The following is a 57,671-nucleotide window of genomic DNA, read 5'->3' as shown; positions in this document are numbered from 1 at the left end:
TTTTACAGGGTCCTTGTATATCAGGCCGAAAAAATCCTCGCTCCTTTTTGTTTCATTTTGCGGATGCCCGGTAAGCAGCCCCTCGCCCAGGTTCCCCCAAAATGCATATAAACGATTGTTCATCATTTCAAGGATCCCTCCAATATACGATGGCTTGTTTTTATCTAAGAATGTATCTGTATCCACGGTATTTGAATAAACAGCTGTTTCCAAAATACCTTCACGTTTTAAAAAACCAAATACGGCTAAAGCATCTAAAAAGTCATAAACATTCCTGTCTGTGCATTTGAGCCCTAAAATGTCTTTGACCTCTTTGGTATTCATCGTTTTCTTTTCGGCAAGTTTGGTGAACAATTGAAAACTCACTGCAGTTAAAAGAATTTTTGAGGCCCAAAAGCCTGTGCCAATTTTCATAATGTTTTCAGGCGATGGCTGGTTAGTTTGCTGTTCCATTTTTGCTATTAATTATCGGTTTAATAAATGGTGCCCCTTTCATAAAATCCTACCGGAGGCTGGCCAAATTAGGTTATCTAAAATACTGATATTTAATTTGATATAAAAATAAAGGAGTTTTGATAAATGGCTGAATATGTGCAACAGGCCTGAGAATTGAGTAGTAGCTACGATTTGAAGAAAAAACTGCGGTATTTGATTCAGATACTATTCTTAAAAACAAAAGCAAAGCACATTTTATGCTTCTTACTCTTCACCTTAATGCGGCCTTTAGACTATGAAGCTCGAATTCTTTTTTATGGCTGATTTGCATTGTGTGGAGGCTTTAAGATATCTTTAATTGCACTAATTGATGCTTGATCAAATAATGCATTGATTCTTTTACAACTATGTCTGTATTCGTGGGATTAAATCCTAATTCTTTTCTCGACTTTGTTAAATCAAAGTCCTGCTGCAATCCTGAAAACATAGCAATGTCTTTAGTGCTCAATAATGGCGCTTTATTATTTATTTTACTCCCTAATTCCATTAACCAGGCTATAACAAATAAAATAAATTTTGGTACTGCTACTGGTAATTTGATTTTTAATTCCGGAAAAAGCTGTTGTGCAATTTTAGTAGTCTCTTTAATAGACGTACATTTTTCATTTGCCAGGATATATCTTTCTCCGTTGATCCCTTTAGTTGCCGCTAAATAACAACCTTCAGCAACATCTTTTACATCTACCCAGTTAAGTGCTATATTAGTTTCTACCGGAATTTCTTTTTGCAGAATTAACTTGAGAATATTGTACGATACATTTAGTGGTGCAAAAGCTTCACCTCCTATCATAGCCGCCGGCAATACAGCTATCAACTCTATATCAAGTTCTTTTGCAAGTTTAAAGGCCAGTTGTTCGCCGTCATTTTTTGAGTTATAATATACATCCCTGCGATCTTGGTTATAACCGTAAAATTCCTTAGACGGGATGGTGGAATAATTTAACGCGGCTATTGAACTCACGTATACAATTCTTTTAACTCCGGCCTCGGCGGCGGCTTCTATCATGTTCCTGGTGCCCAGGATATTTACATCATAAATTTCTTTTTGGGGATCCCTGGCCCAAAGTTTAAACGCAGCGCCTACTGCATAAAAGGTCTCTACACCTTGCAGTGCCCTTACTAATGATTGCTTATCAGTAATATCTGATTGAACCACTTCACAATCCAAACCTTCAAAAGGTTTTTTATTACTAATGTTCCTTACTGATGCACGTACCCGGATGCCTTTACTAATAAGTAGCCGTACTAAATTGTTGCCAAGGTGCCCATTTGCACCGTTAACCAATGATAATTGTTGATTTTCCATTTATTGTTAATAATTAATGGTTCAAATCTGCCAACTATAAAAGTTAATCCACTTGACAAATGTTAGGAAAGCATCCGTTTGCGTATACGGCTCAAACTTTCAGGTTTCATGCCCAAAAAGGATGCGATGTATTGCACAGGTACATGATGGATAATAGCCGGGTAATTTTCAATAAGCTTTTTATATCGCTGCTCTGCTGTTAATGTAGCAAGCTCTTTTGAACGGTTCTCGTTGTAAGCTATAGAAAGTTGAAACACTTCAATGCTGAAATCTTTAAATGCTGCGCTTTTGCTGGTTAGTTGGTCTAAATTAGATTTTGTGATTCTAAGTAGTTCACATTCCGTAATGCACTCTACATTTTCATCAGCTTTTGTTTCATTGATAAAATGAACATAAGAAGTTAAAAAGCCCGGGGGGCAATTAATATGAGTGGTTACTTCGTCACCACTTTCATTGTAATGAAAAATGCGCATAAAGCCTTTTACAACAAAATACAAGTATTGGGGTATGTATCCGGCTTGTTCAACAATTCTGTTTTTAGGTAACAATACCGGCTCAAAATATGCTTTGCACAAATCACTATCGGCTTCTGTTAGCAATCCCTTCTGAGATATTATATTTAGCAAGTGCTTGTGCATGCCACGAAATTATCAATAAACAATAGGAATAAAAAAGCCCTTAGATTTCCGTCTAAGAGCTTTAAAGTAATCTCTCCCATCCTAACTGCCTGCCTGAGTTCTCTTTTAACGAGCATTGCCGTTACTAATTAATTGATTTTGTGATTATGAGTGTCAACAGGGCCGAGTACTTTAATAGCGCTCTCAGAAATCTTAGCGCATGGGTTAGTTGATTTTCAACGGTGCGTTTTGATATTCCCAACTGTTGCGCTATTTCATCATTGGTTAAATTATTCATCCTGCTTAATATGAATATTTCCCGGCAACGTTTAGGTAAATGATGTAACGATGTTTCAACAGACTGTTCCAACTCCAGGTATGCCATATTCGCATCGGCGTGGTTAATAGAGGGTGATTGTATTTTAATGCTATCATAATTTTCAACGTAGAGAATCGCTGATGTCTTTTTTGATCTCAGGTGCTTATAAACATGGAACCTGGCTGCTGAGGTTAAATAATTTTTAAAACAGTTTATTTTAAACTCGTACCTTTTTTGCCAGATATTTATAAAGATATCCTGCACGATCTCTGAACAGGCATCTTTGTCCTTTAAATAAGAGAAAGCAGTGCTGTATACATCACTCCAGTAACGCTCAAAGAGCGTTTCAAAAGCTTTAGTATTATCATGCAATATTGCCTCCCACAAGTCAGAGTCGGGGTATTGGTTCAGCATATAATTGGTTAAGTAAATATAACGGAATTATAATTTAAATAAAATGTGTTTTTAACAATTAATATTGAAAAATGGATACCCATAAATTTTTTTTTAAATTTTATGTGTGTCCGGCGCCTAAAAAGTCTCTTCTATAATAACCAGTTATAACATTCATGACGCAACAAGATTTCATCGATTTGTATGAAAAATTCATGTCGGGCGATTGCACGCCGGAAGAGGTGGCTTTTTTGGAAGAATACCGTGACAATTTTCAATTGAAAAATTTGCCTTGGGATGCAGAAATGGGTGATAAGCAAGAGGTTAAACGAGCAATATTGCACAATTTGAATGAAAAAATACAGAATAGAGCTGCAAAAAAGTTTAGAGAATACTGGATCGCAGCCGCTGCTTCAGTTGTTTTTGCCATAGGCTTTTTGTGGATGTTTGAGCAAAAAAGTCATCCAAAATTTGATAAACTGGCAAAAACTACACAAAGCAGTGGAAGGCCGGTTTTGCCGGGCTTTAATAAGGCTACATTAACTCTGGCCGATGGTTCAAACATTGATCTGAATGCTGCCAGGAGCGGGCTTCTTTCGAAACAAGGTGGAGTGTTGGTGGATAAGGCGGGTAATGGGAAGCTGGTTTACGATGCGAATTCTGCTAACGGAGACAAGGGTGTGGCGCTAAATAATATCTTAACCACGCCGCGGGGCGGACAATACCAGTTGGTTTTATCAGACGGAACAAAGGTATGGCTAAATGCGGCGTCTTCATTGAAATTTCCGGCAATTTTTACAGGGAAGGAAAGAAACGTTGAGTTGGTTGGCGAGGCTTATTTTGAAGTGGCAAAAAATAAGAATATGCCTTTTAGGGTATCTACAGGCAAGTTAAACATTGAGGTTTTAGGGACACATTTTAATGTAAGTGCCTATCAGGATGATGACGCTATAAAAACCACGCTGCTTGAAGGTTCGGTGAAATTAACCACGGCCAACAACAAAGCACTACTAAAACCCGGGGAGCAGGCAACATTAGGCCAGCAACAGCACATCAATATTCAAAGCATTAATACTGACGACGCTGTGGCCTGGAAAAACGGCTATTTTGTGTTCAATAACGAAAATATTCAGTGCATCATGAAAAAGATTTCGCGATGGTATGATGTGGAGGTGGTGTATTACGGAAAGGTTGATGAAAACGACTTCGGCGGCACAGTGTCGCGCTTTGATAGCGTAAATGAAGTTCTAAAATCATTGGAATTAACCGGAACTGTGCATTTTAAACTGGATGGAAGGAGGATCACCGTTATGCCATAAACTTACATTACCTATTAAAGTAAGTTACCAAAATAAACCAGGAGCGATTGCAGCGCTCCCGGTTGTCAAATCTGCTTTTTAAAGCAGCTAAAAGGGTAACTATCAATTGTTTCTACAACCAATTTAATTAAACCTTTTTTCAAATGTATAAAGATAATATTGCATTTCCATGCGGGAAGACTTCCTGCGTGACATTTAAAATCCTTAGGGTGATGAAACTCGTGCTAATTTTATTAATTACCACTGTTATACAGGTGAGTGCCTCATCTTATGCTCAAACTGTGAGCTTAAACTTAAAAGATGCTTCACTCAAAGAAGCTATGGATAGGATAAGGAAACAAACAGGTTATCATTTCCTGTACAAAACAGAAATGCTTAGCGAAAGTAAGCATGTAAATCTTTCGGTTAGTAATGAGCCTTTATTACAGGTGCTTGAAAAATGTTTTGCAGATCAGCCCATTACATACACTATTAATAAAAACAACGTTATCCTGCGCAAAAAAAACACCGACGAAGGTGAACAGAAACAGGCGATAAAGGTAAGCGGAACGGTAACTGATGAAAAGGGAGCGCCACTGCCGGGAGTAAGCGTAAAGGTAAAGGGAACTAACGTAGGGATGGTAACTGATGTAAACGGCAAATACGCGTTAACTGTTGATGATGCCACGGCAACCTTGGAATTTACTTTTTTGGGGTTCACCAAACTGGAGGTCCCTATTAATGCCCGTACAGAAATTAATGTGGTGCTAAAGGAAGCTCAAACGGCTTTAAATGAGGTTGTGGTTATTGGCTATGGAACGGTGCGAAGATCAGACCTTACAGGTGCTACCGCTTCGGTTAAAGGTTCTGATATAAAGGCCCAGGGTGTAAGTGATATTACAAGATCATTGCAGGGTAAAATGCCTGGGGTTACCATAGAGTCTGCCGGTGGTGATCCGGGAGCCGGAACCCGGATTATGATCAGGGGCGTTGGTACATTAGGAAAAGGAGATCCATTATATATTGTTGATGGTGTGCCAACGGCCAGTATCAACTATCTGAACCAGGTTGATATTGAATCTATTGATGTATTAAAGGATGCATCTGCCGCGGCTATATACGGTTCAAGGGCGGCAAACGGTGTGGTATTGGTTACCACTAAAGCTGGCAAGAATGGGGCACCTGTAGTACAGTTTACCGCAAATTATGGTAAGCAAAAAATAGCTAAGGAGATTGAAGTTTTAAATGCACAGGAATGGGCGAATGTTAGTAACGCGGCTCATGATAATGCAGGCTTACCACGGCTTGATATTGCCAAAAATCCGCAAACTTTAGGTGTGGGTACCAATTGGCAGGATGCCATATACAGAACAGCTCCTGTTCAACAGTATAATATGCTCATAAGCGGAGGTGGCGATTTTACTAAATACAGTGTTTCTGGAGGGTATAATGATCAGCAGGGAATTGTGGATGTAACCGGTTATAAGCGTTATAACTTACGTGTAAAAACAGAAACGACAAAAGGGCGATTGAAGTTTGGCGAAACCGTATTGTTGTCAAGAGAAAAATTTATCACCATGCCGGGTGGCTGGGGTGGTCAGGGGGGCAACCCGGTAGGCTCAGCAGCAAAAATGATCCCGGCATTTCAAATTTATGATCCTACTGCTTTAGGTGGTTTTGCAGGGGCTTATGGCCCTGTGGTTAATGTTGCCAACCCGGTAGCCCAGTTAAATCTGGAAAATATTAACCGAGAGTTTACCAGTATACTGGCCAATGCTTATGCCCAAGTAAACCTTTTGCCCGGTTTAAATTATAAGCTTAACCTGGGTTACACCAATAGTTTTGGCAGTGATTATGATTATTCTAAAAGATATACTGTAGGTACTCTGTTCTCCCATCCAACTAATGATATTAGTTTAAGGAAAGATCAAACGGTACTGCTTCTCTTAGAAAATACATTAAACTATGATAAGCACTTTGGTAAACATAGTTTACAGGCATTAGCTGGTTATGCGTATCAAAGCACTAAATTTAACTACACCGCTGCAGGTCGAACAGACCTGCCCGATGGAATTGACCAGATAGATGCAGGTGCCGGTATATCTACCACTGGTGGCAACAGACTTGAGAGTAATTTAGTATCGGTATTTGGAAGGGCTATTTATTCATACGATAACCGATATCTGGTAACTGCCAGTTTCAGGCATGATGGCTCGTCAAGGTTTGCCGGGACTAATCGTTATGGGGATTATCCCTCTATCGCGTTGGGTTGGAATATTTCAAATGAACGATTTTATGAGTCTTTAAAAAATACAGTTTCAACTTTAAAATTAAGGGTAAGTTATGGTGTTTTAGGCAACCAGGAAATTCCTGATTATCTGTATAGCGCCGCCATCGCCTCAAATATAAATTATGTTATTGGTACCGATCAGCAAAAATGGTTCGGAGCCATCCAAACAGCGTTTGCTTCTCCCAACATTAAATGGGAAAGTACTAAAACTTCAAATATTGGTGTGGATGTAGGTTTTTTTAACGACAAACTGAATTTAACCGCCGATTATTTTATTAAAAACACCTCTGATCTGTTGTTGAGGGTTCCTATACCAGGTTCGGCCGGAGCCATATCAAATCCGGTAGTGAATGCAGGCGATCTGCGTAATAAAGGTATTGAGGTTGGTGTTAATTTTAATGATCATATAGGTAAATTAAAGTACGGCGTTTTTGGTACAATAAGTGTTGTGAAAAATAAAGTAATAGCGCTTGGTACGGGCTCACAGCAAATTTTTGGAGGTCAGCCTACCCACCACGGAGCTTCAAGTACCCTAACCGAAGCCGGTGGTTCTATCGGCTCTTTTTACCTGATAAAGGATATTGGCATATTTAATTCACAGGCCGAAGTTGATGCCTATGCTAAAGATGGCAAGCTTATACAGCCAAATGCCGCTCCCGGCGATGTTAAATTCCAGGATACCAATAACGATGGACAGATAAACGATAATGATAAAGTAAACGCGGGCAGTCCATTCCCCAATTTTGAGTATGGCTTTGGCATAAATGCATCCATATATAACTTTGATATCAATATGTTTTTTCAGGGTTCTCAGGGTAATAAGATCTACAATGGTTTAAGGCAGGATCTGGAAAGCACAAACCTTGATTTTAATTACTCCAAAACAATGCTTAACGCCTGGACACCTGATAATCACTCTAATGTGCCAAGAGCGGTTACCAGCGATCCAAATTTTAATAACCGTACATCTACCCGTTTTCTGGAAAGTGGCTCTTATTTAAGGATGAAGACCTTGCAAATTGGGTACACTTTAACTAATGCACTGGCAAAAAAAATGAGGATAACATCTTTACGTGTTTATGCAAGTGCCGATAACCTTTTTACAATAACAAACTATACTGGTTTTAACCCGGATTTAGGCAGAACAACGACTAGCGAACTGAGTATTCTTAACCGTGGTGTTGATTTTGGACACGTGGCTTATCCACTGGCCAGAACTATTTCACTTGGTATTCAATTATCATTGTAATTAACAAAGCGCTATTAAAATTTAAATTATGAAAAATTTAATAATCATATTTTGTATAGCTGCTATAGTTTGCAGCTGTAAAAAAAGCACATTAGAACTACAAAATCCCAATCAAATAACTACGCAAACTTTCTGGAAAACCGAAACCGATGTGCAAAGCGCCTTTGCTGCTACCTACGGGCTGTTAAGAGATGTAAACGGTGGTTTTTATGGTGTAAGAGGTATTGAGCTGGGGAATGGCCGTGGTGATGACTTTTTTATCAGGAACGATGTGGCCGACCTGTACAAACTATCAACCTTTACCAATACACCCGATAACGGGCCTGCCAATGACCTGTGGAATACATCATACAGGGCTATTTTCAGAGCTAACCAGATATTAGCCAATATTGACAAAGTACCTATGGATGCCGCGGCTAAAAAAGCTTATATAGCCGAAGCAATGTTCTTAAGAGGCTTAAACTATTTTATTTTGGCCATAAACTTTGGAGATGTTCCTTTGATCGTTACTGTTCCGGCAACTACTCAGGAATATTTTACAGCCAAATCTCCAGAGGCTGATGTTTGGAAACAGGTAATTTCAGATTTGACCGCGGCTAGCGCCGATCTGCCGGCTTCCTACCCATCCCAATGGATAGGCAGGGCAACTAAAGGTGCGGCTTTGGCCTATCTGGGTAAGGCATATGTTTACACCAAAGCCTGGGCTAATGCCGAAACCACGTTAAAACAGGTAACAACTATGTCATACCAACTGATGCCTGATTATGGTGATAATTTTATCGCTGCCAAAAAGAACAACCAGGAATCGGTTTTTGAAATTCAGCTGGCAGATGTTGGCGGAACTAATCCCTGGGCTGGTGAAAATGCAAATCAGGCTTTAGGAGTTACTACAGCACAGGAGTTTGCACCATCTGAAGTAAGCGGATGGTTTGAAGTTAGCCCTACCGATAAACTATTTAATGAGTTTCAAAAGGAAAAAACCACCACCAATGACTTTGATCCCAGAATGTATGCAACTTTGATTTGGGATTACCCCAGCGCTACTTTTTACAAGAAACCATTTAGCAGTTTTGCGCTGGTGTTCGGGTATCATTCCATGTTCAAAAAATACCAGAACTATGATCAGGTCAATGAACTTACCGGATCAAGCGGGGCATCTAACTATGCATCAAGCAATAATGAAAGAGCACTGCGTTATGCAGATGTACTATTGATGCTTGCTGAGGCCTTAACTATGCAAGGAAAAGTAACTGAGGCCTACCCTTACGTAACACAAATAAGGGATCGCGCAAAACTTGCTAAGTTGCCCAACGGTTATACGTCTGATCAAATGATGACCGAGATCATGCATCAGCGAATGATTGAATTTGCCAGAGAAAATCAACGATTTTATGATCTGAAAAGATGGGGCAAGCTTAAACAGGAGATCGCTAATAGTGATAAGATTGGAAAGCAATTTTATGTTGAGGGCAAGTATGATTATTTCCCTATTCCTCAAAACGAAATCAACTCAAATCATTTAATAACGCAAAACCCTAACTGGTAATACCGTTTGCTTTTTACTCATTACAGTATAAACACCTGGATACTTTTAAACAAGGTATCCGGGTGTTATAATGCAAAATATTCACACACCTTAAACTTTGTCTTGGCTCTAAATGTATAAAAGGGGCGATAGGCTAACGTGTGCATAACCCATTTAATATGAAAAAACTAATTTCATTGCTGTGCATTGTTGTCATGGTATTTGCATTTATCTTTCATGCATCGGCCCAGTCCTTAACTACGGGTTCAAAAGGCGATTATCATATTGATCTTTCGGGAAGCTGGTTTTTCCAGGTCGACTCACTTGACCAGGGAATTAAACAACAATGGTATAACCGCCAATTAAAAGAGAAGGTAACACTACCCGGCTCTATGACTACCAACGGCAAGGGAAACAATATTACAGTAAGTACGCCCTGGACCGGAAGTATTGAAGATTCGACCTGGTTTCATAATCCCGCGTATGCAAAATACAGGGTACCCGGTAATGTTAAGGTGCCCTTTTGGCTTCAGCCCGATAAATATTACAAGGGTGCGGCATGGTATCAAAAGTCCATTGATGTGCCTAAGGCCTGGCAGGGTAAATACATAGAACTTTATATTGAAAGAAGCCATTGGGAAACAACCGTTTGGGTTGATGGCAAACCGGTTGGTATGCAAAATAGCCTGGCTACGGCTCATGTTTTTGAGCTTTCGGGGTTAAAGCCCGGCCGCCATCAAATTACAGTACTTATTGATAACCGGGTAAAGAGTTTTAATGTTGGGCAAAACTCGCATAGTATCTCAGACCATACGCAAAGTAACTGGAATGGTATGGTTGGGCGTTTATCGTTAAATGCAAAACCCGCCATATATATCAATGATATACAGCTATATCCTAATATAAAAGCCAAACAGGTAACCGCACGTGTATCAATTCGCAATATAACAGGTAAGGCAGGTGATGTAAGTTTAAACTTATTGGCTTTATCAAATAAACCCGGTACTGCAAAATTAAAACCCAAGTATGTTACCCGGCGTGTTACAAAAAACACCGTGGTAGAAGTAGTTTATCCCATGGGTGATCATCCATTGTTATGGAGCGAATTTACACCGGATACTTACCAAATGCTGGTGAAGCTTTCGTCAAAACAAGCCGGGGTTGACCAAAGTATAGTAACTTTTGGTATGAGGGAGTTTTTGACCAATGGCACACAATTTACTATTAATGGCCAGCCCACATTTTTGAGGGGGTCGTTAGAATGTGCCGAGTTTCCTAAAACAGGTTACCCTCCCACTGATCTGGAATCATGGACCCGGATTTTTAAAATATGCAGGTCATACGGACTGAATCACCTTCGTTTTCATTCCTGGTGCCCGCCTGATGCTGCATTTGAAGCAGCCGATAATCTTGGTTTTTACCTTCAAATTGAGTGTTCATCATGGGCAAACCAGGGAGCCACTATAGGCGATGGTAAGGCCCTGGACGAGTACATTTATAACGAAAGCAGGAGTATTGTAAAGGCCTATGGCAATCACCCGTCTTTTTGCATGATGGCATATGGCAATGAGCCGGCCGGTAAAAATATGGTTAAATACCTGTCAGATTTTGTTACCTATTGGAAAGCCCGTGATCAGCGAAGGCTATATACAACCGGAGCAGGCTGGCCCATACGTAACGAAAGTAATTTTAACAGCACCCCTTTACCCAGAATACAGCAATGGGGCCAGGGGCTAAAAAGTATTATCAATAATGAGGCACCCCGTTCAGATTATGATTGGGCGGATATAATCAAAAAATATAAGCACCCTACGGTAAGTCACGAGATAGGTCAATGGTGTGTTTATCCCGATTTTAAGGAGATAAGCCAGTATGATGGGGTTCTGAAAGCTAAAAACTTCGAGATATTTAAAGATCAGCTTGAAAAAAATGGCATGGGCGCATTGTCCGAAGACTTTTTGCAAGCCTCAGGTAAATTGCAGGTATTATGTTATAAAGCCGATATTGAAGCAGCTTTACGTACCCCAGGCTTTGGTGGTTTTCAGTTATTAGGTTTGTATGATTTCCCCGGGCAAGGCACTGCGCTGGTTGGGGTTCTTAACCCGTTCTGGAAGGATAAAGGATATGTTACAAGTAAAGAATACAGCGAATTTTGTAATGCTGTGGTGCCACTTATCAGGCTGCCAAAAATGATTTATCTGAATAACGAAACCTTATCTGCACCTATAGAGATAGCCCAGTTTGGCGCCGCAACATTAAAAGATGTTGCGCCCTCATGGGATATTAAAAATGAAAAAGGGGATATTCTATTTCAGGGTAAGCTTAACAAAACCAGCATTCAACCCAGCAATGGCATAAAGCTGGGGGATATTAATGTGGCACTGGCCGGTGTTAAAGAACCATCAAAGCTTAAGATCACCGTTTATGTGGCCAATTATCAAAACTCCTGGGATGTGTTTGTGTATCCTGAGATATTGCCGGCTATTGAACAACAAACCGTTATATCTCAAACACTTGATCAAAAAGCTATTGAAACGCTTGCCAATGGCGGTAAGGTTTTATTAACGCTTAAAAAAGGGACACTTAAACCCAACAAGGGCGGCGATATTGCCATAGGGTTTTCAAGTATATTCTGGAACACCGCATGGACTAAATCCCAGCCTCCGGTTACCCTTGGCATATTGTGTGATCCTAAAAACCCGGCTCTAAAAGAATTTCCTACCCAGGCATATAGTAACTGGCAATGGTGGGATGGTATAACACATTCCAATGCCATTATACTTACCGAGGTTTCAGCCACTATAAAACCAATTGTACGGGTTATTGATGATTGGGTTACGGCAAGGCCGCTCGGATTGATATTTGAATGCAAAGTAGGGAAAGGCAGGCTGATTGTTTCGGGAATAGATTTGCTTACTGATCAGGAAAAACGCCCCGAAGCCCGACAACTACTTTACAGCTTAAAAAGTTATATGAACACAGATAGCTTTTCCCCGGCGGTTGAGGTAAATCTTGAAAAAATAACTTCTTTGTATAAATAAGCGCGCTGCTAGCATAATTAATTTTTATTTCGCTTAAACGGGCTCCTGACGCTTATTAGGGTTTACATTAAACACTTCACTGGAAAGATGCTGGTTTATCGCATCTTTCCAGTGAAGTGTTCCTTAGACTATAAGACTCGAACTCTTTTGTAGCTGATTTGTATTGTGCGGAGAGGATAATATAATGCGGTAATAACACCGACAATGGCTGAATACCAATGTTAGTGGTTCGTTGCTAATTTTTTATGTGTTCCTGGCTTAATAGAAGCAAAATCTTCCTGTTTGGTATAATATTCAAGCCCTAAAATTAATAACGTTGAACTGACAAAATTTACTTTTTGCATTACTGGTAATAAACTCCAATCGCTTATGCCCCATAAGTAAACACTGTAATAAAAAACCAAAAGACTAATTATGCAAAGGAACTTAAATAAATGAAGCCTTGTCTTCAGTATAAAAATCGTGATAACAACTAAACATGTCCAAAACAAAGTGGTTGATATAATTAACATTATGTCATGCAAAGATGTTACGGTTAAAAACGTAAAAAAAATATTAGCTATACCTCCATACTTTATAATATTACCAGCCTTTTTTTCAGGTATTTTCTTTGACATGTTAATGAAAAATACTGCATAAGTAAATGGAAGCAAAATCATTCCTGTGTATGCCCAAATTTTGGAAGGGTTTTCGGCACCATTCAATGCTTTTGTTCCAAACAGATTGCTCATAAAATTTCTTTTCCAGTCAAAGCCAATAGAATATTCATCGAACATTGTGCCGCCCGGGTAAATTGAAATGGCTATCATTATTAAGATCACCGAAATTACAACTCCTATTAACACTGAATATTTCTTAATCATTTGCCTAAAGTATTCGTTTGTAAACTGCCCCATTAGATTAAATCGCTTGCCCATTGTTACTAATTACTTTTCGTCTATAAATAAAAATTCAGTGTATGGTCAGTGTTATCATAATGCCGTTAAATTAAAAAAGAATCCAACAAAAAAGCCTTCAGAATTAATCTAAAGGCTTTCAATAATCTTTCCCATGCATGGGTTTAAATGTGGTCCCGACGAGAATCGAACTCATATCTAGAGTTTAGGAAACTCCTATTCTATCCGTTGAACTACGGGACCATTTATTTTAAGAATTGCAAAGGTGCAAATTTTGAATGAGTTAGTCAAACACATTTGCACATCTGCGTATTAACTTATCTTATCACCGAACCGTTTGGCATTTCGTCTGCAGGGGCTACAAAACTTAACTTGCCTTCGGCGTTCTCGGCCATCAATATCATCCCTTGCGACATGATGCCTTTTATCTCCCTTGGCTCCAGGTTTACTAAAATGCTTACCTGTTTCCCAATGATAGCTTCCGGCTCGTAATGTTCTGCAATGCCAGATACTACGGTGCGTTGGTCAATACCTGTATCAATGGTAAGCTTCAATAATTTCTTGGTTTTGGCTACCTTCTCGGCAGTTAAGATAGTGCCTGTACGAATATCCAACCCAACAAATTCATCAAAAGTAATATTGGCTTTTGCCGGCGCCACTACGGGTTGCTGTACCACGGCCGATGCTGCCTTCTTATCTGCTAATTTCTTAATCTGTATGTCTATTACCTCATCCTCTACCTTCTCGAACAGTAAGGCAGCCGGGTTTAACTGATGGCCATCGGCAAACTCCATTTCCTGGTCAAATGTTACGGCATCCACATTCAACATACCAAATATTTTGGTTGCTGTGGCCGGTAAAAATGGCTGCAGGCAGGTGGCCAGGTGGCCAATCAATATCAAACTATTATGTAAGGCTGTTTTAGCGGCTGCAGGGTCAGTTTTAATTGTTTTCCAGGGCTCTTGCTCGGTAAGGTAGCGATTGCCTAAGCGGGCCATATCCATTACGCTCTGCAAGGCTGCACGAAAACGGTATGCTTCCAGGTTTTTGCCCAGCTCATCGTAATATCCACCTAATTCGGCATTTACTTTGGCATCGGTTAATTTGATAGGGGTGCTATCGCTTTCCACTTTACCCTCGTAGTACTTGTGCATTAGTATCATTACGCGGTTAACGTAATTCCCTAAAATGGCAACCAGTTCGTTATTTACACGTGCCTGGTAATCTTTCCAGGTAAACTCGCTATCGCTTGTTTCGGGCAATATCGATGTTAACACATAGCGCAGTTCGTCCTGCTTGCCAGGAAACTCTTCCAGGTATTCGTGTAGCCAAACCGCGTGGTTGCGTGATGTAGACAGTTTATCGCCTTCTAAATTTAAAAATTCGTTAGCCGGTACATTCTGTGGTAATATATAGTCGCCGTGTGCTTTCAATATCGCCGGGAATATGATGCAATGGAACACAATGTTATCCTTACCAATAAAGTGCATCAGGCAGGCATCATCCTCTGTATTGGCTTGTTTTTTCCAATACTGCTGCCAGTCCTTACCCTTATCTATAGCCCATTGTTTAGTGGCAGATATATAGCCTATTGGCGCATCCATCCACACATAAAGCTTTTTGCCCTTGGCTTCTTCTAACGGTACGTCAATACCCCAATCTAAATCGCGGGTCATAGAGCGTGGCTGCAAGCCCGACTTTAACCACGAACGGCATTGCCCAAAAACATTAACTTTCCATTCACCCTCTTTCTCGTCAATCCATTTCTCTAACCATGGTTGATATTTATCTAATGGTAAATACCAGTGTTTAGTTGGTTTTAAAATCGGTTTCTTATTGCTTAAAGTAGATATGGGGTCGATCAGATCCGTTGGGTTTAACGATGTACCACAGTTTTCGCACTGGTCGCCATAAGCTTTATCGTAGCTGCAAACCGGGCAGGTACCGGTAATATAACGATCGGCTAAAAACTGGTCGAAATCTTCATCGTAGTATTGCTCCGAGTATTTCTCAATAAACTCACCCTTTTCGTACAGGTTCAGGAAAAACTCCTGTGAAAGGTCGTGATGTATGGCAGATGAGGTGCGGTGATAAATATCAAATGCTATCCCAAACTCCTCAAAACTATTTTTTATTTGATTATGGTATTTATCAATAATAGCCTGCGGGGTAGTGCCTTCTTTTTTGGCTTTTATAGTAATAGCAGCACCATGTTCATCCGAGCCGCAAATGTATACCACATCCTTTTTCATCAGCCGCAGGTAACGTACAAAAATATCTGCCGGCAGGTATGCGCCCGCTAAATGGCCAATATGCAGCGGCCCGTTTGCATAGGGCAGTGCCGATGTTATAGTGTATCTTTTAAATTTATTAAGTTGCGACATTAAACAGGGATGTTTATTAATTTGCAAAGATAACTTTTTAGTCGGTAAGACGGAAAGCCCGGATAACCGGATGACGGAAAGTTAATCAGTTTTAAATCTTAATTAAATCTTTCGGACTTATGCCGACTTTCGGACTTTCGGGCACTACAATTCCTTACCTAAAAAAAGGCGATAAGGTAGCTATAACCTGCCCAGCTAAAAAATTACCCATACCCATGACGGATGCAGTAAACCTGTTAACCAGTTGGGGCCTTGACGTTGTTTTGGGCGATACCGTAAATGCATCGTATCATCAGTTTGCCGGCGATGATGCTTTTAGGGCTGCAGATATGCAACACTTTATTGATGACGATGACGTAAAAGCCATTATAGCGGCTCGGGGTGGTTATGGCACTATCCGGATGATTGATATGGTTGATTTTAGCCGGCTGCAAACAAACCCTAAATGGATAGTAGGCTTTAGTGATATAACTTTATTGCACTCGCATATTATTAGTAATTATAATTTACCCTGCATACATGGGCAAATGCCCTTGAATATTCCGGATGCCTCGGCTTATTCATTAGAAACCTTGCGAAAAACCTTGTTCGGCGAAGAGTTAAGCTACAAAATTGATGCTAACCGGCAAAACCGCATTGGCGATAGTAGCGGCATACTAATAGGTGGCAATCTTTCTTTACTTTTAGCAATATCGGGCTCGGTAAGTGATATGGACTACAGCGATAAAATATTATTTATTGAAGATGTTGGGGAGTATTTATATGCAGCAGACCGTATGCTGCGCGCATTGAAACGCGCAGGCAAGCTTAAAAACCTGGCCGGCTTAGTTGTTGGTGGTTTTACTGATATGAAAGATAATGACATCCCTTTTGGGCAAACATTGCCCGAGCTTATTATGGATGTAGTTGCAGATTATAGCTACCCGGTTTGTTTTGATTTCCCGGCAGGGCATATACCAAATAACTGCAGCCTTGTGCTGGGCAAAACAATTAATCTATCGGTGCAAACCAATGGGGTTGGCATCAGTTATTAATAATTAAACACAATCAATATGGCCTACTTAAGCAGTTTTAATAATTACAGAAATACCGGCCTTCTAATTATGCGGGTTGGATTAGGGGCAATGATGATATATCATGGCTATCCAAAACTTATGGGTGGAACCGAGATGTGGACCGGGCTTGGCGGTTCGACAAAATATGTGGGGATCCATTTTTTACCGGTAGTGTGGGGGCTTTTAGCAGCACTTACCGAAACGCTTGGCGGTTTTTTGATAATAATTGGTTTGGCGTTTCGCCCGGTATCCTGTTTGTTAGTAATCCATCTTATTGTTGCATCGCTTAGTCATTTTGGTAAAGGTGAAGGCCTGGAAGGTGCTGCGCATGCAATTGAACTGGCTTTTGTTTTTGCGGGATTAATATTTATTGGCCCGGGAAGGTATAGTGTTGATAAAAAATAATGGTGACCCTGTTATTAAAATTTTATCCATATGACCCATCCCTGCAATATGTATTTGATTGTAAATACATATTAACTGGTTGATAGAATTATTTAATAAAAAGAAAATTTAGAGGTTAAAGCTTTTTCTACTGTATTTAAATTGCATATTAGTTAACATTTGTTGAGAAACAAAGAGTGTAAAATTTTACAGGGGGCTTGATTTGTTGTAACTTGAGTCAATTAATAATCATTAACCTAAATCACATTATCATGAAAAAGCTAATTTTATCTTGCTTAGCAAGCACGCTGTTAATTCTGCCTTTATCCTCTTTTACAAGCGTGCAAAATCAAAAAACTGTTTTACCCGTTCACAAAAAACAAGTACAAACCTGGGACGCCGGTTATTTTACAAAATCTGGCCAAATGTACCATTGCTACACAGATCAACCGTTAGGAACAATTATAGCCATGTACAGATCGCCCGGAGAAGGCCTTCCAGATGGAACAGCGCTTACAACTTTCTCGGGATACTCATACGACGCGGCACCCGGCCTCTCTGTTCATGTAACATTTACTGATGGAACAGTAAAATTTTATGATGGCTGGGTTACTTATTAATTGCTTTAAAGCATCTAAATTTAACAACAAAGGAGGCAAATGCTTCCTTTGTTGTTAGGAAAAAATCCAACAAACCCAGGCAAAAATGCCCTTTAAAAAAGGCAAGCCTTACGGAACTACTATATTTTTAGTTGATTTTGTGTAATATTAACGTTACACAAAATGCAATCAATTATATAAAAACTAAGTTTTAAGTTCATTTCACTATTTTCAAATTCAATATTTAACAAAACAATGCTTTTAGTAAAAAACAGCATTACACAGTTCAATTATAAAATAATTATATTTATATATTAAATATAAACCACATGAAAAAGATAACTGCATTAGCACTTTTGCTGACACCGCTGATTGCGATGTCTCAAGATAAGATCGTAACCAAAAAAATATCACTTAATTTAACCGAAAAATACCATGTTTTAAATACCGATAACAATGTAAGGCAAGGTCTGTACATGGTAACTGATGCCGAGGGCGGTTCCGTTGTCAGGGGCAAATATGATAATGGTAAAAAAGTAGGCACCTGGATGTTTTACGGGCCTAACAACCAGTTAGTGCAACAATACGATTATACTAACTCAAAAATGTTATATACCAATTTGGATTCGGGCTCGTACATACAAACAGACTATTCGGTTTCTGCACCTGCTAATGCAACTGTATTACCTCCGGTAAAAATAGGCGGTTCAACACTGGCTTTTCTTACTTTCTATAATACAAAGGACATACCGCCATTAATCACCAAAGAAAAATCGGATATAAATATTAAATATACGGTAAGTGTAAACACCGATGGGCAAATAGAAAACGTATATGCTGATTATGAAAGCAACGGTGTTAACGAACACAAAAAGGTATATGTAAAACCCAATTCATCCGGCTTGCTAGATTTCATCCCGGCTAAGGTTGACGGGAATCCCATAAAAAGCACAGTAATACTATCAACCACAGTTGGAACCGATTTAATTAAGGTTAATTATAATAACCAGATTATGAATGTTCAAAAACAATAGTTTTATAATTTACTATAAAAAGGTCCCGATAGTTTTATAGCTATCGGGACCTTTTTATTTATGCCCTTTGTATCTATTCTGCTTTAAATAAGTGCGGCTTTCGGGTTTCCCGGAAGCGATACTTCTGATAACGAACTATTGATATATAGCTCAAGCCCCCTCGTTATTTATTTTATTATGCTGTCGCAGCATAGTAACGGCTACCACTTATTAACGCTTTCTACAGGTGGCGCGCTCCTTTAATTTGACGTTTTTCTTAGCTTAACACATAACTTACGATTATCTCGCGGTCAACGAAAGGGGTTAGTATCAATCACCACATTATTTAATTAATAATATATAGTCAATCCTTGTTCAACCACTTATTTCAGAACGAGCCAGATTAAACAAAAAAGGCTACCATTGCTGGTAGCCTTTTCATTATATAATCTAGAGAGATTATTGTTTTAAGGTTAAAGTCTCGTGTATCACACGGAAACCACCACCACCAATATATTGGTAATTTAAGTGATAGGTTTTGGTAGCAGGATCATAATAGTTATCCTGGCCCGGTACCGGAACGATAGGCTGACTAGCGCTTAATGCACCGTTGAAAGTAACCTGGTTGGTTGTAGGGTTAACAGTTATTATTAACGATCCGCCAACATCACCAATTGATGATAAGTTAGATGTAGGACCAGTTGTTAATAAATTTTTATCTGCATTCAGATCCCTTGGACCAGCTGTTGGGTGAACAAATTGACCGCTTGAATGGTAAGTACCATCATATGGGTTTTTGTATTTCACACCATACAATACAGTACCAAAATTACCGCTTACAGTACCAAAAGATGCTGAAGTGATTGCAAGAGGGATCACATAGTTATGCTCAAAGTCGAACAGGCTTGGGTTTACAGATATTGAAAACACTGCCCTACGTTCTCCTTTTTTGATAACTACAGTTGCTGGTAACTGGTAAGATGCCGTCGGGGCATTAGTAAGCAAGTCGCCTTGTACGTCTGCTTCTGCATCATCCGGATCTTCGCCTAAAGCAATTGCAGCTGCCCTTGCATCCGCAATTATTTTAGCGTTTGTACGCGGAACCGCGTCAGGGTTAACACCTAAATTAACGGTGATGTCCTGCGGTGCTACATCTGTACCTGAGTAACTAACTGTTACATCAAATTTATCTGATGTTGAATAAGCAAAACCTTTGGTATATGCAGGGTACAGATCTGTAGTGCTTGACGTATATGGATCAGTTGTGTAAAACTCAACAATGTTTTGAGGTTTACCCCCAATTATCGGTGTATCCTTTAAACAAGAACTTAATCCTGCTACCAAGGCTAAAACCGAAGCTATTTTTAAATATTTTTTCATTTCTTTAAAATTTAAACAATTTAACTTTTATTTAGCCCAGAAAATTTTATCCGTATAAGGGTTTATGCCAGCCGGTGTATTAGCGCTGTTATAAGTATACTCTGAAACAGGATATAAAACGCGTGTAGGTAATTTATCCGGTGCTGTAGATTGTGACACAGATGATGCGAACGAAGTTTCAGGATCAGAACCTGTTGAACGTGGGTAACCGGTTCTTCTGTACTCATTCCAGCTTTCGCCACCAAATTGGTAAATTAACGCAAGATATTTTTGAGTGATAATAGCCTCAAGTCTTTGCGCATCAGTTGTCGCATCTTCATAATGAACTAAATAGTTGCCCTCATTAGCTTCCTTATCCAGATAATCCTGATAGTATGGCTCCCAAGGCTCTACATAAACAGCAGGGTCTGCTTTGTTTGGACCACTCGCTCTAAATAAGAAGGCAAATGCACTTTTAACGCCGTTATCAAAATTAGTTTTAGCAACACCTGTTAATATTCCCCTAAGGTTAGCTTCGGCCTGTAAAAAATAGCTTTCAGAGGCAAGCATAATTGGCTGAGGACCAGTTTCACCTTTGAAAAGACCTTCACCATTGCTTCCTAATGCAGCAAAAGTGAACCAAAATGCCGGGCTTGGTGCTTTAGGTGCATCTGCAAGGGTATAACCTAACTGGTTAACCGGAGTAGTGGTACCGTTTGACCCAGCCCATTGCTGGAAGATCAATTGGCCACGGGTATCGTCAAGTATTTTAGTTCCGTTAAAGTAAGTTAATATATACGGAGTTGGCATATATACGTTTGCAGCAGTTCTTGGAGCAGTAGTACCGATCTCCGAATAAGCCCATTTGTCCCAGTAAGGGTTTTGTTTACCGGCGGTTTTGCTGTAACCAGGTTGAACCAAAACGTCGGCTGTTACAAAGCCCACAGTAGCATCAGGAGTGGGTTTTGTGAAAGACACCTTACCACCTGCGCGAATTATCAAACGCAATTTAATAGTATTTGCAAATTGAGCCCATTTTTTGGTATCGCCACCAAACATTGGGTCAGAAGTAGCATTAAATAGTTTTGGCACACTTGCTGCAGGTATAGTATTCATAAATGTAATAGCGGCATCAAGCTTGTCGCCAAGGTCTTTATAAACGTCTGCGCCTTTATCATATTTAGGCTGCAAATTAGTAAGGCCTTTTAACGCGTCAGAATATGGTACATCGTTATAAGTATCTACTAACATTTGATAGTCATAAGCTTTCATAATGTTGGCAGCTGCATTAAATACGCTGTTTGCATCTGTTTTATCGATAATGTACTGATAATCCCCAAGGTTATCGAAAGTGTTTTGGAATAATCCATTATAATCACCGGTAGTGAAAGCATAAGAGATTAAAACACCAAGGCTACCAAAACCACCTGCGTTACCAAAGTAACCGTTTAAGGCTGATCCGTAAGCGTTATAATCACCTGTATTTACTACAAGTGCAGCGGTAGCAACAATTGCCTGGGGTAACACTAACTCTGGTGTTGATTCCAACGGTTGGTTAGGGTTCTTATTGACATCTAAATATTTCTTACAAGAAGTTGCAGAAAATAAGCAGATGCCTGTTAAAGCTATACTAAATATTTTTTTCATGATATTTTACTTAAAAAGTTACTGAGATAGTACCACCGAAGTAACGAGACGGAGGTGTTTGTCCCAAGTTTGTTAAACCAATTGCGTTACCGCTTGCGCTTCCGTCAGCATCGCTATACTCAGGATCGGTATAAACATTTGATTTTGGAGCGAATAAGAACAAGTTACGGCCTTGTACGCTGATAGTTACGGCTTTAATTGCTTTTGTTTTGCCTAACAATGATTTTGGAAGGTCATAAGCTAATGAAGCTTCACGGATCTTCCAGAAAGCACCAGAGTATACGTAGTTGATATCCATGCTTGAGCGAGGATCATCAGTCCAGTAACCAGTACCACCATCACGTACAGTGATGTTTGTGTTCGGAACATAGGTATTAGTAGCCGCGTCTAGATATACAGAGTTCGGAATCACGAAACGATCGCGGTTGTAGTAACCGCTGAAGTATGATGAACCAGAGAAGTCAAGCGTACCTGCAGCAGCGTTAAAGATGTTGTAACCACCACGGTATTCTGCTAAGGCAGAGAAACGTAAGCCTTTGTATTTTACTGATAAGTTAACAGCTAATACATCTTTTGGCTGAGCGTTACCTAACACAGTTACCTGGTCAGATGCAGTTGGATAACCGGTGATAGGATCTACAATAATACGGCCCTGCGGATCGCGATTGTAATCATGTCCCATAATAACCGGGAAAGGCTGGCCTGCAACAGCGTAAGAACCTGCACCACCGCCATATACACCTAAGCTTAGGCGATCGATAGCAGCACTGATAGATTCAACATTGTTAGTAATGTGCGTATAGTTAGCACCAACAGTTAAATCCCAGTCGCGGTTTCTAAAAGCAGTAAAGCTAAGAGAGCTCTCTATACCTTTTGAGCTGGTTTGACCAATGTTGGTTCTGTAAGTGCTGAAACCTGTTGCAGTTGATACGCCGGTTTCAACGGTTTGTGCATTGGTTTTTGTACTGAAGTAAGTGAACTTAGAAGCAATCCTGTTATCCCAGAAGTTTGCATCAAAACCAAGTTCAAAGCCTTTAGTAATCTCTGGTTTAAGGTTGGTAGATACGATGGTGTTACTTAAAGTGTGACCGCCGGCACCGTTATACGGATAACCTGCACCCTGACCGAATGTAGGATCTAATGCGTAAGCACCAAAAGTGCCTGGCAAGTTTACCTGACCAACTTTAGATACACCACCACGTAGTTTAATAAAGTCTATACCTTTAATGTCCTTCAATTCTTTAAATGCATCAGTTAACACGAAAGATACGTCAGCAGCAGGATAGAAGAATGAACGGTTTTGAGGTAACAATGTCGAAACCCAGTCATTACGGCCTGTAGCATGTAAGAATAAATAATCTTTGTAACCAACGGTTAACTCACCATACACACCTTGCTGATGGCTATTGTATGAGTTTGACGTAGCAGTTGGCGTAGTAGTACTGTTCGCTAAGTTAAATATACCTGGAACAACCAAACCGTTAACTGTAGCTGTCAAATCTTTTTGGTTATCATTACGGATACTTGCAGCTACGGTCAATTTAAAGGTAAAGTCATCAAGTGATTTCCTCATAGTTACCAGGAAGTCAGAGTTGATACGCGTGTTATAGAATGCGTAATCCTGATTTGAGCCTTGAATGTTATTAATTTTGTAAGTACCGGCTAACTCAGGGCGAGCTTTGGTATAGTCAGTAAATGCAAATTTATCAACATAAATTTTCTGGCTTGTATTACGGGTTGTGATACCAACACGGTAAGTGAAATCTAACCATTTTGTTGGGCTATATTTCATTTCAACGTTACCTACTAAATAGTCATTCCTTGTTTTTTGACGATAGTTACCGGCAACAAAGTAGGGGTTGTTATAGTAAGCATTGAAGTAACCATTAGGGTTTGCATACTCATTGTTTCTCCAGTCTGCATAGTCCGTAATGTCTATCTGGCCCGGGCTGTTCAATAAGTTGTTATAAATAGAGGCTGTTTGATTGGTAATATCATACCTGTTTTGAGTGTAACCGGCGGTATAAGTTAAGTTAAAGTTGTCAAGAATTTTTTGAGTTCCGTTAACCCTTAAGTTAGCCCGGTTAAATTTATCACCAGGAGTAGTACCTGTTACGTTAGCGTACTGGCCTGAGGTGTAGATAGTAGACTTATCGTTACCAGATGACAAGTTAAAGTCTGTTTGATTGGTTAAACCATTTTTCCAGAATTTATTCTTAGCATCTCTGTAAGAGTAAGGGATCATTTGCTGATCGCCATTCTCCAATGGTAAACCAACCGGTCTTACAACGCCATCATACGCAGGGCCAAATTGCTGGTTTTCGTAAGGGATGTAAGCTTGAATATCACCAGATGAACCAGAACCGAAACCTGTTTGAAATTTAGGATAGAAAGAAACCTGCTCAATTGTTGTAGTGTTAGACACACGAATTGAAGTTTGTCCTCTGGTACCTTTTTTGGTTGTGATAATGATCGCACCGTTTGAAGCCTCAGAACCGTATAACGCGGCAGCACCGGCACCATTCAATACCTGGATATCTTCAATATCCTCGGGGTTGATGTTGCTTAGGATGGCGTTAGGAACGATAACGTTATCAACTACGATTAACGCATCGTTGTTACCGGTTAATGAACGCATACCACGTAAAACAACACGGTAGTTAGGGTTAACACCGCTGGTTGTAGCATTGATACGTAAACCGGCAACCTTACCAGTTAAACCGGCAATAGCGTTAACAGGCTTTGTAGCTGTTAAAGATGCAGGCTTAATTGTGGTTGAGTTGTAACCCTGTTCTTTTTTACGAGCTTCCAAACCGCCCGCAGTTACAACCACCTCGCTCAACTGGCTGGCGCTTGAACTTAAGCCTGCGTTTACTACACCGCTTGATCCGATTGGAAGCTCAATAGTTGAGAAACCGATAAATGAAAAGCGAAGTGATTTTGCCGATGTCGGCACATTTAGGGAGAATTTTCCCGAAGCATTGGTTTGAATACCAATTGAGGTTCCGGATACTGTAACACTTACTCCTGGCAACGGCAAGCCGTCATCCTTTGAAGTAACTGTACCAGTAACTGTACGATTTTGTGCATATACCTGTGTTATGCATAACATCAGGAAACACAAACTTACTAGTAGAAGTTTTTTCATGTTTGTTAATAATAAGATCAGTTAATAGTTAATTAGTCATAAAAGTAGTGTTACGGTATCAATAAATCAAATTAAAAAGTAAAAAAAGACGAATTCTCATAAAAATAAATTAAAAAAGTAAAAAAAGATTAAAAATATAGTACTATGTATTGCATAATACATTCTTAAACATATATCTTTGCATTATGATTGTTGAAAACACACAAACCCAAATGAGGAAAGGCATACTGGAGTATTGCATACTTTCCATAATTGCAAAGGGCGAGATCTATGCTTCAGATATAATATCTGAGCTTAAGAAAGCCCGGCTGCTTGTAGTTGAGGGTACACTATACCCTTTATTAACCCGCTTAAAAAACAACGGCCTGCTCGCTTACAACTGGGTGGAGTCAACTTCCGGGCCGCCACGAAAGTACTATGTGCTTAGCGACGAGGGCCGTAAAGTGCTTGAGCAGCTTGACGGAACCTGGCATGAACTATCATTTGCCGTACAAACCGCTATTGGCGACAGAAACAATTAAACAAACCACTAATTATCACCCATCATGAATAAAACTATCATTATAAATATAAACGGCATTGTCTTCCATATAGAAGAGGATGCTTATGAGATATTAAAAAACTACATGACCGATGTGCAGCGTCATTTTTTGAACTCGGCCGATAGCCTGGAGATCACCACGGATATTGAGAACCGTATTGCCGAAATGTTTAACGAGATACTATTGAAAGAAGGCAAGCAGGTTGTTGTTGTGCAGGATGTTAATACAGTTGTTGAACAAATGGGCTCGGTGGAAGACTTTGAAACTGTTGAAGATGGTGAAAAGCCACACGCGCAACCCGCATTTGCATACAGTACCGAAAGCCGCCGCCTTTTTCGTGACCCCGATGATCACCTGGTTGCCGGTGTATGTGCAGGCATAGCCAACTATTTTGATTTTAACCCTGTTTGGATCCGCTTATTATTTGCGGTAGCCGTTGCTTTTGCAGGTACGGGCTTTATATTATATGTAATACTGTGGATAGTTGTGCCCAAAGCCGTTACCCGTGCCGACCGCATGGCTATGAAAGGCCAGAAGCTGGATCTGCAAGGCTTTAAAACCAATTTCGAAGAGGAGTTGAACACCGTAAAAGGACATCTTCATAACTTGCATACCGAAGCCCGCCCGCTGATATACAAGACCCGCGATTTTGCAGGCGATGTTTTTAGCCATTTTGGTAACTTTTTAGGCGGCGCCGGAAAAGTTATTGGTAAGCTGATAGCCATTGCACTTATTGCAGGTTGCTTTGCAGGAATAATATTTATTATAGTAGCGGCAATATCTGCTTTTGTTTACGGTAATCACCGTATGGACATCTATCATATATTTCCTTTTAACATTGCAGACCAGCACGTTAATAACATATTTATAGTATGTGCTGTATTAATGTCAACTATACCGCTGCTCTCCATTATTTTAACACTTATCAATTTCGTATTTAAAGGCAACGTGATTAATCGCACCGCGGGTTCTACATTATTAATGGTGTGGGTGGTTGCTTTAAGTGTAGTAATATATTACACCGCTAAAACATCTGCCGACTTTAAAGAATACGCCAGCTTTAGCCAAACTATTAATATTAAACCATCTGCCGACAGTACTTATTACCTTAAGCTGAATGATATTAAGTTTCTTACAAAAGAAGATAGCATACGCCTGAGGGTTAAAGAAGACTTTAACGGCCGTGTTATTTTGGATGACGATGATGACAACAATATGGATATGCCCGACAAAAACATTGACATATATGTTGAAAAAAGCGATGTGGCACAGCCGATACTGGTAGAATCATTTAGTGCCCGTGGCAGCGATTACCAGGACGCTTTATACAATGCCCGTGGTACAAACTATCAATTTAAGCAGGAAGGTAACGTGTTGAAATTTAACCGCCGCTTAGAGAAACAAACTGACAGGCTATGGCGCGCGCAAAGGTTACATCTTACCCTTAAAATACCTTTGAACTCAAAAGTAGTAATTGATGATCAGGTGGATAGATTTGTGAGGGATATAAGCGTGCGCGACTGTAACGACGTGAATAAGAGAGATGGTGCATCAGCTGCAACATTTATTATGACCGATAATGGCTTGCAATGTAAAGTTGATACACTGGTATTACCACAAACACCAAAACAAAAAGCTGCTGCAGATAGTGCAGCAATTGCAAACCCCGAATAATGAAAAATATCATAAAATATATAAGCCTGCTATTATTTAGCGGGCTTATATTACCTTTTTATAATATTAACAGCATCAAAAATATTACCGCAGCAAACAATACCAAACATGTTTCTGCGGTTAAACACCCACGCCCGGCAAATCCGGTGCGAATACAGTACTTTCTATATCAGGATATTGCAGAAATGCTTTTCCCCGCAGAGTAAAAATTAAACTTTTTCTGTAACCTTTTACCCCAACCTTACATCTTACTATAAATTAACAATTACATGTCACCGTATGGCGACATACAACATAAACCCTGTACCTATGCAAACATCTACACTATATATAATATAAGCCCGGCGGATTAACCGCAAGATCTAAACAAAATTTAATGCCTGTTAAAAAAACGAGGGAACAGCCTTCGCAGGAATTTTATTGCCTAATTTTTTACACCATGAACGCACACATCACTAAATTACTATATATAATACTCCTACTTATAGCTCCCGTTGCTGCTAACGCACAGGGAGCTAAGCCAACAGCAGGTAGTATATCCGGCCAGTTACAAAACGAACAGGCCAAACCAATGGATTACGCGACAGTAACTTTGTTAAGAGGTAAAGACTCATCTGTTGTTAAAAGCACGCTTACCAACGATGCCGGTAAATACCAGTTTGATAATATTATATCGGGCCGTTACATTATTAAAGCTACAACCGTAGGATACCAGCCTACGTTTAGCCCTGTGCTTGAAGTAGAGGCCGATGAGATACACGCGCCGGTTATAAAAATGCAGCAAAGCAGCCGCAATTTGCAGGGTGTAACCATCACTTCATCAAAACCACTTATCGAACGTAAGCTGGACCGCACGGTAATGAACGTGGAGAATAGTGTACTTGCTGCCGGCAATAACGCATTAGAGATATTAGAGCGCGCGCCAGGTGTTACTATTGATAAAGATGATAACATAAGCCTTAAAGGTAAGCAGGGTGTTACCGTTATGATAAACGATAAACTAACCTATCTGTCTTCAGCGCAGCTTTCCGCTTTGCTTCGTTCAACAGATGGTTCAACCATACAATCTATCGAGATCATTACCAACCCATCTTCTAAATATGATGCCTCAGGTAACTCGGGTATCATCAATATCAAACTAAAAAAGAATAAACAAAGCGGCACCAATGGTAGCTTAACTGCCGGCGCAGCATATGGCTTAAATTTTAGGGATAATACCAGCCTTACTCTAAACCACAAACAAGGCAATTTTAACTTCTTTGGCACATTTAGTCGTGGTGATATTACCCGGCAGAATAATATCAATATAGACAGGGTGGTGGATAGCGCGTCAACCAGTACTTATTTTAAACAACTCACCAGTATGAAAAACTCGGTACATTACAATAATTACCGTTTTGGGGCCGATTACAACACTTCGGCAAAAAACACACTGGGTTTTGTAATAAGCGGCGATTATACCAATGAATACAATGATAACAACAGCAAAACATCATTAGGCTTAACGCCCGATGCTAACGACTCTTATCAGAATACCCTATCAAAAATTAAACAAACTTACCGCAACATAGCCGTTAACCTTAATGATAAAATACAGATAGATACCAGCGGGCAGGAGTTAAGCGTTGATTTAGATTACTCAAAATTCAACAACAACTCGTTTGCTAATTACGATACCTATTTTTTTAAGCCTGATGGCAGTTCTTTAGCCCCTACGCTATTTTTACGCAACACAACACCATCGCGCATAACTATATACACAGGTAAAGCCGATTATACTTATCCCTTAACTAAAACGCTAAAGCTGGAAACAGGTATTAAAGTAAGTTCAGTTAAAACTGATAACGACCTAAAGGCAGAAATAAATAATGGTGATGGGTTTATAAACGATACCTCGCGTACTAATCGTTTTGTGTACGATGAGAAAGTAAGTGCTGCCTATGTAAACCTGGGTAAGACCTACAAAAACACCTCTATACAGGCGGGGTTACGCGCGGAACGAACAAGCTCTAACGGCAATTTGGTAACCAATAACCAGGTGGTTAAACGTACGTATACCGATTTTTTCCCAAGTATATTTATCAATCAAACCCTTTCGCCAAAGCATGAATTGGGCATTAGCTATAGCCGCCGTATAGACAGGCCGAACTATGATAACTTAAACCCCTTTAGGTTTTATTTGGACCAATACACTTACGAGCAGGGTAACCCCTTCCTTAAACCACAGTACACCAATGCTTACGAATTAAATTACACCTATAATAAAACTATAAATGTATCATTAGGTTACAGCCGCACTACTGATGTTAGTGCAGAAGTATTACTTACCGATACGATAAAGAAAGCTACTTACCAAACACGCGCGAACTTGCAGAAGCAAGATTCGTACACTATTAATATTAATACACCTTATACCATTACAAAATGGTGGACAGGTAATATTAACGTAACCGGTTTTTACCAAAGCTTTAAATCTGATTCACTTTCGGGTGGTATGTTAAATAACGGGCAGGCAGCGTTTAATGCCAGAACAACACAAACGTTTTTATTTGCCGGTAGTTACAAGGCGGAGGTTACTGCATTTTATCAATCGGCACTAACCTACAGCATATTTAAAATAAGGCCTCAGTATACCGTTGATGCCGGCGTAAGCCATTCGTTTTACAATAAAAAGCTAAACCTTAAGCTTGCGGTAAGCGATATATTCAATACCCGCCGAAACAACGTGAGCACAAATTACCAAAGCACCAACCTGGTTGTAAGGCAAAAAAACGAAACACGCTTAGGCCGTATAACCTTAACCTACAATTTTGGCAACAGTAAAATTAAATCCCGGGAACACAAAACCGGTTCAGAAGATGAAAAAGGACGCGTGAAAAGCGGTAATTAAGTTTGCAGTTTGTAGTGGGCAGTTAGCACATAAGAAAGGCGATGGGTTTTAGTCCATCGCCTTTCTTTTTTAAAACTTTAGCGCTCCTGCAAACTGCTAACCGCCTACTGCAAACTGACTATTGCCCCACCATAAACACGGCATTGCTAAACAACAGTTTGCCATTCTCCCAAAAACTACGGAATAATGGGTCGTCTACAATGTACACTACCGAGCCACGGCCAAGCGATTGCACACCAAGCAGCAGCCCGTCATTTATTTTTTGTTTGGATTGCGCACCGGCAAAGCCCGCCACATAACTGTTCTTTTGTACAGTACCAACATTCCAGTCATCATCGCCAAGCAGATCGTAAATATCATCGCTTAGTTTTAACGAGTAGTAATAATTAGGCAACCCGAAAGCCAGCGGGTGGGTATTATCCATATTCAGTTTAAAAATAGCGCCCGGGATGCTGGAACGGATAGCATCACGGTTGCGGTCGCCATAAAGTTTAATTATAGCTTTTGTTTTCGCATCGGCCTTGTCATCCTTCTTGATTTCTTTCTTTTTAATACCGAACCCTTTTTTATCTACCAGCGCTGCTACCGCGTTTTCTAAAGCTATTAGCTTTCCGCCATCGCGTACCCAGCTTTGCAGGTTATCAGATAACAGGTCATTATACCTTCCGTCGGGCATTATCAGCACATCAAAATCAGCAAGCTTTATCCGGTTCATATCCTGATACCTGATCACGTTGATAGGATAGCCTATCTGTTGTTCAAAAAAGTGCCACACCTCACCCATCGCTTCCGAGTTAATGCCATCGCCACTAACTAAGGCTACGCGCGGCTGGCGGATAAACCGCACATCGTCCGAACCTATATCCGATCCCTTATCTACAAAACCTGACGAAAGCGGGGTAAGTTCATGCTCCATTTCGGCAGCCGTTTGGGTTACTATCCGGTCGAAATCTGCCCGGTCGTTCCCCGCACGGGTTATTAACAACGAGCCCGCGGTGAATTTTTTACCGCCTGTTTCAAACGGCGTTTCCGAATAACGCACTTTTATCTTCTTCTTTAGCAAAGCCGATAAAAACCTTACATCGGCCACCGATTGCCACGAAGACACATAGGCGTAAGCTTTGGTGTTAGCAAGCGGCTGTGGTTTAACAACGCTCCAGCTATTGTTAGCCGGTTTATACGATTCTTTTACACCATAAGCTTTTAACCCGTAGGCATACGGAAGCGCCCATGCAGTAATATCGTAAGTTGACGAATCAGGAATAATTGTTTTGGGCTCCAGCAATACATGCAGCAGCACTGATTTTGGCTGATAGGCATTTACCACTAAGTCATTAGCGCCTACATTATACTGCTCGGTAGCGCCGGTAAAATAATTATACCCGGTTACCGATTTGTTTGCCAAGCCATACCCAAACTGAATGCCGTTACGGGTTAGCATTTTAGCCAGCTCGTTCACCTTTTCGTTATTATCGTTTTTAATAACATAGGTTTTGTATTGCCCCGGTGGGTTTTGGCGGCTGTTATCAAAGAACTTCTTAAACTCATCTACCACCTTTTGGGCGTTTGCCGATACTATTTCAATGGTACTTAGGCCCGTGGTGTGATGGTGCGAGATGCGCTGTGCCAGGGTAAGTGTATCGCCGCTACGGGTAACAACGGCCAGGCCCGCGCTTATACCGCCCTGCTCATAAGTCATCCCGATAGATCCATTATATAAAGGATAAGTATCACCGTATGATGGATATAACAGATCGAACTCCTGCTTGGTAAAATACATCCAGCCATTTTGGTCAAAGTATTTAGCATTGTTCTTACCAATAACCACCTGAAAATCGCGCTGCCATTGGGTAATATCTTTATGATAAGGCTCTGCAGCGGGGGCAAAATAATAAGGGTTATTATATCCCTGTTCATGATAATCAACATGAACCTCAGGCAACCACTGGTTAAACAGGGCTACGCGCGCCTGTGTTTCTTTTTGAGCCTGCCATGCCCAGTCGCGGTTCAAATCAAAGTAATAATGATTTACACGACCGCCCGGCCATGGCTCCATATGCTCGCGCGATGTTGGGTTGGCATCGGGCGTTAACCCCCGTACCGAGTTATAAAAATTAGCGTAACGATCACGGCCATCAGGATTTAAACAAGGGTCAATAACCACCACGCTGTTTTTCAACCATTCTTGTGTTTTGGTATTTGTTGGGTCAACCATATCAAATAGGGTCCACATGGCGGCCTCGCTTGAGGCAGGCTCGTTACCGTGTACGTTATAGCTTAGCCAGGTAATAACCGGCGCATTAGGCGTTACCGCGCCACTTTCTATCCCTGCAAGGCGCAGATTATTATGCCGTATCTCTTCCAGGCGTTTAATGTTATTTTCGGATGCAATAAACATGGCTATCAACGGCCTGCCTTCGTTGGTGGTACCAAATTGCTGCAGCTCAACATTCTTTGCTGTTTTGGCTACGTATTTAAAGTACTCTACTATAAGGTAGTGCGGGGTAAATTTATCTCCCAGCTTATACCCTAAAAACTCGGCCGGTGATTGTATTTTTTGAGCGAAAACAGATGTTCCGCAAAGCACCGTTATGAATATAAGGAGTAGTTTTTTTAACATATGTTAATGTTTAGATCAATAAAGCTAATCTAAAGATATTTTTTTGAGGTTTCATCATCAGGCTATTAATTCAAATCTGCACATTTGCATATAACGCATGACACCTATACAGGCCCTTCAAAAATATTTCGGATACAACCAGTTCAGGCTTTCGCAGGAAGCCATTATAGCAAATGTTTTAAACAAACAGGACACCTTGGTGCTAATGCCTACCGGTGGTGGCAAATCGCTTTGTTATCAACTGCCTGCCGTGCTATTAGATGGCTTAACTATTGTTATATCGCCCCTTATCGCGTTAATGAAGGACCAGGTAGACAGCCTGAATCTAACCGGTATACCCGCGGCGTTCCTAAACTCCAGCCAAAGCCCCGATGAGCAAAAAGATATTGCCATACAGCTAAAAAATGGCGAAATAAGGCTTTTATATGTCGCTCCTGAGCGTTTATTTGGTGCTGATAACCGCATGATGGGCTTCCTAAAAACGCTGAATGTAGTACAAATAGCCATTGATGAAGCGCACTGTATTTCGCAATGGGGACATGATTTCCGCCCGGAGTACCTGATGCTGGCCGGCTTAAAAAACGAATTCCCCAACGTGCCGGTGATAGCCCTTACCGCTACCGCCGATAAGCTTACCCAAAAAGATATACTGGATAAACTGAACCTGCACCAACCGGCAGTGTTTATTTCATCCTTTAACCGCGAAAATATTACCTATCGGGTTAACCCAAAAAAGAACAGCTTTAACCAGCTTTTAACTTTCCTGGATGCCCGTAAAGATGATTCGGGGATCATTTATTGCCTGTCGCGTAAATCAACCGAGGCACTGGCTGCCGATTTGAAAGAAGAAGGTTATGCCGCCGAAGCTTACCATGCAGGCTTAAACAATGAGGTTAAAGCCCGCAACCAGGAGGCTTTTTTAAAGGATGAGATAAAAATAATTGTAGCCACCATTGCCTTTGGGATGGGGATAAATAAAAGCAACGTGCGCTATGTAGTGCACATGGATTTGCCCAAAAACATAGAGGGCTACTACCAGGAAACCGGCCGCGCAGGCAGAGATGGTTTGGCATCAGATGCCCTGCTTTTATACTCGCCCGGGGATGCCATAAAGCTGCGCAGCTTTGCCACGGTAGAAAACAACAGGGAACAGAGTGCCATTATGCTGAAAAAGCTGGACGACATGGTAAACTTTTGCCAGCTGCATGCCTGCCGCCGTCAATTTTTGATGCATTATTTTGACGAGCCCTTCCCGGACAATTGCGGCTCATGCGATTTTTGCCTGAGCGAATTTGTAAAATTCGACGGAACACTCATCGCGCAAAAAGCATTATCCGCAGTGGCGCGTTTAAAAGAACGGTTTGGAACAACTTATTTAATCGATTTCCTCCGCGGATCTAAAAGTGAAAAGATCTGGGCAGATCATAAACTGCTTAAAACATACGGTGCCGGTGCCGACATTAGCAAAGCCGACTGGCAACGCTACCTGCGCGAATTGATAGCACAAGGCTTTTTGCAAGTTAGCGAGGATGGTTACTCGTCATTAAGGCTTACCCAAAAAAGCGAAGCCGTTTTAAGAGGCGACCTGCAAGTAGAACTGATAGCATCACAAGTTACCGATGAACAGGAACACGAGACGCAGAATTATGAAGCCGAGTTATTGGCCGATCTGCGCAAAAAACGCCAGGAAATTGCCATTGGCGAAAACCTGCCGGCCTATATTATATTATCTGATGCAACGCTATTAGAGATAGCCACTTTCCTGCCGCAAAAAATGGATGAGTTACGCTTGATCTCGGGTTTCGGTGATGTGAAACTTGCTAAATATGGCCGCGAATTTTTAGCGGTTATTAACAGTTATAGTAAAGAGAAGGGATTAACATCCCGCATAACCCAAAAATCGGTAAAGCGCGAGCGCAAAGCGGCTAAACCCAAAAAGGGCAAATTATCAGATACCTTCCAGGCTACGTATTTACTTTACAAAGAGGGTAAAAGCGTTACGGAGATTGCGCATGAACGCGGCTTATCGCCAACAACAATTGAAGGGCATTTAAGTCGCTTTATACAAACCGGCGAACTGGATGTGTATGATTTTGTTAATGAAAGCAAGATCCCTGCTATTAAAGACGCGGTTGAAAGCTACGGCAGCGCCATGTTAGCGCCATTAAAAGAAGTTTTGGGCGATGCCTACAGCTACGGCGAAATTAAAGCAGTTATTGCCTGGATGAATAGAGAAGCGTAATTTAGATTACAGATTAACCATGAAAACTACTACCGAACAACTATATCAATTATTCCTGCATCATACTGTTATTAGTACAGATACACGTAAAATAGCGCCGGACAGTTTGTTCTTTGCACTAAAGGGCGATAGGTTTGATGCTAATACCTTTGCCCAAAAAGCGGTGGAAGCAGGGGCCGCATACGCGGTTATTGATAACCCCGAATATGCGCTTGGCGAAAAGTTTTTATTAGTTGACGATGTATTGACAGCATTGCAGGATCTGGCAAGGCACCACCGCCAACAGTTAAACATCCCGGTTATTGGGCTTACCGGCACCAACGGCAAAACCACTACTAAAGAATTGATCAACGCCGTTTTATCGCATCGTTTTAAAACGTTGGCTACACAGGGCAATTTAAATAACCATATAGGCGTACCACTAACTATCCTTACTATCGATAGCTCGCACCAAATGGCGGTGATAGAAATGGGCGCCAACCATCAAAAGGAAATTGCGCTGCTTTGCAGCATAGCCCAACCCACTCACGGCCTCATTACAAATGTTGGCAAAGCCCATTTAGAGGGTTTTGGCGGGATTGAGGGCGTGAAGAAAGGGAAGGGAGAGTTATATGATTATTTACGTCAATCGGAAAGTAAGGTAGCGTTTGTTAATAGTGATGATGCTACGCTGTTGGAAATGCAAAAGGCAAGAGATTTAAAAAATGTAGTTTACTACGGCAAAAACGCCAACCCTGATAATTTGGTTAGCGGTAGGCTGCTGGATAACTCGACGTTCCTTACGTTGAAGTGGAACGATAGAAAAAGTTCGTCATACAATGTAAAATCGCAGTTAACCGGTTCTTATAATTTAGATAATATATTAGCGGCGATATGTATCGGTTGCTTTTTCGGGTTGAATTGTGACGAGATAAACCAGGGCATTGAGGGATATCAACCAAAAAACAACCGCTCGCAGATCATGCAAACGGCTACCAATACGCTTATTTGCGATTTTTATAATGCCAACCCAAGCAGCATGTTCGTAGCCATTGAAAATATGGATAAAGTACAAGCCACGCATAAAGTAATGATACTGGGCGATATGTTTGAGATGGGTGCAGAATCGGCTGTAGAACACACCTCGGTTATTCAAAAAGCCATGAGTGCCCAGGTAGATGAGCGGATCTTTATTGGTAAAGATTTTTCAAGCCAACAATCGGAAGTACAGAACACCAATCTTATCAATACCACGTTTTACCTTACCGCCGAAGATGCCATCATCGGCTTAAAAACAAATCCTATCACCAATGCTACTATCCTCATAAAAGGGTCCAGAGGCATGGCGCTGGAACGGCTGGTGGAGTTGTTTTAAAAAAAACTTGTCATTTCGAACGATAGAGAGAAATCTTGTTCGAATAGTTGTAGACTTTGCAATTTGAACAAGATTTCTCCTCGTACCTCGTTCGAAATGACATTGGTTATTGGGAAGATAACATCAATTCCGCAACCTCTTCCCCTACCAAACTACCCATAGCTACGCCCATGCCATTGCAGCGCACGGCGCAAAATATGTTCGGCTCCACTTGCTTTACTATGGGGCTTAATTCTTCGCCAAAGCCCATGATACCGCTCCACCAATAATCAATTTCGGTATTTTGCCCGGGCAGGATAATATTATGCAGGTAATTGGTCAATTTTTGTTTTACCAGATCGGTGTGGCCAAACTCCGGGGTTTTCTCGGCAGAAAAGTCAAGGTTACGGCCACCGCCAAAAAGTACCCGGCCATCAATATTACGGAAGTAGTAATAACCCTCGTTAAAATGATAAGTCCCTTTTAACTTTAAACCGGGCACAGGTTTAGTAATCAACACTTGTCCCCTGCCCGGGGTAACCTGCAAATGGGGATACAATTGCTTAGCGAAAGCATTGGTCGCCATTATAACTTTACCAGCTTTAAAATTTCCCTGCGGGGATGTTAAACGGATATGGTCACCTTCATTATGAATTGAATTTATCTCGCACCCGTTCAAAACCAATACATCTTTCTGGTAAACTTTATGGAGTAAGGCACGCATCATTTTACCGGTATGTATCTGTCCCTCAAAAGGGTTGTATATCATCCGGCTTATTCCATTAAAGCCGAAACCTGCAATTTTAGCATTGGCAACTGCATAAATGTCATGCCCGTCAATTGCCGGTTTTAATAATTTATTTAATCTTTCAATACTATCAATTGCCTCTTCCTCATCCGCTTCCTCGCCTTTCATAAATAACTCGTAGCCACCATGCTGATAATAATCAATATTTTCATCGCCCAGGTTTTGACGTAAGCGCTGCAAGCCACGCCATTTGTAATTGGCAAGGCGTGCAACCTCCTCCTCGGATGAATGTTTAAGTGCCTCTAATTGTTCGGAAACTGTACCAAAACAGGCAAAACCGGCGTTTTTTGTACTGGCACCGCTTGGTAAAAACCCGCGCTCTAAAACCAGGACCTTCAAATTTGGCTCCCGGGTTTTTAAATGCAGGGCAGCGCTAAGGCCCACAATGCCACTGCCAATAATAATTACATCGGCATTATCAATGAATGCGGTATGTTCCCAGTATGAAAAATTGCCTGACATAGATTTCAAATGTAGTGCTTTTGACTTTGAACTTTATACTTTCAACTTAAACTGGAATGCTTTTTGAAATAGACTTTATATAAAACTATTGAAAAATGATAAACCTATTATTCGTATCCTATAATTCAGCCTTGCTGCTCATGATAGTGATAGCACTGGTGAGCTTTATTGTGCAATGGCGTTTTAAAAGTAAGTTCAAGCAATATTCAGAAATGCCTTTGTTATCCGGCTTATCCGGCAAAGATGTGGCCGAGCGCATGCTGAAAGATAATGGCATATATGACGTAAGGGTAATTTCTGTTGAAGGTCAATTAACTGACCACTACAACCCTGCAGATAAAACAGTTAACCTTAGTCCGGATGTTTATCACAGCCGCAGTATTGCGGCCGCTGCTGTTGCCGCCCACGAGTGTGGCCATGCGGTACAGCATGCAAAAGCTTATAGCTGGTTAACCTTCCGTTCGGCAATGGTACCTGTGGTAAATGTGGCATCAACGCTAACCCAGTGGACGCTGATGATTGGCATTATGCTGTTATTTTTTACGCATAACCCGTATGTACTGGCAATTGGTGTTGCTGCTTTGGCATTGGTTACCCTGTTTAGCTTTATTACCCTCCCGGTTGAGTTTGATGCCAGCCAGCGCGCTTTAGCGTGGTTGGATAACAACTATACCATTATGCAAACCCGCCAGGAACACGAGCAGGCAAAAGACGCCCTTTGGTGGGCCGCCATGACCTACGTTGTTGCCGCTTTAAGTGCATTGGCTACGCTGGTATACTACGCCTCATTCCTGTTTAACAGGAGGAACTAAGTTGCTAAAGCAAGCTCTTAAAACAACAATCAAACAAATATTAAATCGCCTCAAAATAATTGGGGCGATTTTTTTATGGGTTGTAGCACTTTAAACTGATTGGCCGTAATGTATATGTAATGGGTTTCAAAACCCTCGCAATCAATCTATAAAAGATAAGGGTGTGCAACTCCTTCTGTATTGAGTGATTTTTTTAGTTTAACTGTTAAAGGCTGCCCACGGGTGGCCTTTTTTATATCCCTTCTGCTGAAAGCCTGCGCATTCACACAAAGTGTAAATTTTAGTGTTGTGTGTTAATCATGGCATCAACCGAAACTGATAAAGGCTGGCGTTCCAGGCTGCACGAGATCATTTATGAATCAAACACCCGTGCTGGAAAAGCATTTGATGTAGCCCTGCTGATAGCCATTTTTACCAGCATTATTGTAGTGATGCTGGATAGTGTGGAAAGCATTCATCAACAACACGGGCAGCTTTTAAAATACGTTGAATGGGGGTACACCATACTCTTCACCGTAGAATATATTTTACGACTCATTAGCATCAGGCAGCCTACCGGTTATATATTTAGTCCGTTGGGGATAATTGACCTGATAGCGCTGATTCCATCCTATCTCAGCATTTTCTTTATCGGCGCACAATCGTTATTGGTGTTTAGGGCGCTGAGACTGCTGCGGGTTTTCCGGATCTTTAAGCTGAGCCGTTTTTTAACCGAGATAAATTTTTTAACCGTTGCCTTGAAGGGTAGCCTTCGCAAGATCAGTATATTCCTGCTCACTGTTTTATCGCTTACGATTATCCTGGGTTCTGTTATGTATTTGGTAGAGAAGCGCGAGAACGGATTTTCCAATATCCCCGAAAGTATTTACTGGGCAATTGTTACCATTACTACAGTAGGTTATGGGGATATATCGCCCGTTACCCCAATGGGCAAGTTTGTAGCTTCGATAGTAATGCTGATAGGTTACGCTATTATAGCGGTCCCAACGGGTATTTTAACCCATGACCTGGCAATAGCTGCCCGCCAGAAAAAAGAACTGCCCGAAGCCTGCCCAACCTGTGGCCGCGAAGGGCATGACAGCGATGCTACATTCTGCAAATTTTGCGGATCGGCGCTTTTATAAAAGCCCGAAATGTGCATTTAAATCAAAATAAATAACATTTACATGTAGCGTTAGGGCTAAGGCCTGCGTACTGGCATTAATCGTTCTATTGATTTTGCAGTACAACGTATTGCATATGCCTCCGTAAGACAGCCGGCCAGCTTCTTTAAAGGCGGATAATCTTTAGTTTGATTGTTGTTTAGAAAAGGCTGCCTTAGGGCAGCCTTTTTACTTATGTCCACCTAAACAAAAAAGCCCCAACATTTCTGTCGAGGCCTATATCCTGGATCTTGATTCTAATTTAATTAAGCCTGTATGGCGCTATTAAATAAAATTCGGGGATCTGTACATTGAATACTGAATTATCCAGCAGGCGTTCCATTTGGTATTCGCCTTTCATGCTGCCCATATCGGTTTTAAGATTGCAACCGCTTACATATTCGTGCGAATTACCCGGTTCAATTACTGGCTGCAGGCCCACAACTCCTTCACCTTCTACTTCGCGCTTGGCGCCGTTTGAGTCAAAAATATACCAGTGCCGGCTTACCAAACGTACGGCATAATTACCCATATTTTCAATGCTCACTTTATATGCGAACATAAAATGATCATTCATTGGGTTAGAATATTCGGGTTGGTAAATTGTTTCAACTGAAACCTTAACACCTTCAGTTATGGTAGTAGCCATCGCTTTATTGTCTGTTTATATTCAAATATATATTTTACAAACAAATATTACGCCATTTCAAAAGCATATTTTTTGTCAACTTCGCCTAATATATCCATAATCTCTTCTACAGTACCGGCCGTTACCAGTTTCATGCGATATTCTTTAAAGTCGGGCACGCCTTTAAAGTAGTTGCTGTAATGGCGGCGCATTTCAAAAATACCGGTACGCGGGCCTTTCCATTCCATCGATTTTTCGAGGTGGGTTTTGCAAACCTCAATGCGCTCGGCAATGGTGGGTTTATCCAAATATTCGCCCGTTTTAAAGAAATGTTTAACCTCGCGGAAGATCCATGGGTAACCAATAGCGGCACGGCCAATCATCATCCCATCAACGCCATACTCCATACGCCAGTTGGCCGCTTTCTCAGGCGAATCGATATCACCGTTACCAAAAATTGGGATCTGTATACGCGGGTTCTTTTTAATCTCGCTTATCAGGGTCCAATCGGCAACACCTTTATACATTTGCGACCGGGTGCGGCCGTGTATAGTTAGCGCCTTTATACCTACATCCTGCAGGCGTTCGGCAACTTCGTAAACATTTTTTGTATTATCATCCCAGCCAAGGCGGGTTTTTACAGTAACGGGTAAATGAGTAGCCTGTACAACCGCTTTGGTCATGGCAACCATTTTATCAATATCCTGCAACAGGCTTGCACCGGCACCACGGCAGGCAACCTGCTTAACGGGGCAGCCGTAATTGATATCCATCAGGTCCGGGCCTGCTAATGAGGCTATCTCGGTTGCTTCGCGCATGTGGTCGATATCACTACCAAAGATCTGGATCCCTATGGGGCGCTCGTATTCAAATATGTCGAGTTTTTGGCGGCTTTTAGCGGCATCACGTATCAGTCCTTCGGAGGAAATAAACTCCGTGTACATCATATCCGCACCGTTTTGCTTACACACGTAACGGAAAGGCGGATCGCTCACGTCTTCCATCGGTGCCAGCAGCAGCGGGAACTCCCCTAAATCAATATTTCCTATTTGTACAGACATGGCTTATATTTAAGCGCTGCAAAAATACAAAATTTAAGCTATATGACGAAAAGCGCTGTAAGTCAAATGCCCCCGGGGAAGCAACTCCTACTTTTTATACTGATATTTATAGGGGTATTTACTGCATTTAACATATTAGGGATTATAGCGGTTGGCTTAATTTATGGCTTTGGCCTGATAATGGATATTGCCCATTTAAACTTTACGAACCCGCAAAGTATCCCCGCCTTATATATTTTACAGATAATAACCACCACCCTCCCTATTTTTTTAGCGCCCATTATTTTTGCTTATTGGGTAGTGAAAGATCCGCAGGAATATATTAAACCATCATTCCGTTTCCCGTGGGTGTTATTTGTTGTCGCCTTTTTTGTGATGTTGGTATCATCGCCATTAATAGAGGTTTTGAGCAATGTAAACCAGCAATTGGTTTTACCAAAATGGTTAAGCGGACTGGAAAGATGGATGAAGGAGAGCGAAGAAAGCGCCCGCCGGGTTACTATGGCCATATTGAAAATGAATACCCTTTGGGATTGTATTAAAAACCTGATACTGATTGGCTTTTTAACCGCCGTTGCCGAGGAGTTTATGTTTCGTGGTGGCTTACAAACCATTATGGCCCGGTTAACTAAGAATATACATGCGGCCATTTGGATAACAGCCGCCCTTTTCAGTGCTTTCCATATGGAATTTTATGGCTTTTTACCCCGCCTACTGCTTGGTGCACTGTTTGGTTATTTTGTTGCTTATAGCGGCAGTATATGGCCGGCGGTTTGGGGGCATTTTTTAAATAATGGCACGGCTGTAGTAGCAACCTATCTATATCAAAAAAAGCACATTAAGCTAAACCCCGATGCCACGGATGTATTTAGTTGGTGGCAGTATATATTTAGCCTGATAATTATTATAATTTTGCTGATAGTTTACAAAAAGGTAGCATTGGGCAAAGAGCGGGGCCCTGTATTAAATGGAGAAGAACTGGGTTAAGATTTACACTTCGTCAAACTTTTATGAGTCAGAGATTGTGAAACAGGTACTTACCGGGTACCAGATAGATGCCGTAGTGCTTAACCGGCAGGCATCATCACACCAGGCTTTTGGCGATATTGAAGTATATATCCACCAGGAAAACTTTGGCCGTGCTATCGAAATAATGATACTGAACCAAATTAACTTATGAAGACACGCGCCATAACGGGCTTTTTTTTTACAATAGTGATGCTGGGGTCGTTTTTACTGGGTTACCAGGTATTCGCCGGCTTTTATTTAGTACTTAGCTGCTTTTGCTTGTATGAGTTTTATTCCCTAATTAAAAAAGACACAGCAACCCCAAATGTTCCCGTTGGGATACTAAGCGGCGCGTTACTTTTCAGCGGCGCGGCACTGCTTAATTATTCGGATATGTTTGCCCTGCCTGCCTTAAACGGGCATCAATTAGCTTATTTATTGTTGTTTTTGTTTGTTTTGAGTGTTAGCCTTGTTTTTGTACGGGAGTTATTCAAGATCTCGGTGGCGCCGTTTGCCAATATTGCCTATACATTGGTAGGGATGGCTTTTGTGATCATACCTTTCAGCTTTTTTCACGCGCTGGCCTATATTAACAACCAGGGTTTTAACTTTCATATCCCGATGGCGTTTTTATTAATGCTATGGGCTAACGATACCGGCGCCTACCTGGTAGGCCTTACTATTGGCCGCACCAAGCTTTTTGAACGCCATTCGCCAAAAAAAACATGGGAAGGTTTTATTGGCGGTGTAGTGATCAGCGCGGGCGTAGGTTATATCATCAGTTTATATTTCCCCGAGCTGGATTGGAAACAATGGATGAGTGTTGGGATATTGATTTCTTGCTTCGGCACACTGGGCGACCTGGTAGAATCTATGTTTAAACGCAGCATAAATGTGAAGGACTCCGGCAGTATATTACCCGGCCACGGTGGTTTACTGGATAGGTTTGATGGGTTATTACTTGCCGCCCCTATTGTATATACTTACTTATACTTCGTTGTAAATGCTTAATTTTGTAGAAACTTATTACCCTATATATGACTTTTCATAAAGAAGGATATACATCACTTGCCTTAACAGTGCTGTTCATATTTGTATTGAACGCGTTGATCTCCTTTTATTTTCCCGATGCCCACACTGTAAAATGGATAGTTTACATCCTGTCGTTTTTACTGCTTGCAACTATTGTACAGTTTTTTCGCAGCCCTGTTTTACATATTACCCCGGAAGAATCGCAGGTGCTTTGCCCTGCAGATGGCAAAGTAGTGGTAATTGAAGAAACGGAAGAAACAGAATTTTTTAAAGACAGGCGCATACAGTTATCGGTATTTATGTCGCCGGTTAATGTGCACGTAAACCGTAACCCTATCAGCGGCGTTATTAAATATTTTAAATATCACCCGGGTAAATACCTGGTGGCATGGCACCCAAAATCATCAACCGAAAACGAGCGCACTACGGTTGTAACCGAAAACAGCGAAGGCACCCAGATATTATTCCGCCAGATAGCGGGGGCGCTTGCCCGCCGTATTGTATGGTATGTTAAAGAGGGTGATGTGGTTGAACAAGGCCAGCAATTTGGCTTTATTAAATTTGGATCGAGGGTGGATATTTTCCTTCCGTTAGGCACCAAAATTAATGTAGAACTTAACCAGGTAGTAAAAGGCGGTCGCACGGTATTAGCCGATTTGTTAAATAACGTAACGTTGCCATCTGAAACTTCGGATGTGGTTGAAACACATATCCCCGATGTTGAAAAGCCACTATCTGATGAGCATGGCGAACCAACATTAGTTATTGAGCACGACCTGGAGAAAGAGCAAGCTGTTGAAAAGCCGGAAGGTAAAGCAACTCCTGCTAAGAAACCGGTTGCCGCTGCCAAGCCAAAACCAACCACCGCAACAAAATCAACTACAGCAGCAAAACCAAAAACGGTTAAGAAAAGCGAGAAAAAATAGTTTAATCAAAATAGAAAAAGCCCCTATGCAATTGCGCAGGGGCTTTTTTATGCTCGATAATGTGCCCCTATCTCTTCTCTACCCTATCATAAAACCCACCAAACGAATTGTTTTTCACTGCATCCTCGTTAAAGAAATCGCCGGGGAAGCCCAATTCTATTTTGCTGGCATCGTCAAGCTTTTGGATGTGGGCCGGGCTTAATATCACATCTATTGTTTTCAGGTTATCTTTCAACTGGTCAACTTTGGTAGCGCCAACAATTGGGATGCAGCTAAAACCTTTGCTCATTGTCCACTGCAATGCAACGTGGCTTTCAGATACGCCAAGTTCCTGCGCAACTTCCATTACTACTTTGGTAATATTTTCGCTGCGCGCATCCAGGCGTTTGCTATCGGGTTTTATGCGGCCTTTGTCGCCCTTTAGATATTTCCCCGTTAATGCACCGCCTGCCAATGGCGCCCATGGGGTAACCGTCATTCCGAAGTGTTTAGCCATGGGGATCAGTTCGCGCTCGGCGGTGCGCGCCAGCAGGCTGTATTCTACCTGTAGGGCTATAAACTGGCTCCAGCCCATTAGTTCGGCAAGGGTGTTACCTTTGGCTACCACCCAGGCAGGCGTGTCGCTGATGGCGGCGTAGGTTATTTTCCCTTGTTTTATCAGGTCATCCATAGCGCGCAGCACCTCGTCAATCGGGGTAATATCATCCCAAATGTGCAGATACAGTACATCTATAAAATCTGTTTTTAAACGCTTCAGGCTATCCTCCACGCTCCGCATCATGTTTTTGCGGTTGTTGCCGCTTGCATTGGGATTGGTCATATTATCCTTTAAGCTGTATTTGGTGGCCAGCACAAAGTAATCGCGGTCGTGGTTGGCTATATAATCGCCAATGATCTTTTCGCTGGTGCCCAGTTTGTATATATTGGCGGTATCCAGGAAATTGCCGCCCTCATTAGCGTAGGCATCCATGATCTCGAAGCTGGTGGCAGCATCGGCACCCCAGCCGCCCTCGGTTCCAAAACCCATTGTGCCTAAACAAAGTTCGGATACCTTTAATCCTGATCGGCCTAATAATTTATAATTCATGGTAGTAGTAGTTTTTTTAGATGAACGTTGCAGACAAAATTCCTGTTTTAAAAGCTCAAATAAAAATGCTTTGTAAACAATAGCTGCAAGCCAATTGTAAATATATCAAACATACTATCATGAAGATCATCACCCTGCATAAACCAGTTAATATTGATCAGCTTTTTAATCACTTGCAAGACAGGCTGAACCCTATCTTTCAAAAGCAAAGGCAAAGCGATATCAGCTTTAACATAGCTAATACCCCCACCGGCATCGAGATAAGCTACCCTAAGTTGTATGAAGGCATTTTATTTACTATTACCGTGCAGGACGATCAGCTTTGGATAACCCGCAACGAGCATTATGTAGATGACATTAACTCCATTACCGTTGAATCTATTCTGAACAGCCTGTTTGATGATATATCAGGCGGGCAGGGCACCGACCTGCTGCAAGAGGGTTAAATACTTAAATATAATTTTTAGCTTTAGCATAAAAAACCTGCTATGCCTAAATTTTATACGTTGCTTCTATGTCTCTTCATAGCCATAAGCCCGGTTAAAGCGCAAAAGCCTGTTGCTGCTACACCAGGATACCCGGTTATTATTAATAAGGATACGCTATTTAAATTTTATACTGCTCAGGGTTTATTTACCCCTACCGAACGCGCCCAGATAGTAACCAAGCGCATTAACGGACTGATACAACGCTTAGATTTTGTTGCCGATTCGTTAAAGCTAACGCATGACAGCGCACTATCCGTCATCACCTATAAATCAGAAATTGTATTTGCTGTTAACGAACAGGATAGTAAGTTTTCTGAGTTAAGCCGCAAGGCACTTGCCGATAACTACTACACCCTGTTAAAGCAGCGCCTTAAAACCGCTACCGAAACTTATAACCTAAAAGAACTGGCGATACAGGTGGGCGAAGCCATTTTGGTATTTGCCTTACTCATCTTTTTAATATGGCTGGTTAACCGTGCCTTTGCCTGGATAGGGTCGAGAATAGTTAACAGCTGGACCCGGCGCGTTGATGCCCTTGCACAAAAAGGGGCGCCGGCCAATTATGTGAACCGGTTACTCCCCTTCATAAACACATTGCTGCGTGTTGTAAAGTTTGTAGTGATTATACTACTCGTATACCTTTCGTTACCGGTTCTGTTCTATATTTTCCCGTGGACTAAACCCATTGCCACGCAGTTATTGGGGTATGTTATTAATCCGCTAAAAAGTATTGCACTGGCGTTTTTAAGGTATATCCCCAATTTGCTTACTGTACTGGTTATTTATGTTGTTACCCGTTACATTGTAAAGTTTATTGGCTTTATAGCGACCGAAATAAAGAATGGGGCGTTTACCATCAGAAATTTTTATCCCGACTGGGCCATCCCTACCTATAACATTATAAGGGTGATACTTTACGCGTTTATGTTTGTGGTGATATTCCCTTATCTGCCGGGTTCGCAAACCAAGGTTTTTCAGGGAGTGACGGTGTTTTTAGGGGTGCTGTTCTCGTTTGGGTCTTCATCGGCTATATCAAACATGGTGGCGGGCATTGTGCTTACCTATATGCGCCCCTTTAAAGTGGGCGACCGGGTAAGGCTGGGCGAAGTTACCGGCGACGTTATTGAAAAAAACTTATTGATAACCCGTGTAAGAACCATTAAGAACGAGGACATCACTATTCCCAACTCATCTATATTAAGCGGCCATGCGGTTAACTATACCTCGTCTGCTAAAACACTTGGGTTGATCTTGCACAGTACAATAACCATAGGCTATGACATGCCCTGGCAAACCATACACCGCTTACTTATTGATGCCGCTTTGGCAACCGAAGGCATACAACCCGAGCCAAAACCCTTTGTGTTACAAACCGAGTTGAATGATTTTAACGTGGGTTACCAGATAAACGCCTATACAGATATGCCGAAAAAGATGGCCCTTATTTATTCAGAGCTGCATAAAAACATACAGGATAAATTTAATGAGGCCGGTGTTGAAATTATGTCGCCGCACTTCACATCGATACGCGATGGCAATGGCATTCAGATCCCCGATGATTATAAACCCGAGGGATATAAAAGCCCGGGGTTTAATGTGAATAAGGCGGAGTAGGTAGCCCGTTGGCTGAGGCCTAGCGATTGCAGGGGGCAGTAAACAAAAAGCCCCCCTTGTAAAAAACAAAGAGGGCTTCATATAATATATTTTACACTTATCCGTAAATCCAGCTGAATTTATATTCCAGCATTGGGTTTTTCATACGTTCGGCAACGCGTATTAAACGGTTTGGAAGGTTCATGATGTAATCACGGGCTTTTTCGCCATCTTCTTTTAAGTCGATAACGCTTTCAATGTGCCAGTCTTCAATCAGTTCCTTTAATATATCTACGTAATCAATAGCAGTATAAATACCCAGGCGTTCTGCGGCATCGGTAAAGTGACCGAAGGTTTGGCCTATCTTCAAACCAACCTCGCGCAGGAAATGCGCCGGCATAACAATTTTTTTACGCATCATATCCTCAAAAGCTAACATAGCCTCATTCGGATCAACCTCAAATATTTTTTCGATAAAGTATTTGTAAGCTTTCGCGTGGCGTGCTTCATCGCCGGCAATTACGCCGCACATTTTAGATAACAATGTATCGCCATCTTTTTTAGCCTGTGATGCCACCCTGCGGTGAGATACGTTTGTAGCCAGTTCCTGGAAAGATGTGTATATAAAGTTACGGTATGGGTCGTGGCCGGTACCTATATCAAAGCCATCGGCAATTAAGTATTGGGTAGATACCTCCATGGCGCGCATATTAACACGGCCCGATAGGTATAAATATTTATTTAGCAGATCGCCGTGGCGGTTTTCTTCTGCGGTCCAGTGGCGTGTCCATTTCATCCAGCCGCCTTCTTCATTATCAGATACGCCTTCAACCATAGTTAACCACGATTCGTAGGTAGGCAATGCTTCTTCGGTGATGGTATCACCTATAAGTACAGCAACAAGGTCATATGATAACCCTCGGGCGCTTTCCTGCATTTCTTTTATTTCGCTAAAAAACGTATCTCTTGAAGCATCAGGCAAAAAATCTGATGGCTGCCATATTGTATCAATGGGTTTCAAATATTCGTTCATCTTCTCCAGCATGAACTTTTCAATATGCCCCATTACCTCTTTGCGTTTTTCTTCGAAAAATTTCATAGTACCTTATTAGTGAGCAAAGTTAATAATTAATGTCAATATTATTTCGCGCCGGTATAATCAATCGCCTGTTTCATACAACCAGACAGGGTATTAATTGACGGCGGGCCATTAAATATAGAAAAATTGGTATTATAATCCCACATTATTCCGGGTATACCCATGGCCTTTAAATTTTCACGCACCGATTTTATATAGCGGCAACGGCTATCTGCATCGGCATATTTATTATATACGCCATACTCGCCGCATAATATAAGAACATCATATTTAGCCGCCCAGTTTTTAACAATTTGCAATTTATCATGTACCGATTGTTCTTTTCTTATCTATTTTTCTAATGAGGTTACAATGTTATACGCAGCATCTTTCCACACTTTGGGATTCATGTGGGGAGGCTCGTTATATAATTCAAAGAAAACCTTTTCCGGGCTTTCCCGTATATACCTCTTAGTTAATTTAAGCCATTGGTTAATAATCTTTGGCGTTTCAGTTAAATAGTTAGTATCGTTCAGGTTCCCGTAGTGATAATCAATAATTAGCTTTAAACCATATGTATTACATTGTTCCAAAACTTCATCGATATGAGTAAATACTTTCTCAACCGTAATTTTATTAGTTTCGAAGTATGCAAAAGCAACCGGGAGCCTCACGCTCTTAAAACCTAACCTTTTAATTAACTCAAAATCGGTATTATTTATCGGTTTTATACTCAAAATATCCTTGTTCCAGGTTTGTTCCAACCACGATATGCTAATTCCATTATTCAGGCTTTTTGCCCGGTTAAATGCCGCTTGCCTTTGGGTTAAGGGTATTGGATTGCTTTTTGCATTAGCAGGTTGCATAATTATAATTAATGTTATAATAAGCAGGGATGTTAACAGTTTCGGAAATGTATTTTTGAGAGCTGTGTTTTCCAATATCTTAATATTTGTTAAGAGCCGATCTTATATTATAATTTAAGGATACAAAATGTTTGTTCAAATTTCAAAGGAAGAATATAAAAGAGAGATATCAAAAAAAGCATGGTATCAAACTAATAACATAATCTGGACAATTATATTTCTATATCCTCTATTCAGTATTGTTGATTTTATATTTGCTAACAGTATTTGGCTGCAGTTTTTTATCATAAGGATCATTACAGTGATGATCATTTATGGGTTAAATGCGTTTTTTCAAGCCAAAAAATATAATTACCGTACCCTGCTGCACATAACCTTTTTTCTGCTCTCGGTAACATCGGCCATATTATGTAATATAGTTAACATACAGCAGGAAACTACCTACTATTTAATTTTTGCCGTCATCATATTGTTTTTCAATCTACAGGTTTTTTGGGAGCCCATTCATTCTATTATACAAACCTTAATAGCCTTATTGCTGCTTGCTGTATTTTATACTGTTTTGAACGTGAACGATTACTCTTTAGACCTGGTTATCAACAATGGGGGGCAAATGTTTTTCATTATCGCGTTTATATCATGCTTAATACCTAACGCCCGTTACAAGGTTATTGCCCGCGATGTACGCTCACAAATACTGATCGAAAAATCTAACGAGCAGCTTAAAGAGCAAAACCACGATATTAACGAGAAAAATAATATTATAGACAGGCAGTATGAACAGCTGCGCAAGCTGGACGACCAAAAGAACAGCTTTATAAATATTGCCGGCCACGATCTTAAAAACCTTATTGGCTCTATTGTAATGAGCAATAACATGCTTAGGGAAGAAGATTACCGCCTAAGCGCCGATCAAAAGGAGTATACCGGCTACATTGCAGAATCGGCAGAGAAGATGCAGTATATGCTTAATAAGTTAATGGATGTTAAAGAGCTGGAATCGCCTGAGATGAAATTCAATATGGAGATCTTTGATATTAACACCGAGGTTATACACGTATACAAAGGCCTGATAGAAACCGCCCAGATGAAGAACATCCATCTGATTGATAATATTCTAAAATTACCCCTTAACGTAAAACTGGATAAGGTTTTTGTTGGCCAGGTGTTTCAAAACCTGCTATCAAACTCTATAAAGTTTTCGCAAACCAACAACAATATAAAAATTGTTACCAGCCTGCAGCGCCAAAAATTTGTTTTCGAAATTATTGACGAGGGCGTTGCCATTGGGCAGGAAGAGCTGGATATGATGTTCAATAAACTAAAAACGCTTAATGATGCATCGGGCACTATAGAAAGCAAGCTTGGCCTGGGCCTTTCAATTGCTAAGCTAATGACAAAAGAACTTGGCGGCGAACTAAGTTACCGCAGTGACGATAACGGAAATTATTTTAGAGTAGAATTTTACGTAATAAACTAACACCTATACCTGATGAAGAGACTTTTAACCTTACTAACCTTTATATTACTTAGTACAGCTTCGTTCGCCCAAACTATTGTGTCATTCAAAGCCATGGGACATAATGATGACGAACCCATATTTGGTATGAGCGGTGCCACATCCTTTTATTTTAAGATCACACCACAGTATGAAGTAACCGGCAGTAAACTGGTTATTTACTTTGAACCATCACAGGCTTTGATCCGTGATAAGTCATACATCAATTTATTTGTTGGTTCGAAACCGGTATACAGCGCCCGTTTAACAAAAGACTCTATTCAAAAAATAACCTTAACCCTTACAAAGGCCGATGTATCTGCCGATAATTACCTTAAGATAACGCTTAAGACGCTGTTGACCATAACAGATGATCCCTGCCGCGATCTGGATAACCCGGCTATGTGGTTAAAAATCAAGAACTACTCTTACTTATCATTAGTAAAAAGCAATAAAAACTTTTTCAATAATATAAACATCAGTAACTGTTTCGATTCTAAAACAGCTATTGTATACAACTCAAATCCATCTTTACATGACCTTAAGGCAGTTGCATGGGCGTACGCGCGGTTAAAAAAGACCCAAACAAAAAACATTGGCGTATTTGAAATAGGCAAACTACCTGATAGTGTACGTAACTACATTATAGTTGGTGCTATGCCAACCCTTCGTGATGATAAACGCTCCCTTGTAAAGGTTAGTCCGCAAACCAACCAGGGTTTATTATATCTGCATAAGTCCCTTACTACCGTAGTTGACACTGTTACCCGCATGGTAGATGTAAATGGCAAGTTTACCCCGGTTAAAACGGTATCGCAACAAGTTATCCCTACCGAGATCTTATTTGTAACCGGTGGCGATGACGCCGGTTACGAAAAAAGTATTACCACGTTAGGTAATATGAATGTGCTAAATTCAACATTTGGCGATTACCTGCTGGTAAATAAAGCGCAAAACACTTTCTTTAAAACTACCGACGAGAACCGCTCTAAGCTATCGTTAAAGCAAATTGGCGGTGCCAGCGATTTTTTATCGGGTATAGGTTCGTTAAAAAGCGCGTTTAACTTTAAGAACAGCGATTTTAGCTTTACCCCTAAAGAAGTAGAGATACGTATAGTTGCTAACTACAGCGCCTTAAACCCCGGCGACCGTGGTTTCTTTAACATTTACCTGAATGGTTTATTGCTAAGCAGCGAAAAACTGGATGCATCCGGCAAATTAAACACATCGGTTACCATTAACAGGTATCAGCACCACAAATACAACACACTGGAGGCCGAGTTTAGGTTTTATCCTAATAACGGTAACTGTAAAAACAGCTTCATCAACTTTTTTGCCGAAATTGATGTTGACAAATCATACCTGGAATCAAAAAACCCGTTCATTACAAGCGATCTGAGCTTTTACCAATACCCCGAAGCGTTTAACAGCGGCACAACACGTATTGTGGTATCAAAGAAATTTGCCAAATATGCCGCCGGCGCCATGGGCGAAATTATTTATGAGCTGAATAATAACATCAACGCAAATAATTTCCCGGAGTTTATGTACTCTGATGATATTATCGCTAACCCGTCAGAATTAAAGAAAAATAATATAATAGCACTGTTGGCTAAGGATGATCCATTGCTTAAACGAAACGAGTTCCCCGATGCCCCTATCAAATTCGACCGGGACTTCAGGCTGTACAATACCGATAATAACACAATTGTATATTCCCTGTCTGATACCACCTCAAATGGTTTGGCGCAGATCTTCTATGGGCGAAGCAACAACGCGACATTGGTATTAACCGCAACGGGCCAGCACTTATCTGAAGCTTTCCTGGCTGCATCAAAATCAATTACCGAGCAGCTTTCAACGTTAAGCAGCAACGTTTGTATATCTGATGTTAACAACAACAAGTACCTGTTTAATATAAATAAATCAAGCGAGAACCTGGAGTATATTGACACGAAGAGCGCGCTTACCCGTTTCTGGGATAGTTATAACCTGTACATCTTATTAGGTATACTGGTGCTTATTCTTTTGTCATTCCTTTACATACGTTCAAGGGTTCAAAAATCGCAGGACCTGTTTAATGACTAAGATTCCGGGCGGGGCGCTAAATTTAAATTATATAGTAATTTTTTCATGAGTATATCAATTCCTGAATTGTTGACTAATGATGGGTTTATCACAGCAGGTGAACGCGATGCAATTGAAAAACATTCAGTGGCATCTGGTTTATCCTTCATTAAGATAGCGCTCACTTTAGGGTATATCTCACGTAAAAATTACGACAGATCTATACTTAACGCCGGTTATCATATTCATGAGGCCCCCCGCGAGGAGGCTTATGACCCACAGGTTTTAAGCAAGATAGACCTTAGCTTTGCACACGAGCGCTTAGCCATGCCGCTACGGATAGAAAACAATAAAGTGGTGTGTTTAATGGCTTCGCCGGATGATGCGCTGTTTATAGATTTTATCCGGTTCACCTATGACCTTGAACCACAGATAATCATAGCATCCGATATGGATATCACCTGGCTTAGCAATAAGCTTTTGGGCGATAAATACATTAAATCGGCAGTGTTTGAATTAATGAAGCGCGACCCCGATAGCTCGGCGGTGGTTACCTTCTCAACCGCTCAGCTGATATTCATTTTTGTGTTGATAGGCATAGTTACCATAGGCCTCATCCTAAGCTTTAAAAACACATCCATTATCATCAACGTTATCATTAGTTCGTTCTTTTTGGTGGCTATTATATTCAAGCTATTTTTAGCGCTTGTAGGTTCCAGATTTGAGCTGTACCAGGCCGTTACCAAAGACGATCTGAAACAGGTTTATGATGATGACCTGCCCATTTACACCATATTATTACCGGTATATAAAGAAGATAAGCTGATAAAAAAGCTGATATGGAACCTGCAGTCGATAGATTATCCACGCCATAAACTGGATATTAAACTGTTGATAGAAGAAGATGACGACAAAACCTTCAACGCGGTAAAAAATCTTGATTTCCCTGCCATATTTGAGGTGATAGTAGTGCCTTTTCACATGCCTAAAACCAAACCAAAAGCATGTAACTACGGCCTGCACTTTGCCCGCGGCAAGTACCTAACCATTTACGATGCAGAGGATATCCCAGATACCGATCAGCTTAAAAAAGTAGTATCCTTGTTTGGTAAGCTGCCCGAAGAATACATTTGTGTACAAAGCGCACTAAACTACTTTAATCGTAACGAGAACTTTTTGACCAGGATGTTCACCCTCGAATACTCCTATTGGTTTGATTACATGCTTCCGGGGCTGGATACATTGGATATTCCCATCCCCTTGGGTGGTACAAGCAACCACTTTAAACTGGAAGAACTGATTGAGCTTGGCGCATGGGATCCGTTCAATGTAACCGAAGATGCCGACCTTGGTGTTCGTGCTTATGCAAAGGGTTATAAGATCGCTATCATCAACTCCACTACATACGAAGAGGCTAACAACGAACCCTTTAACTGGGTACGCCAGCGCAGCCGTTGGATAAAGGGCTATATGCAAACCTACCTGGTACACATGCGCAACCCGGTTGCCCTGTGGAAAGAAATTGGCTGGAAAGGTTTCCTGGGTTTTAACTTCTTTATTGGGGCAACGCCGGTTACCTTCCTGGTATATCCGCTGCTGCTCACCTTCTTTATTTGCTACGTTGTGTTTGATCTTTCCGGCATCCGCACCCTGTTTCCGGATTGGGTGCTGTTCATGTCTATATTTAACCTTATGGTGGGCAACATCCTCATGATATATATAAACATGATAGCGGTGTTTAAAAGGCGTTATTACGAGTTAATATTGTTTGCCATTGCAAACCCCATATACTGGCTAATGCACTCTGTAGCCGCTTATAAAGGTTTATATCAGTTAATAGTAAAACCTTTTTACTGGGAAAAAACTAACCATGGTTTAAGTAAAGTTAACAGCCCAACAAACATTGTAAAATAATGAAGCTAACGGGTACCATATTCTTATCAATACTTGCCTTTATATTGGTTATTTATTACCTGGTGTGCGGCATATATTTAAACCACCTGGGGTATTACAACCACGAGTCGTTATTTTACATCGAAAAATCTAAAATAGTTTTTGAAGGGTTGGGTAACCGCTTAAAAGTAATGGGCCTAACATCGCCGATACTGCCATTCTATGCTACTTTTATATTTAATATATTCAGCACTACACTGGCTCCGGTATTGGCATCGGCCGTAGGTACTGGCGTGCTATTCTACATAATAGCTTCAACAGTAGCCAAACGCCTTCCCGACGAGGGGTACATCTGGCTCTTACTTATCCTGTTTCTGTTCCATCCGGGTATAATTTACACCGCGGCATCTGGTAAAAGCATCTATCTTATACTTATCTTTTTCTTCCTGTTCTTTCTTAATTTGTTTAAGTTTTACCGGTCAAACACAACCTTCCACGTATCTATCGCCAGTTTATGCCTGGTCATATTAATATTTTGCGATTATAAGTTCATTTGGCTTACCCTTTTCTTTATCCCGCTGGTATTAGCTATCACCATAAACAGCTTAAACCTGGGCGAGCAGGAATCAATTTTCAGATTGTTCATAAGTTTCAATAGTCCATCCTTAAGGCGTAAGCTCATCAATAAAACATTCGCGCTGTACATCATTTTGTTCAGTCTTCCCCTGGCAGCCGTGTTATGTTACAAGCTGCTTAACCTTACCCACGCGAATGATCTTAATTACTTTGCCGAAAGCCCCTATGCTACATGGAACGTATTGATAGATAAACTGAGCTTCGACCAGTTAACCACCAACACTAATTACAGAATACCCGAAACCTCTATCCTGCTATCGGCACGTGTGGTACTGTTTTGCCCCATGATACTTATTGCCATATACCTTTTTAGGGAGAGCACCTACCAGGTATTAACCATACTTATCCCTTTCGCATTTATCGAGTTCCTGCACATTAAATACGATAAAGTATTTTTGGCTTATCAGTATTACATGATCTTTTTAATACTGGCCTATTTATGTGTAATTTTTAAAGCCCATACCGTCAAAAACCACAAGAGTTTTAAAATACTGCTCCTGCTAACCGTATTGGTGCAGCTGTATTTTGGCTGGTACTATTTAAGAACATCATCCATAGCCGAAGAGCAAAACTTTACAAACGCATTTTTTAACCGCCAGCCAGACAGCACCCAGGCAAACAATGTAGACGTGGCCAATTATCTAAACAGCCTGCCAACAAATTCACACGTGCTGCTAGACGATGCCATTGCTTACAATATAGTAGCCTTTACAAAGGATATAAAACCCGTTATAATGCCCTACGAAAGCAACTTCCTGAGTGCTTTGGAGACGCCCGATAAGTATGTGGATTATATAGTGGTGGCAACCGCCAAAAACATAGTATCAGGTTACACGCAGCTTAATGAAAAATACATTTTTAGCGTTAAGCGTACCATTCCCAATGTAAACTTCCGCAAGGTATTTGTAACCGACGACTGGATAGTTTATCGGGTAATCACCAATCGAAGCGGCAATACGTTGTAAAGGGTAGTTTTTAGTAAATCAACACCAGTATTTCATAGGATACGGTAGCCCCACTATCCGCTCATACGCCTGCAGGCCTTAGGAGCGGCTGCCATACCGGGCCCGTACTTGGCCGGTATACGCTGCTATCGGGTTTAGAGAATGCCCGTCCGAGGAATTGGGGTTAGCGGACGGGGCGACGGACGTCAGAGCTTCTCCCCACCCTGTCATTTCGAACGAGGTACGAGGAGAAACCTTTTACAATAAACAAGACCGCTTTGCATGTCGGGATGCAAAGTGTAAAAGATTTCTCTTCGCCCTATTGCACAACCCCTCCCGGCTCATTCGAAATAACAATTTTATTACTGCACACGCGGCAGGCAGAGGAAGTGATTAGTTATGAATAATATCCGCCAGTTCGCTCACATCCGTTTTCGCTTTTTTAGCTTGTTTCCTTTTTTCCTTCAGATAATCTTTAGCACGGTCTTTAAGCTCGGTTGCAGCTGTGTCTATGTCTGCTTTGCGTTTAATATAGAGGTATACAATGGCCCCTGCAAAAATTGCCCCGAGCGCCAAACCTGCTACTAACTTATTACTGCTATCGTGTTTTTTAAATGGGTTTTTCATGGTATATGTTTTCTAAAACAACACACCGATTAAAGTTTAGTTCTGTTTTGTTGAAAATAGACGGGGTGGAAGTTTGAAATTTCTTGTTGTACTTGTTTCAGTCTGTGTAGCGAATATAACGCTAACCCTACCGAAGAGCGCGGGGCTGACAAAAAACCGGGGCCGATGGGTAAAGGCCTGTGCGGGGAAGGATTTTTTTGTCTTGATCTTTTGCTTCTTTTCTATCAAGAGAAAAGAAGGAGCCTCTGCGGCGGCGAGCAGGCTATCGTTCGTAAAAGCACAACCCAATCATACACTCGCCGCACAAATATAAAAGCTGTAAATGATAGAAGTGGTGGCGGTATTTTGTCAGTATGCAAAAACACAACTACCTGACTATAAAGTATTAGTGAAAATTAACTATTGTTCACGGTCGTGAACGTGAACGCTTGAGGGGGATAGTCTGAAAGACGGGGAGTCAGTTAAGTCCGAAAGAAGTGCTGTGATCATCCGTTCCGTCTTGCGGACTTGCGGACTTTCCGTCTTACGGACAAAAAGCTATTAAACAAAGAAACCCCTCGTCTTTTGGACGAAGGGTTTAACTTTAAGATTGGGCACCGACCTACTCTCCCACATTTTACTGCAGTACCATCGGCTCTGGCGGGCTTAACTTCTCTGTTCGGAATGGGAAGAGGTGGACACCGCCGATATAGGCAC

The 57,671-nt window shown here is 41.0% G+C and carries 43 protein-coding genes, 1 tRNA gene, 1 rRNA gene and 1 pseudogene (1 of these 46 running past the window's edge); 26 read left to right on the top strand and 20 right to left on the bottom strand.

Translation table 11 applies throughout. The annotated features are described in order from the left end of the window. The 4 genes from NPE20_RS24580 to NPE20_RS24565 all read right to left on the bottom strand — a co-directional run. Positions 1 to 453, bottom strand: the 5' portion of a protein-coding gene (locus tag NPE20_RS24580; RefSeq protein ID WP_256541360.1) for an acetylserotonin O-methyltransferase. 588 nt of this gene lie to the left of the window's left edge; the window shows 453 of its 1,041 coding nt (coding positions 1-453); the start codon lies at positions 451 to 453; the stop codon falls past the left edge of the window. A 325-nt stretch (positions 454 to 778) separates the two neighbouring features. Next, the gene (locus tag NPE20_RS24575) at positions 779 to 1,801 is read right to left on the bottom strand and encodes an NAD-dependent epimerase/dehydratase family protein (protein ID WP_256541359.1); all 1,023 of its coding nucleotides are present in this window, start codon (positions 1,799 to 1,801) and stop codon (positions 779 to 781) included. A 62-nt stretch (positions 1,802 to 1,863) separates the two neighbouring features. After that, positions 1,864 to 2,439: a Crp/Fnr family transcriptional regulator gene (locus tag NPE20_RS24570; RefSeq protein WP_256541358.1), complete on the bottom strand. Its 576-nt coding sequence runs from the start codon at positions 2,437 to 2,439 to the stop codon at positions 1,864 to 1,866. A 124-nt stretch (positions 2,440 to 2,563) separates the two neighbouring features. Next, positions 2,564 to 3,151, bottom strand: a complete 588-nt coding sequence (locus tag NPE20_RS24565) for an RNA polymerase sigma factor (protein ID WP_256541357.1) — start codon at positions 3,149 to 3,151, stop codon at positions 2,564 to 2,566. Between the two features lie 155 nt (positions 3,152 to 3,306). Between NPE20_RS24565 and NPE20_RS24560 the strand changes: the two genes are divergently transcribed. The 4 genes from NPE20_RS24560 (at position 3,307) to NPE20_RS24545 (ending at position 12,533) form a co-directional block, all read left to right on the top strand. Continuing rightward, complete coding sequence (locus NPE20_RS24560; protein ID WP_256541356.1) at positions 3,307 to 4,449, top strand: FecR family protein; 1,143 nt, start codon at positions 3,307 to 3,309, stop codon at positions 4,447 to 4,449. A gap of 212 nt (positions 4,450 to 4,661) precedes the next feature. Beyond that, positions 4,662 to 7,967, top strand: coding sequence for a TonB-dependent receptor (locus NPE20_RS24555; RefSeq protein ID WP_256541355.1), 3,306 nt, complete (start codon positions 4,662 to 4,664; stop codon positions 7,965 to 7,967). Positions 7,968 to 7,995: 28 nt separating this feature from the next. Continuing rightward, complete coding sequence (locus tag NPE20_RS24550; protein WP_256541354.1) at positions 7,996 to 9,513, top strand: RagB/SusD family nutrient uptake outer membrane protein; 1,518 nt, start codon at positions 7,996 to 7,998, stop codon at positions 9,511 to 9,513. A 158-nt stretch (positions 9,514 to 9,671) separates the two neighbouring features. Then, positions 9,672 to 12,533, top strand: a complete 2,862-nt coding sequence (locus NPE20_RS24545) for a DUF8487 domain-containing protein (RefSeq protein WP_256541353.1) — start codon at positions 9,672 to 9,674, stop codon at positions 12,531 to 12,533. A gap of 221 nt (positions 12,534 to 12,754) precedes the next feature. Here the strand turns inward: NPE20_RS24545 and NPE20_RS24540 are convergent, their stop codons facing one another. The 3 genes from NPE20_RS24540 to metG all read right to left on the bottom strand — a co-directional run bounded on the left by NPE20_RS24540 (position 12,755) and on the right by metG (position 15,813). Next, the gene (locus tag NPE20_RS24540) at positions 12,755 to 13,342 is read right to left on the bottom strand and encodes a hypothetical protein (RefSeq protein WP_256541352.1); all 588 of its coding nucleotides are present in this window, start codon (positions 13,340 to 13,342) and stop codon (positions 12,755 to 12,757) included. 258 nt (positions 13,343 to 13,600) lie between these two features. Further along, positions 13,601 to 13,672, bottom strand: a tRNA-Arg gene (locus NPE20_RS24535). A gap of 74 nt (positions 13,673 to 13,746) precedes the next feature. Continuing rightward, positions 13,747 to 15,813 (bottom strand): methionine--tRNA ligase, encoded by a 2,067-nt coding sequence (gene metG, locus NPE20_RS24530; protein WP_256541351.1) that lies wholly within the window; start codon positions 15,811 to 15,813, stop codon positions 13,747 to 13,749. Positions 15,814 to 15,932: 119 nt separating this feature from the next. On the opposite strand from metG, the gene NPE20_RS24525 reads away from it, so the two are divergent. The 4 genes from NPE20_RS24525 to NPE20_RS24510 all read left to right on the top strand — a co-directional run bounded on the left by NPE20_RS24525 (position 15,933) and on the right by NPE20_RS24510 (position 18,885). Further along, positions 15,933 to 16,847 carry a S66 peptidase family protein gene (locus NPE20_RS24525; RefSeq protein WP_256541350.1) on the top strand — a complete coding sequence of 305 codons (915 nt, stop codon included), beginning with the start codon at positions 15,933 to 15,935 and terminating at the stop codon, positions 16,845 to 16,847. A gap of 18 nt (positions 16,848 to 16,865) precedes the next feature. Further along, positions 16,866 to 17,273, top strand: a complete 408-nt coding sequence (locus NPE20_RS24520) for a DoxX family protein (RefSeq protein WP_256541349.1) — start codon at positions 16,866 to 16,868, stop codon at positions 17,271 to 17,273. Between the two features lie 251 nt (positions 17,274 to 17,524). Beyond that, a complete protein-coding gene (locus NPE20_RS24515; protein ID WP_256541348.1) occupies positions 17,525 to 17,872 on the top strand; it encodes a hypothetical protein in 348 nt (115 codons plus the stop codon). Between the two features lie 308 nt (positions 17,873 to 18,180). Next, positions 18,181 to 18,885: a toxin-antitoxin system YwqK family antitoxin gene (locus tag NPE20_RS24510; protein ID WP_256541347.1), complete on the top strand. Its 705-nt coding sequence runs from the start codon at positions 18,181 to 18,183 to the stop codon at positions 18,883 to 18,885. Positions 18,886 to 19,323: 438 nt separating this feature from the next. On the opposite strand, the gene NPE20_RS24505 is transcribed toward NPE20_RS24510, so the two are convergent. Genes NPE20_RS24505 through NPE20_RS24495 form a run of 3 tightly spaced genes read right to left on the bottom strand, consistent with a single transcriptional unit; the run spans position 19,324 to position 25,018 of the window. Beyond that, on the bottom strand, positions 19,324 to 20,244 hold the full coding sequence (locus tag NPE20_RS24505) for a BT_3987 domain-containing protein (protein WP_256541346.1): 921 nt from the start codon (positions 20,242 to 20,244) through the stop codon (positions 19,324 to 19,326). Positions 20,245 to 20,271: 27 nt separating this feature from the next. After that, a complete protein-coding gene (locus tag NPE20_RS24500) occupies positions 20,272 to 21,870 on the bottom strand; it encodes a SusD/RagB family nutrient-binding outer membrane lipoprotein (RefSeq protein ID WP_256541345.1) in 1,599 nt (532 codons plus the stop codon). Positions 21,871 to 21,880: 10 nt separating this feature from the next. Continuing rightward, complete coding sequence (locus NPE20_RS24495) at positions 21,881 to 25,018, bottom strand: SusC/RagA family TonB-linked outer membrane protein (RefSeq protein ID WP_256541344.1); 3,138 nt, start codon at positions 25,016 to 25,018, stop codon at positions 21,881 to 21,883. A gap of 185 nt (positions 25,019 to 25,203) precedes the next feature. Between NPE20_RS24495 and NPE20_RS24490 the strand changes: the two genes are divergently transcribed. The 4 genes from NPE20_RS24490 (at position 25,204) to NPE20_RS24475 (ending at position 30,124) form a co-directional block, all read left to right on the top strand. Then, complete coding sequence (locus NPE20_RS24490; RefSeq protein ID WP_256541343.1) at positions 25,204 to 25,539, top strand: PadR family transcriptional regulator; 336 nt, start codon at positions 25,204 to 25,206, stop codon at positions 25,537 to 25,539. A 24-nt stretch (positions 25,540 to 25,563) separates the two neighbouring features. Further along, the gene (locus NPE20_RS24485) at positions 25,564 to 27,234 is read left to right on the top strand and encodes a PspC domain-containing protein (RefSeq protein ID WP_256541342.1); all 1,671 of its coding nucleotides are present in this window, start codon (positions 25,564 to 25,566) and stop codon (positions 27,232 to 27,234) included. Next, a complete protein-coding gene (locus NPE20_RS24480) occupies positions 27,234 to 27,440 on the top strand; it encodes a hypothetical protein (protein ID WP_256541341.1) in 207 nt (68 codons plus the stop codon). The genes NPE20_RS24485 and NPE20_RS24480 overlap by 1 nt, the downstream gene beginning before the upstream one ends. Positions 27,441 to 27,673: 233 nt before the next feature. Then, positions 27,674 to 30,124: an outer membrane beta-barrel family protein gene (locus NPE20_RS24475; RefSeq protein WP_256541340.1), complete on the top strand. Its 2,451-nt coding sequence runs from the start codon at positions 27,674 to 27,676 to the stop codon at positions 30,122 to 30,124. Positions 30,125 to 30,242: 118 nt separating this feature from the next. Here the strand turns inward: NPE20_RS24475 and NPE20_RS24470 are convergent, their stop codons facing one another. Continuing rightward, positions 30,243 to 32,744, bottom strand: coding sequence for a M14 metallopeptidase family protein (locus tag NPE20_RS24470; protein WP_256541339.1), 2,502 nt, complete (start codon positions 32,742 to 32,744; stop codon positions 30,243 to 30,245). A gap of 97 nt (positions 32,745 to 32,841) precedes the next feature. Here NPE20_RS24470 and recQ point away from each other — a divergent pair, with 97 nt between their 5' ends. Then, positions 32,842 to 34,986: a DNA helicase RecQ gene (gene recQ, locus NPE20_RS24465; protein ID WP_256541338.1), complete on the top strand. Its 2,145-nt coding sequence runs from the start codon at positions 32,842 to 32,844 to the stop codon at positions 34,984 to 34,986. A 19-nt stretch (positions 34,987 to 35,005) separates the two neighbouring features. Beyond that, positions 35,006 to 36,340 (top strand): UDP-N-acetylmuramoyl-tripeptide--D-alanyl-D-alanine ligase, encoded by a 1,335-nt coding sequence (locus NPE20_RS24460; protein WP_256541337.1) that lies wholly within the window; start codon positions 35,006 to 35,008, stop codon positions 36,338 to 36,340. 106 nt (positions 36,341 to 36,446) lie between these two features. Here NPE20_RS24460 and NPE20_RS24455 read toward each other — a convergent pair whose 3' ends face one another. Then, positions 36,447 to 37,589: an NAD(P)/FAD-dependent oxidoreductase gene (locus NPE20_RS24455; protein ID WP_256541336.1), complete on the bottom strand. Its 1,143-nt coding sequence runs from the start codon at positions 37,587 to 37,589 to the stop codon at positions 36,447 to 36,449. A gap of 95 nt (positions 37,590 to 37,684) precedes the next feature. Between NPE20_RS24455 and NPE20_RS24450 the strand changes: the two genes are divergently transcribed. Together NPE20_RS24450 and NPE20_RS24445 are read left to right on the top strand one after the other, a co-directional pair. Continuing rightward, on the top strand, positions 37,685 to 38,401 hold the full coding sequence (locus NPE20_RS24450; RefSeq protein ID WP_256541335.1) for a zinc metallopeptidase: 717 nt from the start codon (positions 37,685 to 37,687) through the stop codon (positions 38,399 to 38,401). Positions 38,402 to 38,700: 299 nt separating this feature from the next. Continuing rightward, entirely contained in the window at positions 38,701 to 39,525 is an 825-nt protein-coding gene (locus tag NPE20_RS24445) for an ion transporter (protein WP_256541334.1), read from the top strand. 280 nt (positions 39,526 to 39,805) lie between these two features. Here the strand turns inward: NPE20_RS24445 and apaG are convergent, their stop codons facing one another. Together apaG and dusB are read right to left on the bottom strand one after the other, a co-directional pair. After that, entirely contained in the window at positions 39,806 to 40,192 is a 387-nt protein-coding gene (apaG, locus tag NPE20_RS24440; protein WP_256541333.1) for a Co2+/Mg2+ efflux facilitator ApaG/CorD, read from the bottom strand. Between the two features lie 47 nt (positions 40,193 to 40,239). Continuing rightward, positions 40,240 to 41,232: a tRNA dihydrouridine synthase DusB gene (dusB, locus tag NPE20_RS24435; RefSeq protein ID WP_256541332.1), complete on the bottom strand. Its 993-nt coding sequence runs from the start codon at positions 41,230 to 41,232 to the stop codon at positions 40,240 to 40,242. A gap of 42 nt (positions 41,233 to 41,274) precedes the next feature. Between dusB and NPE20_RS24430 the strand changes: the two genes are divergently transcribed. The 4 genes and pseudogenes from NPE20_RS24430 to NPE20_RS24415 form a co-directional block, all read left to right on the top strand. Next, positions 41,275 to 42,219, top strand: a complete 945-nt coding sequence (locus tag NPE20_RS24430; RefSeq protein WP_256541331.1) for a CPBP family intramembrane glutamic endopeptidase — start codon at positions 41,275 to 41,277, stop codon at positions 42,217 to 42,219. Beyond that, complete coding sequence (locus NPE20_RS24425) at positions 42,200 to 42,412, top strand: putative signal transducing protein (RefSeq protein ID WP_256541330.1); 213 nt, start codon at positions 42,200 to 42,202, stop codon at positions 42,410 to 42,412. Before NPE20_RS24430 ends, NPE20_RS24425 begins: the two co-directional genes overlap by 20 nt. After that, positions 42,409 to 43,251, top strand: coding sequence for a phosphatidate cytidylyltransferase (locus NPE20_RS24420; protein WP_256541329.1), 843 nt, complete (start codon positions 42,409 to 42,411; stop codon positions 43,249 to 43,251). Before NPE20_RS24425 ends, NPE20_RS24420 begins: the two co-directional genes overlap by 4 nt. A gap of 26 nt (positions 43,252 to 43,277) precedes the next feature. Then, positions 43,278 to 43,931 (top strand): annotated as a pseudogene (locus tag NPE20_RS24415) (phosphatidylserine decarboxylase family protein); the annotation flags it as partial. Positions 43,932 to 44,265: 334 nt separating this feature from the next. Here the strand turns inward: NPE20_RS24415 and NPE20_RS24410 are convergent. Continuing rightward, on the bottom strand, positions 44,266 to 45,285 hold the full coding sequence (locus NPE20_RS24410; RefSeq protein ID WP_256541328.1) for an aldo/keto reductase: 1,020 nt from the start codon (positions 45,283 to 45,285) through the stop codon (positions 44,266 to 44,268). Positions 45,286 to 45,404: 119 nt separating this feature from the next. On the opposite strand from NPE20_RS24410, the gene NPE20_RS24405 reads away from it, so the two are divergent. Beyond that, on the top strand, positions 45,405 to 45,731 hold the full coding sequence (locus tag NPE20_RS24405; RefSeq protein WP_256541327.1) for a hypothetical protein: 327 nt from the start codon (positions 45,405 to 45,407) through the stop codon (positions 45,729 to 45,731). A gap of 42 nt (positions 45,732 to 45,773) precedes the next feature. After that, positions 45,774 to 47,387 carry a mechanosensitive ion channel family protein gene (locus NPE20_RS24400; protein ID WP_256541326.1) on the top strand — a complete coding sequence of 538 codons (1,614 nt, stop codon included), beginning with the start codon at positions 45,774 to 45,776 and terminating at the stop codon, positions 47,385 to 47,387. A 97-nt stretch (positions 47,388 to 47,484) separates the two neighbouring features. Here the strand turns inward: NPE20_RS24400 and NPE20_RS24395 are convergent, their stop codons facing one another. Genes NPE20_RS24395 through NPE20_RS24385 form a run of 3 tightly spaced genes read right to left on the bottom strand, consistent with a single transcriptional unit; the run spans position 47,485 to position 49,310 of the window. Further along, on the bottom strand, positions 47,485 to 48,465 hold the full coding sequence (locus NPE20_RS24395; RefSeq protein WP_256541325.1) for an acyl-ACP desaturase: 981 nt from the start codon (positions 48,463 to 48,465) through the stop codon (positions 47,485 to 47,487). A 41-nt stretch (positions 48,466 to 48,506) separates the two neighbouring features. After that, positions 48,507 to 48,764, bottom strand: a complete 258-nt coding sequence (locus NPE20_RS24390; protein WP_256541324.1) for a hypothetical protein — start codon at positions 48,762 to 48,764, stop codon at positions 48,507 to 48,509. Positions 48,765 to 48,794: 30 nt separating this feature from the next. Beyond that, positions 48,795 to 49,310: a glycoside hydrolase family 5 protein gene (locus NPE20_RS24385; protein ID WP_256541323.1), complete on the bottom strand. Its 516-nt coding sequence runs from the start codon at positions 49,308 to 49,310 to the stop codon at positions 48,795 to 48,797. Positions 49,311 to 49,437: 127 nt separating this feature from the next. Here NPE20_RS24385 and NPE20_RS24380 point away from each other — a divergent pair, with 127 nt between their 5' ends. Genes NPE20_RS24380 through NPE20_RS24365 form a run of 4 tightly spaced genes read left to right on the top strand, consistent with a single transcriptional unit; the run spans position 49,438 to position 56,369 of the window. After that, positions 49,438 to 50,790 (top strand): sensor histidine kinase, encoded by a 1,353-nt coding sequence (locus tag NPE20_RS24380; protein WP_256541322.1) that lies wholly within the window; start codon positions 49,438 to 49,440, stop codon positions 50,788 to 50,790. A 12-nt stretch (positions 50,791 to 50,802) separates the two neighbouring features. Next, entirely contained in the window at positions 50,803 to 52,896 is a 2,094-nt protein-coding gene (locus NPE20_RS24375; protein WP_256541321.1) for a cellulose biosynthesis cyclic di-GMP-binding regulatory protein BcsB, read from the top strand. Positions 52,897 to 52,941: 45 nt separating this feature from the next. After that, positions 52,942 to 54,789: a glycosyltransferase gene (locus NPE20_RS24370; protein ID WP_256541320.1), complete on the top strand. Its 1,848-nt coding sequence runs from the start codon at positions 52,942 to 52,944 to the stop codon at positions 54,787 to 54,789. Further along, positions 54,789 to 56,369, top strand: coding sequence for a hypothetical protein (locus NPE20_RS24365; RefSeq protein ID WP_256541319.1), 1,581 nt, complete (start codon positions 54,789 to 54,791; stop codon positions 56,367 to 56,369). Before NPE20_RS24370 ends, NPE20_RS24365 begins: the two co-directional genes overlap by 1 nt. A gap of 372 nt (positions 56,370 to 56,741) precedes the next feature. Here NPE20_RS24365 and NPE20_RS24360 read toward each other — a convergent pair whose 3' ends face one another. After that, complete coding sequence (locus NPE20_RS24360; protein ID WP_256541318.1) at positions 56,742 to 56,975, bottom strand: hypothetical protein; 234 nt, start codon at positions 56,973 to 56,975, stop codon at positions 56,742 to 56,744. Between the two features lie 588 nt (positions 56,976 to 57,563). After that, positions 57,564 to 57,671: ribosomal RNA gene (gene rrf, locus NPE20_RS24355) — 5S ribosomal RNA — on the bottom strand; the annotation flags it as partial.

It is taken from the genome of Mucilaginibacter aquariorum (assembly GCF_024498135.1).
In the GTDB taxonomy this organism is placed as follows: Bacteria; Bacteroidota; Bacteroidia; order Sphingobacteriales; family Sphingobacteriaceae; genus Mucilaginibacter; species Mucilaginibacter aquariorum.
Note: the sequence above shows the minus strand (reverse complement) of the source record. Positions and strands in the feature narration are given on the sequence as shown.

What these genes read in the sequence shown, in the direction of transcription:
- NPE20_RS24555 (WP_256541355.1), top strand. Translation starts at nt 4,662, where the DNA reads ATGAAACTCGTGCTAATTTTATTAATTACCACTGTTATACAGGTGAGT.
- NPE20_RS24575 (WP_256541359.1), bottom strand. Translation starts at nt 1,801, where the DNA reads ATGGAAAATCAACAATTATCATTGGTTAACGGTGCAAATGGGCACCTT.
- NPE20_RS24380 (WP_256541322.1), top strand. Translation starts at nt 49,438, where the DNA reads ATGTTTGTTCAAATTTCAAAGGAAGAATATAAAAGAGAGATATCAAAA.
- NPE20_RS24510 (WP_256541347.1), top strand. Translation starts at nt 18,181, where the DNA reads ATGAAAAAGATAACTGCATTAGCACTTTTGCTGACACCGCTGATTGCG.
- NPE20_RS24450 (WP_256541335.1), top strand. Translation starts at nt 37,685, where the DNA reads ATGATAAACCTATTATTCGTATCCTATAATTCAGCCTTGCTGCTCATG.
- NPE20_RS24495 (WP_256541344.1), bottom strand. Translation starts at nt 25,018, where the DNA reads ATGAAAAAACTTCTACTAGTAAGTTTGTGTTTCCTGATGTTATGCATA.
- NPE20_RS24405 (WP_256541327.1), top strand. Translation starts at nt 45,405, where the DNA reads ATGAAGATCATCACCCTGCATAAACCAGTTAATATTGATCAGCTTTTT.
- NPE20_RS24400 (WP_256541326.1), top strand. Translation starts at nt 45,774, where the DNA reads ATGCCTAAATTTTATACGTTGCTTCTATGTCTCTTCATAGCCATAAGC.
- NPE20_RS24520 (WP_256541349.1), top strand. Translation starts at nt 16,866, where the DNA reads ATGGCCTACTTAAGCAGTTTTAATAATTACAGAAATACCGGCCTTCTA.
- NPE20_RS24425 (WP_256541330.1), top strand. Translation starts at nt 42,200, where the DNA reads ATGGAGAAGAACTGGGTTAAGATTTACACTTCGTCAAACTTTTATGAG.
- NPE20_RS24475 (WP_256541340.1), top strand. Translation starts at nt 27,674, where the DNA reads ATGAACGCACACATCACTAAATTACTATATATAATACTCCTACTTATA.
- NPE20_RS24525 (WP_256541350.1), top strand. Translation starts at nt 15,933, where the DNA reads ATGCCGACTTTCGGACTTTCGGGCACTACAATTCCTTACCTAAAAAAA.
- NPE20_RS24550 (WP_256541354.1), top strand. Translation starts at nt 7,996, where the DNA reads ATGAAAAATTTAATAATCATATTTTGTATAGCTGCTATAGTTTGCAGC.
- NPE20_RS24560 (WP_256541356.1), top strand. Translation starts at nt 3,307, where the DNA reads ATGACGCAACAAGATTTCATCGATTTGTATGAAAAATTCATGTCGGGC.
- NPE20_RS24500 (WP_256541345.1), bottom strand. Translation starts at nt 21,870, where the DNA reads ATGAAAAAAATATTTAGTATAGCTTTAACAGGCATCTGCTTATTTTCT.
- NPE20_RS24505 (WP_256541346.1), bottom strand. Translation starts at nt 20,244, where the DNA reads ATGAAAAAATATTTAAAAATAGCTTCGGTTTTAGCCTTGGTAGCAGGA.
- NPE20_RS24375 (WP_256541321.1), top strand. Translation starts at nt 50,803, where the DNA reads ATGAAGAGACTTTTAACCTTACTAACCTTTATATTACTTAGTACAGCT.
- recQ (WP_256541338.1), top strand. Translation starts at nt 32,842, where the DNA reads ATGACACCTATACAGGCCCTTCAAAAATATTTCGGATACAACCAGTTC.
- NPE20_RS24445 (WP_256541334.1), top strand. Translation starts at nt 38,701, where the DNA reads ATGGCATCAACCGAAACTGATAAAGGCTGGCGTTCCAGGCTGCACGAG.
- NPE20_RS24455 (WP_256541336.1), bottom strand. Translation starts at nt 37,589, where the DNA reads ATGTCAGGCAATTTTTCATACTGGGAACATACCGCATTCATTGATAAT.
- NPE20_RS24480 (WP_256541341.1), top strand. Translation starts at nt 27,234, where the DNA reads ATGAAAAATATCATAAAATATATAAGCCTGCTATTATTTAGCGGGCTT.
- NPE20_RS24485 (WP_256541342.1), top strand. Translation starts at nt 25,564, where the DNA reads ATGAATAAAACTATCATTATAAATATAAACGGCATTGTCTTCCATATA.
- NPE20_RS24430 (WP_256541331.1), top strand. Translation starts at nt 41,275, where the DNA reads ATGACGAAAAGCGCTGTAAGTCAAATGCCCCCGGGGAAGCAACTCCTA.
- NPE20_RS24515 (WP_256541348.1), top strand. Translation starts at nt 17,525, where the DNA reads ATGAAAAAGCTAATTTTATCTTGCTTAGCAAGCACGCTGTTAATTCTG.
- NPE20_RS24385 (WP_256541323.1), bottom strand. Translation starts at nt 49,310, where the DNA reads ATGCAACCTGCTAATGCAAAAAGCAATCCAATACCCTTAACCCAAAGG.
- NPE20_RS24460 (WP_256541337.1), top strand. Translation starts at nt 35,006, where the DNA reads ATGAAAACTACTACCGAACAACTATATCAATTATTCCTGCATCATACT.
- metG (WP_256541351.1), bottom strand. Translation starts at nt 15,813, where the DNA reads ATGTCGCAACTTAATAAATTTAAAAGATACACTATAACATCGGCACTG.
- NPE20_RS24360 (WP_256541318.1), bottom strand. Translation starts at nt 56,975, where the DNA reads ATGAAAAACCCATTTAAAAAACACGATAGCAGTAATAAGTTAGTAGCA.
- NPE20_RS24470 (WP_256541339.1), bottom strand. Translation starts at nt 32,744, where the DNA reads ATGTTAAAAAAACTACTCCTTATATTCATAACGGTGCTTTGCGGAACA.
- NPE20_RS24410 (WP_256541328.1), bottom strand. Translation starts at nt 45,285, where the DNA reads ATGAATTATAAATTATTAGGCCGATCAGGATTAAAGGTATCCGAACTT.
- NPE20_RS24545 (WP_256541353.1), top strand. Translation starts at nt 9,672, where the DNA reads ATGAAAAAACTAATTTCATTGCTGTGCATTGTTGTCATGGTATTTGCA.
- NPE20_RS24370 (WP_256541320.1), top strand. Translation starts at nt 52,942, where the DNA reads ATGAGTATATCAATTCCTGAATTGTTGACTAATGATGGGTTTATCACA.
- NPE20_RS24565 (WP_256541357.1), bottom strand. Translation starts at nt 3,151, where the DNA reads ATGCTGAACCAATACCCCGACTCTGACTTGTGGGAGGCAATATTGCAT.
- NPE20_RS24540 (WP_256541352.1), bottom strand. Translation starts at nt 13,342, where the DNA reads ATGATAGCCATTTCAATTTACCCGGGCGGCACAATGTTCGATGAATAT.
- dusB (WP_256541332.1), bottom strand. Translation starts at nt 41,232, where the DNA reads ATGTCTGTACAAATAGGAAATATTGATTTAGGGGAGTTCCCGCTGCTG.
- NPE20_RS24395 (WP_256541325.1), bottom strand. Translation starts at nt 48,465, where the DNA reads ATGAAATTTTTCGAAGAAAAACGCAAAGAGGTAATGGGGCATATTGAA.
- NPE20_RS24365 (WP_256541319.1), top strand. Translation starts at nt 54,789, where the DNA reads ATGAAGCTAACGGGTACCATATTCTTATCAATACTTGCCTTTATATTG.
- NPE20_RS24420 (WP_256541329.1), top strand. Translation starts at nt 42,409, where the DNA reads ATGAAGACACGCGCCATAACGGGCTTTTTTTTTACAATAGTGATGCTG.
- NPE20_RS24570 (WP_256541358.1), bottom strand. Translation starts at nt 2,439, where the DNA reads ATGCACAAGCACTTGCTAAATATAATATCTCAGAAGGGATTGCTAACA.
- NPE20_RS24490 (WP_256541343.1), top strand. Translation starts at nt 25,204, where the DNA reads ATGATTGTTGAAAACACACAAACCCAAATGAGGAAAGGCATACTGGAG.
- apaG (WP_256541333.1), bottom strand. Translation starts at nt 40,192, where the DNA reads ATGGCTACTACCATAACTGAAGGTGTTAAGGTTTCAGTTGAAACAATT.